This window comes from Longicatena caecimuris (assembly GCF_004341945.1).
In the GTDB taxonomy this organism is placed as follows: Bacteria; Bacillota_I; Bacilli_A; order Erysipelotrichales; family Erysipelotrichaceae; genus Longicatena; species Longicatena caecimuris.
In genome coordinates this window covers 57,672-115,342 of record NZ_SMBP01000007.1, presented here as the reverse complement: position 1 = coordinate 115,342, position 57,671 = coordinate 57,672, and the positions used below count along the sequence as shown (strand labels likewise).

At 38.4% G+C, this 57,671-nt stretch carries 57 protein-coding genes, 7 tRNA genes and 1 pseudogene (2 of these 65 cut by a window edge); 5 read left to right on the top strand and 60 right to left on the bottom strand.

All coding sequences use genetic code 11. From position 1 onward, the window contains the following. The 12 genes from EDD61_RS05850 to EDD61_RS05795 form a co-directional block, all read right to left on the bottom strand. Positions 1-674, bottom strand: the 5' portion of a protein-coding gene (locus EDD61_RS05850; RefSeq protein WP_132224513.1) for an NlpC/P60 family protein. Its footprint begins 1,504 nt before the window's first position; 674 of the gene's 2,178 nt are visible here — the first part of the coding sequence; it begins with the start codon at positions 672-674; the stop codon falls past the left edge of the window. A gap of 133 nt (positions 675-807) precedes the next feature. Beyond that, complete coding sequence (locus tag EDD61_RS05845) at positions 808-2,676, bottom strand: ABC transporter ATP-binding protein (protein WP_008687747.1); 1,869 nt, start codon at positions 2,674-2,676, stop codon at positions 808-810. Further along, positions 2,669-4,942 (bottom strand): ABC transporter ATP-binding protein, encoded by a 2,274-nt coding sequence (locus EDD61_RS05840; RefSeq protein WP_132224511.1) that lies wholly within the window; start codon positions 4,940-4,942, stop codon positions 2,669-2,671. Before EDD61_RS05840 ends, EDD61_RS05845 begins: the two co-directional genes overlap by 8 nt. Further along, positions 4,936-5,400 (bottom strand): MarR family winged helix-turn-helix transcriptional regulator, encoded by a 465-nt coding sequence (locus tag EDD61_RS05835; protein WP_132224509.1) that lies wholly within the window; start codon positions 5,398-5,400, stop codon positions 4,936-4,938. The genes EDD61_RS05840 and EDD61_RS05835 overlap by 7 nt, the downstream gene beginning before the upstream one ends. Positions 5,401-5,615: 215 nt before the next feature. Then, positions 5,616-6,893, bottom strand: a complete 1,278-nt coding sequence (locus EDD61_RS05830) for a hypothetical protein (protein WP_132224507.1) — start codon at positions 6,891-6,893, stop codon at positions 5,616-5,618. A 137-nt stretch (positions 6,894-7,030) separates the two neighbouring features. Then, positions 7,031-8,593: a putative ABC exporter domain-containing protein gene (locus tag EDD61_RS05825; protein ID WP_132224505.1), complete on the bottom strand. Its 1,563-nt coding sequence runs from the start codon at positions 8,591-8,593 to the stop codon at positions 7,031-7,033. Continuing rightward, entirely contained in the window at positions 8,590-9,297 is a 708-nt protein-coding gene (locus EDD61_RS05820; protein ID WP_008978623.1) for an ABC transporter ATP-binding protein, read from the bottom strand. Before EDD61_RS05820 ends, EDD61_RS05825 begins: the two co-directional genes overlap by 4 nt. Before the next feature lie 30 nt (positions 9,298-9,327). Continuing rightward, positions 9,328-10,074 (bottom strand): DUF2812 domain-containing protein, encoded by a 747-nt coding sequence (locus EDD61_RS05815; protein WP_132224503.1) that lies wholly within the window; start codon positions 10,072-10,074, stop codon positions 9,328-9,330. Beyond that, on the bottom strand, positions 10,071-10,400 hold the full coding sequence (locus EDD61_RS05810) for a PadR family transcriptional regulator (RefSeq protein WP_008687732.1): 330 nt from the start codon (positions 10,398-10,400) through the stop codon (positions 10,071-10,073). Before EDD61_RS05810 ends, EDD61_RS05815 begins: the two co-directional genes overlap by 4 nt. A gap of 288 nt (positions 10,401-10,688) precedes the next feature. After that, positions 10,689-11,243, bottom strand: a complete 555-nt coding sequence (epsC, locus tag EDD61_RS05805; RefSeq protein ID WP_008687730.1) for a serine O-acetyltransferase EpsC — start codon at positions 11,241-11,243, stop codon at positions 10,689-10,691. Further along, on the bottom strand, positions 11,243-12,127 hold the full coding sequence (gene cysK / locus EDD61_RS05800) for a cysteine synthase A (RefSeq protein WP_008687729.1): 885 nt from the start codon (positions 12,125-12,127) through the stop codon (positions 11,243-11,245). The genes epsC and cysK overlap by 1 nt, the downstream gene beginning before the upstream one ends. Positions 12,128-12,423: 296 nt before the next feature. Continuing rightward, entirely contained in the window at positions 12,424-13,425 is a 1,002-nt protein-coding gene (locus EDD61_RS05795) for a nucleoid-associated protein (RefSeq protein WP_128125184.1), read from the bottom strand. Positions 13,426-13,572: 147 nt separating this feature from the next. Here EDD61_RS05795 and EDD61_RS05790 point away from each other — a divergent pair, with 147 nt between their 5' ends. After that, entirely contained in the window at positions 13,573-14,136 is a 564-nt protein-coding gene (locus EDD61_RS05790) for an HD domain-containing protein (protein ID WP_128125185.1), read from the top strand. Between the two features lie 82 nt (positions 14,137-14,218). Here the strand turns inward: EDD61_RS05790 and EDD61_RS05785 are convergent, their stop codons facing one another. The 8 genes from EDD61_RS05785 to EDD61_RS05755 all read right to left on the bottom strand — a co-directional run bounded on the left by EDD61_RS05785 (position 14,219) and on the right by EDD61_RS05755 (position 21,872). Then, on the bottom strand, positions 14,219-14,515 hold the full coding sequence (locus EDD61_RS05785) for a DUF4176 domain-containing protein (RefSeq protein ID WP_008687722.1): 297 nt from the start codon (positions 14,513-14,515) through the stop codon (positions 14,219-14,221). A 25-nt stretch (positions 14,516-14,540) separates the two neighbouring features. Next, positions 14,541-15,383, bottom strand: coding sequence for a hypothetical protein (locus tag EDD61_RS05780; protein WP_243642691.1), 843 nt, complete (start codon positions 15,381-15,383; stop codon positions 14,541-14,543). Between the two features lie 74 nt (positions 15,384-15,457). Next, a complete protein-coding gene (locus tag EDD61_RS13780; protein WP_008978628.1) occupies positions 15,458-15,634 on the bottom strand; it encodes a hypothetical protein in 177 nt (58 codons plus the stop codon). Next, positions 15,635-15,931, bottom strand: coding sequence for a pore-forming ESAT-6 family protein (locus tag EDD61_RS05775; RefSeq protein WP_008687718.1), 297 nt, complete (start codon positions 15,929-15,931; stop codon positions 15,635-15,637). 12 nt (positions 15,932-15,943) lie between these two features. Then, entirely contained in the window at positions 15,944-16,246 is a 303-nt protein-coding gene (locus tag EDD61_RS05770) for a WXG100 family type VII secretion target (protein ID WP_008687713.1), read from the bottom strand. Positions 16,247-16,259: 13 nt separating this feature from the next. After that, positions 16,260-16,514, bottom strand: coding sequence for a hypothetical protein (locus EDD61_RS05765; protein WP_008687711.1), 255 nt, complete (start codon positions 16,512-16,514; stop codon positions 16,260-16,262). Continuing rightward, on the bottom strand, positions 16,507-20,604 hold the full coding sequence (locus EDD61_RS05760) for an FtsK/SpoIIIE domain-containing protein (protein ID WP_132224499.1): 4,098 nt from the start codon (positions 20,602-20,604) through the stop codon (positions 16,507-16,509). Before EDD61_RS05760 ends, EDD61_RS05765 begins: the two co-directional genes overlap by 8 nt. Then, positions 20,601-21,872, bottom strand: coding sequence for an FHA domain-containing protein (locus EDD61_RS05755; protein WP_132224497.1), 1,272 nt, complete (start codon positions 21,870-21,872; stop codon positions 20,601-20,603). Before EDD61_RS05755 ends, EDD61_RS05760 begins: the two co-directional genes overlap by 4 nt. A gap of 201 nt (positions 21,873-22,073) precedes the next feature. On the opposite strand from EDD61_RS05755, the gene EDD61_RS05750 reads away from it, so the two are divergent. Then, positions 22,074-22,640, top strand: coding sequence for a hypothetical protein (locus EDD61_RS05750; RefSeq protein WP_132224495.1), 567 nt, complete (start codon positions 22,074-22,076; stop codon positions 22,638-22,640). Positions 22,641-22,757: 117 nt separating this feature from the next. Here EDD61_RS05750 and EDD61_RS05745 read toward each other — a convergent pair whose 3' ends face one another. The 26 genes from EDD61_RS05745 to EDD61_RS05620 all read right to left on the bottom strand — a co-directional run bounded on the left by EDD61_RS05745 (position 22,758) and on the right by EDD61_RS05620 (position 41,303). Further along, complete coding sequence (locus EDD61_RS05745; RefSeq protein ID WP_008687702.1) at positions 22,758-23,459, bottom strand: ABC transporter ATP-binding protein; 702 nt, start codon at positions 23,457-23,459, stop codon at positions 22,758-22,760. Then, a complete protein-coding gene (locus EDD61_RS05740) occupies positions 23,443-23,811 on the bottom strand; it encodes a GntR family transcriptional regulator (protein ID WP_008687700.1) in 369 nt (122 codons plus the stop codon). The genes EDD61_RS05745 and EDD61_RS05740 overlap by 17 nt, the downstream gene beginning before the upstream one ends. 15 nt (positions 23,812-23,826) lie before the next feature. Then, on the bottom strand, positions 23,827-24,024 hold the full coding sequence (locus EDD61_RS05735; protein WP_008687699.1) for a hypothetical protein: 198 nt from the start codon (positions 24,022-24,024) through the stop codon (positions 23,827-23,829). After that, complete coding sequence (locus tag EDD61_RS05730) at positions 24,024-24,797, bottom strand: hypothetical protein (protein WP_008687696.1); 774 nt, start codon at positions 24,795-24,797, stop codon at positions 24,024-24,026. Before EDD61_RS05730 ends, EDD61_RS05735 begins: the two co-directional genes overlap by 1 nt. 295 nt (positions 24,798-25,092) lie before the next feature. Next, the gene (locus EDD61_RS05725; protein WP_132224493.1) at positions 25,093-26,436 is read right to left on the bottom strand and encodes an ABC transporter permease; all 1,344 of its coding nucleotides are present in this window, start codon (positions 26,434-26,436) and stop codon (positions 25,093-25,095) included. Next, complete coding sequence (locus EDD61_RS05720; protein WP_008687691.1) at positions 26,414-27,307, bottom strand: ATP-binding cassette domain-containing protein; 894 nt, start codon at positions 27,305-27,307, stop codon at positions 26,414-26,416. The genes EDD61_RS05725 and EDD61_RS05720 overlap by 23 nt, the downstream gene beginning before the upstream one ends. Beyond that, positions 27,297-28,016: a hypothetical protein gene (locus tag EDD61_RS05715; RefSeq protein ID WP_008687689.1), complete on the bottom strand. Its 720-nt coding sequence runs from the start codon at positions 28,014-28,016 to the stop codon at positions 27,297-27,299. Before EDD61_RS05715 ends, EDD61_RS05720 begins: the two co-directional genes overlap by 11 nt. After that, a complete protein-coding gene (locus tag EDD61_RS05710; protein WP_008687687.1) occupies positions 28,013-28,528 on the bottom strand; it encodes an RNA polymerase sigma factor in 516 nt (171 codons plus the stop codon). The genes EDD61_RS05715 and EDD61_RS05710 overlap by 4 nt, the downstream gene beginning before the upstream one ends. A gap of 462 nt (positions 28,529-28,990) precedes the next feature. Beyond that, positions 28,991-29,066, bottom strand: a tRNA-Phe gene (locus tag EDD61_RS05705). 3 nt (positions 29,067-29,069) lie between these two features. After that, a tRNA-Met gene (locus EDD61_RS05700) sits at positions 29,070-29,146 on the bottom strand. 44 nt (positions 29,147-29,190) lie between these two features. After that, positions 29,191-29,281, bottom strand: a tRNA-Ser gene (locus tag EDD61_RS05695). Positions 29,282-29,298: 17 nt separating this feature from the next. Continuing rightward, positions 29,299-29,375 (bottom strand) — tRNA-Ile (locus EDD61_RS05690). A 12-nt stretch (positions 29,376-29,387) separates the two neighbouring features. Then, a tRNA-Met gene (locus EDD61_RS05685) sits at positions 29,388-29,464 on the bottom strand. Positions 29,465-29,470: 6 nt separating this feature from the next. After that, positions 29,471-29,547: transfer RNA gene (locus tag EDD61_RS05680), tRNA-Pro, on the bottom strand. A 7-nt stretch (positions 29,548-29,554) separates the two neighbouring features. Then, positions 29,555-29,631: transfer RNA gene (locus EDD61_RS05675), tRNA-Arg, on the bottom strand. A 167-nt stretch (positions 29,632-29,798) separates the two neighbouring features. Next, positions 29,799-30,437, bottom strand: coding sequence for a V-type ATP synthase subunit D (locus tag EDD61_RS05670; protein WP_132224491.1), 639 nt, complete (start codon positions 30,435-30,437; stop codon positions 29,799-29,801). A gap of 2 nt (positions 30,438-30,439) precedes the next feature. Next, positions 30,440-31,882, bottom strand: a complete 1,443-nt coding sequence (locus EDD61_RS05665) for a V-type ATP synthase subunit B (RefSeq protein WP_008687681.1) — start codon at positions 31,880-31,882, stop codon at positions 30,440-30,442. A gap of 16 nt (positions 31,883-31,898) precedes the next feature. Continuing rightward, on the bottom strand, positions 31,899-33,650 hold the full coding sequence (locus EDD61_RS05660; RefSeq protein WP_008687679.1) for a V-type ATP synthase subunit A: 1,752 nt from the start codon (positions 33,648-33,650) through the stop codon (positions 31,899-31,901). Between the two features lie 37 nt (positions 33,651-33,687). Further along, positions 33,688-34,284: a V-type ATP synthase subunit E gene (locus tag EDD61_RS05655; protein WP_132224489.1), complete on the bottom strand. Its 597-nt coding sequence runs from the start codon at positions 34,282-34,284 to the stop codon at positions 33,688-33,690. Between the two features lie 11 nt (positions 34,285-34,295). Further along, positions 34,296-34,604, bottom strand: a complete 309-nt coding sequence (locus EDD61_RS05650) for a V-type ATP synthase subunit F (protein WP_008687674.1) — start codon at positions 34,602-34,604, stop codon at positions 34,296-34,298. Positions 34,605-34,925: 321 nt separating this feature from the next. Next, a complete protein-coding gene (locus tag EDD61_RS05645; RefSeq protein WP_008978640.1) occupies positions 34,926-35,369 on the bottom strand; it encodes an ATP synthase subunit C in 444 nt (147 codons plus the stop codon). A gap of 13 nt (positions 35,370-35,382) precedes the next feature. Then, on the bottom strand, positions 35,383-37,302 hold the full coding sequence (locus tag EDD61_RS05640) for a V-type ATP synthase subunit I (RefSeq protein WP_132224487.1): 1,920 nt from the start codon (positions 37,300-37,302) through the stop codon (positions 35,383-35,385). A 13-nt stretch (positions 37,303-37,315) separates the two neighbouring features. After that, entirely contained in the window at positions 37,316-38,353 is a 1,038-nt protein-coding gene (locus EDD61_RS05635; RefSeq protein ID WP_132224485.1) for a V0D/AC39 family V-type ATPase subunit, read from the bottom strand. A gap of 29 nt (positions 38,354-38,382) precedes the next feature. Then, positions 38,383-38,694: a hypothetical protein gene (locus EDD61_RS05630; RefSeq protein ID WP_008687666.1), complete on the bottom strand. Its 312-nt coding sequence runs from the start codon at positions 38,692-38,694 to the stop codon at positions 38,383-38,385. 206 nt (positions 38,695-38,900) lie between these two features. Then, positions 38,901-40,175, bottom strand: a complete 1,275-nt coding sequence (locus EDD61_RS05625; RefSeq protein WP_132224483.1) for a cation:proton antiporter — start codon at positions 40,173-40,175, stop codon at positions 38,901-38,903. A 183-nt stretch (positions 40,176-40,358) separates the two neighbouring features. Beyond that, positions 40,359-41,303 carry an RluA family pseudouridine synthase gene (locus EDD61_RS05620; protein WP_132224481.1) on the bottom strand — a complete coding sequence of 315 codons (945 nt, stop codon included), beginning with the start codon at positions 41,301-41,303 and terminating at the stop codon, positions 40,359-40,361. A gap of 164 nt (positions 41,304-41,467) precedes the next feature. On the opposite strand from EDD61_RS05620, the gene EDD61_RS05615 reads away from it, so the two are divergent. Next, entirely contained in the window at positions 41,468-43,792 is a 2,325-nt protein-coding gene (locus EDD61_RS05615; RefSeq protein WP_132224479.1) for an ATP-dependent DNA helicase, read from the top strand. Between the two features lie 12 nt (positions 43,793-43,804). Further along, a complete protein-coding gene (locus EDD61_RS05610) occupies positions 43,805-44,590 on the top strand; it encodes a YdcF family protein (protein ID WP_132224477.1) in 786 nt (261 codons plus the stop codon). Between the two features lie 41 nt (positions 44,591-44,631). Here the strand turns inward: EDD61_RS05610 and EDD61_RS05605 are convergent, their stop codons facing one another. The 4 genes from EDD61_RS05605 to EDD61_RS05590 all read right to left on the bottom strand — a co-directional run bounded on the left by EDD61_RS05605 (position 44,632) and on the right by EDD61_RS05590 (position 48,247). Then, complete coding sequence (locus EDD61_RS05605; RefSeq protein ID WP_132224475.1) at positions 44,632-45,273, bottom strand: HAD family hydrolase; 642 nt, start codon at positions 45,271-45,273, stop codon at positions 44,632-44,634. 151 nt (positions 45,274-45,424) lie between these two features. Further along, positions 45,425-45,817, bottom strand: coding sequence for a hypothetical protein (locus EDD61_RS05600; protein WP_132224473.1), 393 nt, complete (start codon positions 45,815-45,817; stop codon positions 45,425-45,427). Between the two features lie 235 nt (positions 45,818-46,052). After that, on the bottom strand, positions 46,053-46,841 hold the full coding sequence (locus tag EDD61_RS05595; protein ID WP_132224471.1) for a polysaccharide deacetylase family protein: 789 nt from the start codon (positions 46,839-46,841) through the stop codon (positions 46,053-46,055). Further along, positions 46,838-48,247, bottom strand: coding sequence for an aldehyde dehydrogenase (locus tag EDD61_RS05590; protein ID WP_226896975.1), 1,410 nt, complete (start codon positions 48,245-48,247; stop codon positions 46,838-46,840). Before EDD61_RS05590 ends, EDD61_RS05595 begins: the two co-directional genes overlap by 4 nt. A 172-nt stretch (positions 48,248-48,419) precedes the next feature. On the opposite strand from EDD61_RS05590, the gene EDD61_RS05585 reads away from it, so the two are divergent. Next, complete coding sequence (locus EDD61_RS05585) at positions 48,420-49,934, top strand: 4Fe-4S dicluster domain-containing protein (RefSeq protein ID WP_008687646.1); 1,515 nt, start codon at positions 48,420-48,422, stop codon at positions 49,932-49,934. Positions 49,935-50,215: 281 nt separating this feature from the next. Here the strand turns inward: EDD61_RS05585 and EDD61_RS05580 are convergent, their stop codons facing one another. From EDD61_RS05580 to EDD61_RS05535, 10 genes and pseudogenes are all read right to left on the bottom strand, one after another. Then, complete coding sequence (locus EDD61_RS05580) at positions 50,216-51,115, bottom strand: cation diffusion facilitator family transporter (protein WP_008687644.1); 900 nt, start codon at positions 51,113-51,115, stop codon at positions 50,216-50,218. Between the two features lie 343 nt (positions 51,116-51,458). Continuing rightward, the gene (locus EDD61_RS05575; RefSeq protein WP_132224469.1) at positions 51,459-52,121 is read right to left on the bottom strand and encodes a DUF4867 family protein; all 663 of its coding nucleotides are present in this window, start codon (positions 52,119-52,121) and stop codon (positions 51,459-51,461) included. Continuing rightward, positions 52,063-53,469, bottom strand: coding sequence for an MATE family efflux transporter (locus EDD61_RS05570; protein ID WP_132224467.1), 1,407 nt, complete (start codon positions 53,467-53,469; stop codon positions 52,063-52,065). Before EDD61_RS05570 ends, EDD61_RS05575 begins: the two co-directional genes overlap by 59 nt. Before the next feature lie 126 nt (positions 53,470-53,595). Further along, positions 53,596-54,243 carry a deoxyribose-phosphate aldolase gene (gene deoC / locus EDD61_RS05565; RefSeq protein ID WP_020990837.1) on the bottom strand — a complete coding sequence of 216 codons (648 nt, stop codon included), beginning with the start codon at positions 54,241-54,243 and terminating at the stop codon, positions 53,596-53,598. Between the two features lie 36 nt (positions 54,244-54,279). Next, complete coding sequence (locus tag EDD61_RS05560) at positions 54,280-55,119, bottom strand: PTS system mannose/fructose/sorbose family transporter subunit IID (protein WP_008687637.1); 840 nt, start codon at positions 55,117-55,119, stop codon at positions 54,280-54,282. After that, positions 55,106-55,879 (bottom strand): PTS mannose/fructose/sorbose/N-acetylgalactosamine transporter subunit IIC, encoded by a 774-nt coding sequence (locus EDD61_RS05555; RefSeq protein WP_008687636.1) that lies wholly within the window; start codon positions 55,877-55,879, stop codon positions 55,106-55,108. The genes EDD61_RS05560 and EDD61_RS05555 overlap by 14 nt, the downstream gene beginning before the upstream one ends. A gap of 18 nt (positions 55,880-55,897) precedes the next feature. After that, positions 55,898-56,362, bottom strand: a pseudogene (locus EDD61_RS05550) (PTS sugar transporter subunit IIB); the annotation flags it as partial. Positions 56,363-56,384: 22 nt separating this feature from the next. Next, a complete protein-coding gene (locus EDD61_RS05545; protein ID WP_132224463.1) occupies positions 56,385-56,804 on the bottom strand; it encodes a PTS sugar transporter subunit IIA in 420 nt (139 codons plus the stop codon). Beyond that, positions 56,801-57,643: a sugar phosphate isomerase/epimerase family protein gene (locus EDD61_RS05540; protein ID WP_132224461.1), complete on the bottom strand. Its 843-nt coding sequence runs from the start codon at positions 57,641-57,643 to the stop codon at positions 56,801-56,803. The genes EDD61_RS05545 and EDD61_RS05540 overlap by 4 nt, the downstream gene beginning before the upstream one ends. A gap of 1 nt (position 57,644) precedes the next feature. Beyond that, positions 57,645-57,671: the 3' portion of an HAD family hydrolase gene (locus EDD61_RS05535; protein ID WP_132224459.1), read on the bottom strand. Its footprint extends 633 nt past the window's final position; the window shows 27 of its 660 coding nt (coding positions 634-660); its start codon lies off the right edge, out of view — the gene reads right to left on this strand; it ends in the stop codon at positions 57,645-57,647.

The following is a 57,671-nucleotide window of genomic DNA, read 5'->3' as shown; positions in this document are numbered from 1 at the left end:
GGAGTTGCTAACGGCTCCAGCTTTTCCGTTATTGTATTGCTATAAAGTGCTTCGTTTGTTCGTAGGGCTTTGATCTTGTACGTATAGGACTGATTTAAGGCAAGATCTGAATCCATATAGTTAAAGCTGAACACTTTATCTGAATGAGCTATGGTTGCTATTTTTACATAAGCTTTCGTCTTAGCCGTATATCGATATACTTCATAAGAAGTACTGCCTTCTACCGGATCCCAGTTTAATTGTACATATGGATCTATGCCAGAATAATCGATGACATAGGCACTCAGCATGGGAGCTGTCATCGATTGCAGACGATGATTAGTTAATGTGCTTGTAGCGATGAGCTGTGTTCCTGTATATGCCTCGATACGATAATAATACGTTGTATTCCCCTTATTCACCACCCTATCAGTATATTCTAAGTTCCCAACACTGCCTATATAGGTAAAATGTTCTGCATCACCTTCACTGCGATAAATTTTATAAACATCTGCTTCTGGCACCCATTGCCAAGTTAAAGTAATGGATGTCACATTTGATGTGCTGCTGACAGAAAACGGCAGCTGTTTTGCCATTTTATATTCTTGTGCATCAATTCTTTGCATACATACAATAAAAAAGAGAATTACTATTAAACTTCCCTTTATCCAATGTTTAAGACTTTGTATCCTCATCTCATCATCCCCTTGCTATGATTTATTATAACGCATAGTCCTTCATCTCTCAAGTTTTTATATCATCAGGATTTCCCAAATAAGAAAACCAGCAAACGATCTTATTCTGCTGGTTTTCATTCTATCTTGATAGTTAAGATTCTTCAAATTGTGAATTATACAGCTGTGTATAGAAGCCATTCTTGGCCATTAATTCTTGATGATCTCCGACTTCCACAATATCGCCATCCTTCATAACCAGAATCAAATCGGCATCACGAATCGTGCTTAATCGATGCGCAATGACAAAGCATGTACGATTTTCCATTAATTTTTCCATGCCCTTTTGAATCAGAACTTCCGTTCTGGTATCTACACTGGAAGTAGCTTCATCCAAAATTAAGATCTTTGGATCCGCTAAGAACGCACGTGCGATGGTTAACAACTGCTTCTGTCCTTGCGAGATGTTGCTGCTTTCTTCATCAATCATCGTATCATATCCATGATCTAAAGTACGAATAAAGTGATCAACATATGCAGCATCGGCTGCAGCCATGACTTCTTCATCTGTTGCATCTAATCTGCCATAACGCAGATTTTCCATAATCGTTCCATTAAACAACCATGCATCTTGTAACACCATGCCAAATAAAGAACGTAAATCACTGCGGCTAAACTGGCGTATATCACAGCCATCCACATAAATCGTACCACTGTTTAATTCATAGAAACGCATCAACAGTTTTACGATCGTTGTTTTACCGGCACCAGTAGGTCCAACGATGGCAACACGTTTTCCGGCATTGATATACATCGAGAAATCATTGATGATAATTTTATCTGGTGTATATCCAAAATGAACATTTTCAAACGTCACCATACCGTCAATTAACGATTTTCCATCAGGTGCCGCAATCGGTTGCGGTGTCTTGGTCTCCGCTACTTCTTCCTCTTCGGCCAAAAACTCAAATACACGCTCTGCTGCGGCAGCCGTTGACTGCATGACATTCATTGTCTGCGCCAGTTGAGCAATTGGCTGATTAAAGCTACGAACATATTGAATAAAGGCAGTAATATCACCAATTTCAATAATACCATTCATGGCCAAATAACCACCTAAAATACATACACCAACATAGCCCAGATTACCTACAAACATACTGATTGGCTGCATCAATCCGCTTAGAAATTGTGATTTCCATGCAGAATTATAAAGTTCATCATTAAAAGTCTCAAACTGGGCAATACTTTTTTCTTCCCCATTAAAGGCTTTCATCACCATATGTCCGCTATACATCTCTTCAATATGACCATTGACATTACCTAAAGATGCTTGTTGACGGGCAAAGTATTTTTGTGAATGCTTTACAACCGTTGTTACCAAAATCAAAGATAATGGAATAACAATAAGAGCCATCAATGTCATTTGCCAACTGATGGTCAGCATCATGATTAAAAAACCAAATAGCTGTACAATTGAAGATAATAGTTGTGATAAAGATTGACTTAGTGTCTGCTGAATCGTATCAACATCATTAGAGAATCTTGACAATACTTCACCATGTGATTGTTTATCAAAATATGCGAATGGCAGTTTATTGATTTTTTCTGACATAGATGTTCGCAGATTATAAGATACTTTCTGTGACACGCCTGCCATCATCCAGCCTTGCACGAAATTACAGAAGGTTGAAATCAGATATAAACCAATTAAAAATAGTAATATTTCCGAAATGCGATCAAAATTAATTGCGCCACTTCCTCGTACTTTCGCAATAAAGCCAGTGCTTAATTCGGTTATAGCCTTACCGCTGATTTTAGGACCTACAACCATAAAAATCGTTGAAAAGATGGCGAATATGAACGAAATAATAATTTTTACATAATAAGGTTTCATGTAGCTAATTAACTGCTTCATCGTACCTTTAAAGTTTTTAGCCTTTTCAACCGGGCGTCCAGGACCGCGATGTCCTCCCATCGGCCCTTTACGCATTGGTGCAGAAGGACGGTTTGTTTTACTCATTTCCCAATTCCTCCTTTGACAATTGACTATAGGCGATTTCCTGATATACCTCACAGGATTTCATCAATTCTTCATGATTACCGATACCCACAACTTCACCCTTATCCAACACGACGATACGTTCGGCATGCATGATACTGGAAATACGCTGTGCTACCAATAATACCGTGCTTTTTGTTTCTTGACATAAAATATTTAATGCCTTGCGCAGTTTAGCATCTGTTTTAAAATCTAGAGCTGAGAAGGTATCATCGAAAATATAAATTTCCGGTTTTTTCACTAAAGCTCTGGCAATCGATAAACGTTGACGCTGTCCTCCAGATACGTTAGTTCCACCTTGTGTAATCGCTGTTTCATAACGTTCCGGTTTTTCTTCGATAAATTCTAAAGCCTGCGCAATTTCAGCGGCCTTCGCTAATTCTTCCTCAGTAGCATCTTCTTTAGCATAACGTAAATTACTTTCGATCGTACCCGTAAATAACGTACCCTTTTGCGGCACATAGCCAATATGATCACGCAATTCATGCTGCGTCACATCTTTGACATTCACCCCATCTACATAGATCGCACCCTGCGTCACATCATAGAAACGAGGCACTAAATTAATAATCGTTGATTTCCCTGAACCTGTACTTCCAATAAAGGCCGTCGTCTGTCCTGGTTCCGCAGTAAAGGTGATATTTTTTAAGACATCCTCTTCTGCACCTGGATAACGGAAGGATACATTACGGAATTCAATGCGACCACGCTGATCATCTGCCAAGTGTTTTGGTGCTTGTGGATCTTCGATACTTGGTTTCGTATGCAAAATTTCCGAAACACGTCCAGCCGCTACACTGGCACGTGGAATCATGATAGAAATCATTGTAATCATCATGAAGGCCATAATAATCTGCATGGAATATTGCATGAACGCCATCATATCACCAACTTGCAAGCTGCCAGAATCAATCTGATGACCGCCAACCCAAACAATCAGAATGGTTGCACTGTTCATAACCAGCATGATCAATGGCATCAAGGTAGACATTGCACGTGCTGTAAACATGTTTGTCTTCATAATCTTACTGTTAGCTTCTTCAAATTTTTCTTCTTCCTTTTTCTGATTATTAAAAGCACGAATGACTGGCATACCATCTAGCATTTCACGAACGACTGAATTTAAGCCATCCATTAATTTCTGCAAAATCTTGAATTTAGGCATAACAGTCGTAAAAGCCACCATCATGATACTTAAAATAACCACAATAACCAAAGCAATGATCCACGTCATATTGGCATTGGACTGAATTACTTTAATAATCGCACCAATACCAATGATCGGCGCATAAATAACAATACGCAAGATCATAACCAGTACCATCTGAATTTGCTGGATATCATTTGTCGTACGCGTAATTAAGGTATTGGTTGAAAATTTATTAAATTCCGCACTGGAGAAATGCTCTACCTTATGGAAAACATCCTTACGCAAATCACGGGAGAAGCCTGCTGCCACACGCGCTGCTAAAAAGCCAACCGCAACCGCTGCTACCGCAGAGCCTAATGCTACAAACAACATCAATCCGCCTTTCACAAACAAATATTGATATTGTATCGCATCCACATCCATACCCATGGCTTTATATTCATTTCGAACATATTGCGCATTAGCAGTATCTGCTGTGCTTTCCCCCATTGCCTTCATTACTTTATTCATATCTTTCTTCATTTCCTGCAGTTTTTCATGCGGCATCATCTGCATGGCCATGAAGACATCCACACCTTTTGGAAGTTTCTGGATCATCTCCATCATTTCCTTTTGTTCTTTACTAACTTCTTTGCTATCCATTGCATCTTTATCTTTTATCTTATCTACCGCTTGTTCAATGCCCATCACGATTGTTTCTGAGCCAGATAATGCATGCTTGATTGCTGTTCTGGTATCAGCATCAATGTCTTGCAACAGATAAACGTTTTCCTTTTTTAATGCAGGGTAATCATCCTTTGCTTCCTGCTTTGCGGATGCCGGTGTCATGAGGGTATAGTATTTTTCAAAGAGCTTTTGCTCTTTTTCTTCCATAAACACCTTTAACTTTTGATATTCACTTTCGCGTATCGCTTCTGGAACACCGTCTTCTATACCACCGGCATTAATTCCGATATTTACGATATCAGACATATAATCCGGCATTGCCAGTTCACACATCGCCTGTCCAAATAACAATGCGACGATTATGAGGATCGACATCAGAAACGGTTTCGTATAGCGTCTTAATTTCAGCATTTCCCTGTCTCCTTTCCTTCTTCTTTCTTGCGTTCACATTTGAAAAACGTAAAACCTTTTTCCAAAATACGTACAAATGCTTCTGCATCATCTTCACCAAGTTCAGCGATGAATGCAATGAGTTGCTGTTTCATATGCTCTTCCATTTCCTGCACCATCTGCTTTGCTTCATCACTGACACGAACATACACACTTCGACGATCTGATTCAAGAACGGTACGTTCCACCCAGCCCTTCTTTTCAAAGTTTTTGATGCATTGTGAAACAGCCGCCGGAGTTATCTGAAAATATGCACTGATATCACTCATTTTAACCAAATCGCCCATTTTAATAATGGCATCCAGCATCATGATATCTCGATGTTTCACATTTGGCTGTTTTTGCCCCATAAAGGCAGCATCACGGCGATGTGTATACACAAGATGTGTTATTTTCCGGACAATATCCATTTCATCCATCGTATCCCTCCTAAAATAGTTAAGTAGCTTAATAGTTAACTACCTTAACTATTATAGTGATATCTTTCAGACAGTCAACCATTTTGCATGACTTCACATAGTTTTCACATCATTATTAGAAAACGAATGCTTACATCATCGAAACATTTTTTATCGTTTTCTCGTAAACTATGTAAAGATAAGATCGTATGTAGATGAAAAAAAACAGGAACTTTTTACAAAGTTTCCTGTTCACCATAAGCTTCTTCATTCGCTTTTTCTAAAGCGAGAATCGTTTCCATAAAAGAATCCGCTTTTTCCTTAAAATACATGCGGTTGCCATGTTGCTGCACATATTGGAAATGAATTTGGGCTTCCCGCATATCCTGTTCAACAAAAGAGATCAAGCCTAAATAATAGTGAGAATCTACCAATTGAAATGGCATCGCTTGCGCTTGCAATCCTTGCATATAATAAGTTCTCGCCTTACGGAAATCCTGTTTCATCAGATCCAATTTATTTTGAATGCTTGCCAATGCCTGCTGGGCAAACATGTTCATAGGACCTGCCATATTGCCTTTTTTACTTTTCTCACATTCCTGCAAGTGATGTTTTACCATACTTTCATCACCAAGTTGATAATAAGCATATGCCATCAACGTATGATAAGGATATACAAACCCATTACGAGATGGATTGCTGGTAACCAAAACATCAATGGCCAGATGAGGGTCATTGAGATAGATCATGCACTGTGCCAATTGCTGTGTCAATGGGAAATTCTTTTTCTTATGTGCTTTTTTCGCTAACGCAAAGATGGCACTGGCACATGCCTGAGGATCACATTTATCATACAATAGTGCGATAATCGGCTGTAAAGCCTTATTTTTATACTTCGTAAGCTGAAAAAACAGCATCATGTACAACAGACCAGCCGCCATAACAATAAATAAATCTTCTACATACATCAATACAAGAAATAAAGCTAAGATTCCACTGAAATATAAGATATTCACACGAAGCATAATATTCCATGCATTTTTACCATAAATCTCGCAGGTTTCATCATAATGATGATGCAGGCGATATACACGCTCTACCTCTTGTACACTGGTTACGGTATTTTTATCTAGCATGCGCTTTTTACCACGATTCGGCACAGTCAGCCAGCCATAGATACATACGACAAATGCCGGTAACAGTAATACCATGCCTGCTAAAATAATTAGCTCACTTGCCAAAAAGAAAATCATCATAAAGATAAAATAATTAATATTAAAGCGCTGCATCAGCTGAAACATTAACATTAAACCATTCACCAATCCACCAATTGCCAATGCTCCCATAAGGTAAGGAGTCATTGGATCCTGTAAGATTGCTTTATCGCTTGTCACCATTTCTAAAGTGGCAAGTAAACCTTCTCTTTGCCAACCTAATGCCCCAAATACGAGCGCGCCGATGATAACGCCTGTTGTCATATACAGTAAATGTCGTTTACATTCATATTTCCACATAATAGCCTACCTCTTTTACTTCACTGTACCATACTATATCATAAAACCGCCAAAAGCAAAAGAAAAACTCCCTGGACCAGCGGAATTTTTCAATCTTTTTACATCTTCATCTACATCTGGAATCAATACATGTATGCTTAATCACTACTGAGTTCATTTCCATTCATCATATTACGACAACCATATAGGATAATACCGGAAAGCACAAAATTAATGAGCAGATTGTAGATCGTTATGCTATTCATCATTGCTATTGTCAATGTATTTTGTGATATCATATAAATCAGTACCCCGGTAGATGGAATCGCTGCTAAGATCATTAAAAGCATGCGCAACATATTTTCCATCATTACATTGTTACGACTTTTTAAAATACGTAAAGATAAAACGGTCGTGGCAAGAAATAAGAAAGCATAGCCACTCAGCATAACAAAATATTGCAATGCCTCTTTGAAATCCGGCTGCAAAAGGATATAAGCACTTACGATAGCGATTAACAAGACAAGGAAGGTCTTAAAGATAGTAGGAAGCATGACATACCATAGTTTCTTTAATGGGGCATCCGGAATCAGATATATCTGATAATTTTTCATATCCCGCATAAAATCACTATTTTGAATCATGGAAAACATCCAAAAGATCAACATATAGCAATAAAAGCTAAAGCCTAGGCCCATGATGAGCGTTATAACTAAATAAATACCCACAAACATGACATCCTGCATACGAATAAAATCATTCGTTTTCCGCATTAACAACATATTTTTTGAAAAAATAGCTTTCGCCCCTTCTTGAAAAGCAAATTGGACGTCTTTAACCTTACGATCCGCAAAAGAATCCGTCTTGCCTTCTTTTATGGCTTTATAACGCTTGCTGAAAGCCTGAGCATCCGCCATAACATCTTCGACAAAATCCTTGCGATAACAAGACATGCATAAGAAAATCACGATACATGCACCTATCAACAATACGCTGCCAATCAGCATCTTGTAAAAATCATGGGCAACATAGGAAACTAAAATCAGTTTTACCCAGCCAAATACAGGTACCAAATGAAATGGTGTACCCGCGACAAATTCCATACCACTTTTTGTAACATCAAAATCATTTGCTACTAAAACAACAAGGAATATTATGGCAACTAAGAATAGACATGCTAGCGGAATGATACGTATCAGCTTTTTCATTTTTGCATTTTCTAATCCTCTTAAATACAAGTAATATTGGGTGGTCAGAAAAAAGAAATATAAAAGTGATTGCGTCAAAAAGACCAAAAGCAGAAAGCCGCCATCAAATGCAATGTGACTTCCCAACATCACGATCATAAAAAGATTAATCGCGCCAAATAATAATGCTGAAACTACTACACTAACCATCAAATACTGCATGACGGCACTGCGTTTAAATGGTGCAGTAAATAAGTAAAAAGCATCATCTTCCGTGAATAGAGCCATCTTTTTCTGCATCATCATCGTTGTTACCATCAAGGCACTAAATCCGATATTTACCAAAATTACCATAGAAACATCCTGGAGATTTCCTACTGACATCGCAATTTCTGGATGTGACAACGCCATCACAATCAAGGCACCATAAAGCAAAATCATTATAATCGTAAAGATTGCGCTGGAAGGTTTTGAAAAAATATTTCGTATCGTACCTTTTAATTTTAATAAATACAACTTTCCTAATACTTTCATGACGCCTCCCCCACTTCATGCTGCGTAGAAGTAAAAAACAATTCTTTTAAGGTTTGCTCCTGTAACCCTTCCTTACGTACATGGGCAACAATATGCCCCTTATTCATGATATAGGCTTCATCCCATATGGCATCGATGACATCTATGATATGCGTAGATATTAAGATAGCAACTCCTTCTTCTTTAAGCTGTTGGAATAACTGCAAAGTTTCCTCTATACTGGCAGGATCTAAACCAACCATTGGCTCATCCACTAATAACGCCTTGGGCGCAATCAATAAAGCCAGCAGCATACTTACCTTTTGACGCATGCCCTTACTTAACTCCTTTACCAACTTTTTACGTTTTGATGATAAATCAAACATCGTGATGTAGTGTTCTGCTCTTTCTTGATAATGCTCACAACGATAAGCCTTTCCAATAAACTCTACATGTTCATCTATCGTTAATAGATCATAAAGTACTGGCGTTTCTGGAATATAACCGAAAATGCGTTTTGCTTCCAGGGTATCATTGGCATATCCGCCAATCTTAATTTCACCTTGATAACGTAATAAATTTGCAATACTTTTGATCGTGGTAGATTTTCCAGCTCCATTAGGACCTAACAGTACCGTTATCTCACCATCTTTTGCCAATAAACTAATATCATCGACAGCCTTAAACTTCCCATACGTTTTTGTTAAATGTTTTACTTCGATCATAATTTTCTCCTTTTTTCATTTTCCTTTTTCTTATTTCTTAAACAAATATTGTTCCTTGTGATCGCGATACAACGGATATCGCCAATACATAGAAAACAAGGTGGCGATGAAAAGCATCCATGCTCCAAGGCGAAGAAAGCGCCATAGGATATGCAAAGAGGGAACGATATCTGATAGGAACGGCATACTAAGCATAATGAACAGACTGCCTAAACAATAACACATACTGCGTTGAAAGTTCCACATCGTAATGCATAACTTTCGCTTATGTTTGCGAAACTGCGTACCAATCAAAAGCATGAATAAACCTCCTATGCATCCACAGCCAAAAGCACATAGATACATAAATATGGCAGCCTGTTTAATCAAGAAAAAGCTAAACAAGCTAACAAACGCTAATACCAACAATAGATATTTTGCAGTTTTACCGATACCGGTATATTCTTCACTCAATGTCGCATGATCACTGTGTAAGGGAGGCGTTCCTTGCTTTGCCATAAAAAACCATGTACTAGAGGAGTTACAGGTAATTTGTTCCCATCCTGCTGCCGCAAAAAGATCTAGATATTCTTGCGCGTCTTCTTTCTTTACCTTATTTAGATCATAGCTGAAAATAAGATCTTGTGGTTCTTCTTTATATAAAACATAAGATAAACCACTGAACTTTCTAAAAATCCAGCCATCCAGGGCATATGCATGCAGCATTTCCATCTCTTCTTCTCCACAAAAGGCTAAACCTCCGCATAATATTTGTTTCGTTTTTCTTTTTTCCTTCATACAATCCCCTTCTTTAAAGCCTTATTAGCATCTTCCACCATACGCTCACGCCGTTTCACTTCTTGGCATAAAATACGTTTTCCTTCTTGTGTTATGAGGTAAGTCTTGGTGCGGCTATCACTTGTAAGCTGCTGGATCCATTGCAATTTCGTCAGTTTTTTCAACAGCGTATATAATGTTCCCGGACCCATCTGCATCATGCCATCACTTAATTCTTCAATATATTTCATGATGACATAACCATAACGCTCCTCTAACAAAGCCAATAATATATAAAACATTGCATCTGTCAGCTGTTCATTTTCCTGCGTTGCCTGTTTTGACACACATATCAACTCCTATTATATCGCAAATGGATATATCCATTACAGATATAGTTTAACAGAACATAGATACTATGTCAAGCAGTCTTACCGCAATAGAAAACCATCTTTTAAATCATCATGCAATGAAAACACGATACTGAAGCAAAATATTAAAGCAAAATGCAGAAACAAAATACAATTGCCAGAAACAAGGGTTTATCAGTTCATAATAAAAAAAGAAATCTCTTTATTTGCTTAAGGCAAATGAGGGATTCCTTTTCTAAGATGCTTTTACGATAACACTTATATTTATTCGATAAAGCCTTCCGGCGTACACCTGTGCTTTTGTCGTTTATCTTTTGCGGCTAACCCGATAAAAGTTGTTTCCGCTGGAACATCCGTAATGACCACGGCGTTTGCACCGACTTTCGCATGATCACCAATCGTAATGTTTCCTAAACATTTTGCACCTGCTCCAATCATAACATGATTCCCCAATGTAGGATGTCGCTTAGCATGCTCTTTCCCCGTACCACCTAAGGTGACACCATGATAAATATGGCAATCATCACCAATTATGGCAGTTTCTCCAATGACTACACCAATTCCATGATCGATCAGTAAACCACGACCAATTGTTGCCCCCGGATGAATCTCAATACCGGTCCAAAAACGGGCAATGTTGGAATTAAAGCGAGCAAGGAAAAACAGATGATGCCGATATAGAAAATGCGATACCCGATGAAATGCCAAGGCTTTGATATGCGGGTATAACAACAGCACCTCTAATTTAGAATGAGCAGCCGGATCATTCTCCAATGAGCGATTTAAGTTATGATTGATATCCTTTAATACGCGAAACATTAGTCAAAATCCAATACGGAAAGATATTTCTCTCCGCCATCCGGTGCGATCGTAACAATCTTTTTATTTGGATAATAGGCAGCTAATCGTTTTGCTAAAGCAATATTGCCACCACTGCTGATACCAACGAGTATACCAGTGGTACGCGCAAAGTTTTTGGTTTCTTCAATTGCTTCTTCATTGCTGATCAACATCACATCATCTGCTAATTCTTTATCGAAATTAGCAGGGATAAAATTTGCGCCAATTCCTTGAATTTTATGAGGTCCTGGCTGATGCCCACTGATGATAGCACTGTCTTTGGGTTCTCCGGCTACACAGCGAATATTTGGATTAGCTTCCTTTAAACGACGAGCAACTCCTGTAAACGTGCCGCCGGTTCCAATGCCGGCCACAAAAATATCCACATCCGGTAATTGCTCCAGGATTTCCTTGCCCGTAGTTTCATAATGAAACTGGGGATTATCCGGATTATCAAACTGTGATAAAGTGATGTAGTTAGGATGTTCTTTCTGTAAGCTTGCCAATGCATCTAATGATCCCTGCATTCCTTTTGCACCTTCGGTTAAAATCAATTCCGCTCCATATGCCTGAATGAGTTTACGTCGTTCCATACTCATAGTTTCTGGCATAATGATAATGACTGGCAAATGATAAATTGCTCCTAACATGGCTAAAGCAATCCCGGTATTGCCACTGGTAGCTTCAATCAAAACACTGTCTTTTTTTATCGTGCCTTTTTCCATAGCCTTTTTCAACATTCCTAAGACAGCACGATCTTTAATACTTCCAGCAGCGTTAAATTTCTCTAATTTTACATAAATATTGGTATTTTCTATACGATATAATGGCGTATTGCCAATTAATTTCAGCGTTTCTTTCATAAACGTTATTTTCCTCCTATTGTTTTACGATATATTTTTCTTATGCATCTCTTTCGCAACAACATCGTTTCTGAAGCAGGTCATCTGTACATCGCAATCCAACCCTTTCCATACTATATTCTATAAGCTGATGAAACATACAAGTACCTCCTTCTCTACAATAGTATATGCATTCATACAAAGAAAGTCAGTTTTGACGCTCTTTGTTTTTTTATTATGACACATTTCACCAAAAAAAGAAACTGATTTACCATCAGTTTCTGAAAATCAATGTAAATTATTGGAAATATAAGAAATCACTTGCTGGTTATATGAGTGATATTCTTTAACTGGATGGATATGGTTCCATCGGGCTGATTTTTAAATTCGACAAATTCCTTCGTATTCATATAGTCCACAGGTATGATAATTTCAATTCCTTTATCTGTTTTAATCTTCTGTACTTTATCTGAGCGAGTCGGCTTTACATATTCCACCTCAATGGCAGTCGGCACCCCCTGTTTCTTCAACTCTTCTTTAAACTCTGCTTTAGCAAGTGGTTTTTCTGCAAATAATTCTTCTGCTATTTCATCAATTTGAATCGGCTTACTATTTTCGATGTTATCTACCAACATGCTCTTCATTTTCGGAACAATATCAACTTCATCCATTTCATACTTATCACTCATTTCTTCTGTTAACTTGGTGATGCTTTTCACACTTTCTTTATACGAAGGCATTGTCGTACTTTGTAAAATGACCTCCGCATAAAAATTTACCTTTTCACCTTCAATCTCTACCTTATTTTCCACACAACACAGACTTTCATCGGATAGTTCTATAAGAAATGCGCGATCTTTTGCTGTTAACGTAGAACTGATCAATGCTTTGTAAGGTATTATTTCTGTAATTATGGAATCTTCCTCATTTTGAACCGTATGAGTAATACCTTGCGTACAGGCATTATCGAGCACCAATACATAACGACGTTCATCCTTTAATAATAAAGCCACAATAAAATCGCTAACATAGTATTGGGCATGCTCCATCTTTTTATCAAATACATACTGTGCCAATTTCTGCGAAAAGGTTTCAAATGTGATACTATGATCTTTTAATTTCACAAGCAGCTCTTTCACATAACTCGTTTCGCGAAAAACGCCCCTTTTACGAGAGGCACTATGGAATACTTTTTCTGCCTTGCTACTCAACATCTTTGCTATCACATCGTCTTCTTTTTTCATACATCCTTCTGATAGGATACACGTATTGTGTTCACAATCCAAAACATGGACAATTTTCTTTTCAAATTCTAACATCATGCTTCCTCTTTTCCATTTTCTCTGCTATTCATCATACCTTATTTTCATTATTTTGCCTATAGGATGAATTCACAAATTTCTCACATGATTTTTTACACAGAATATGATACATTGATTATATATCAGAAAAAAGGTGGTAATGGCATGCAGAAAGCAATATTTTCCAGAGTAGATCTAACAAGCGATAACGACTTACTGGCAAAAGAATTTGTCAGTTGTATACAAGATTTAATTGAGGTTGACGATGTACAGGAATTAAAAGCCTTTTCTCAGCATATGGATACTTCACGATTTCAACATTCTCTGAATGTTTCTTATTATTCTTTCTTATTCGCACGAAAATTTCGTTTAGACACCTACAGTATCGCACGTGCCGGCTTACTACATGATTTATATTTTTATGACTGGCGAACTAAGAACAATCGTCCCATGGAAGGCAGACATTGTGCAATTCATCCTTTAATTGCTTTAGAAAATGCTAAGAAAGCCTGCACAATCAATCCTGTGATAGAAGATGCCATTGTTCATCATATGTGGCCAATGACCCTTCATATGCCTAAAACAAAAGAAGGATGGCTTCTGCAAGCTGTTGATAAGTATTGTGCACTATCTGAAATCATTTTACAAGGTAGCCGCAAAGTTCGTTATTCTAGAGCAGCTGTTTCTTTTTTAACTATTTGCTCCTTCGCAACTCAGATATGGAAATAATACTGTTCATGCATACTGCTGTGAAATATTTTGATATGTGTACTATAATAGGTTCTATATGATGGCATATAGAACCCTTTTTTTATGTTTCCAGCATCCCTTTTTCTTTCAATTTGCCTATCAGGAAATCGCGAAAGCTGAATTCTTCACTATCCTGCATCCCCACAAAATACACGAATTCTACATCTTCGTGTTGAAATAAAAATAGCTCATGTGGATTTAAAATACCTTCCGGATAGTAACATGCCGCATAATCATAAATTTTTTTCGTGGTGGCTTCCTCTTGGATACGACCGCATATCATGATTTTTTTCGTCCCCTTTTTTAAAGTGACGATACTGCCCAAAGGCAGTAATTCCTGTAGATTCGTTTTATTCATATGTACTCCTTTATTGCCTTATCGATCAGTAATTTACTTTTACACGGAAACCCAGACCAGCTAACAAACTGCCTTTTGCTCCAAATGAAAATTCTCCTTTTTTACTGGAAAACTCAGCTCCTGCTCCGATAGCACCTAATTCACCAGTGCCAGTTGCTGTTATGCTCACGCCCAAAATCGTTATGCTGCCTTTCACTTCACCTTGTACTGCTGCTGCACCAACTTCACCCTTTAAAGTAAGCTCTTCTTTATTTAAGACAGCTGTCCCTTCCGCCTTAACAACACCAACTCCCACACTTGCTTCACCATCCGCGTACACATAAGAATTACCTAAATGAATATCGGCAACTGCCTGTGCCAGGGCTGCTTTTGCCACCAAGCTGACGGTTAGTGAAGGAGAGAAACCTTGATTATCATACAACGAAAACTTTGCATCCCCACTGACACTGGCACTTCCAACACTCGTTGATAAATTTCCTTGCGCATACGTTTCATGAAATCCCACAGAAAATTTCACAACATCCAGTCCAGCATAAATCCCTGCACAGACACCATTTTGCAAATAACTAAACAAGGATTTATCTTTGCGAAAAGACGTATGCCAGCGCATAGAATGATCCATCGTGTATGTTTGATATTGCAAATGATCACTTATCGCCTTTGCTTTGCTGCTCAATGACGATTCCATATTTTCATAAGCTGTTGCACTCGTTTTTAAGTGTGTACAAAGTTGTTGCTGTTTTGTTTGTAAAAGTGAAAGTGATCGTGATAACTGTGACAACACATGAGGTTGAATAACATCACTAATTACCTTTTGCAGTTTTTGTAAATCCTGATACAGTTGTGACAAAGGAAGTGTCTGCAGCAATAGCTCAGCATCTTTCAGCCTTCCAGTATTAATACATGTCAATGCATGTTAAATGGCAAATATTTTACTATTTTTTATATCTGCAGCCACCTTCTTTGCTGTTGCAGTTCTTTTAACATAGAACGAATCACTTGCAATAAAAGCGAATTTTCATTATTATCTTCAACTGTCTGCAAAATGACAGTCACCTGATTCAGCAGTTGTTCACATTGCGTCAAATGTAATTCATAAGCATAGCTGTATGCATTCATTTAACGAAATTGATCTGCTCCGGCCTGTAGCTGCTGTTCCAGTGTATGATAGGTATCTACCGTCTGATCGAGAAAACGGGCATAAGATTCTACAACACTTCGATAGTTATCAAAAACGGGGAGTAAACTGTGAAATCTTGTTCGCAAAGTTTCTGACGCCGGACTCTGCCAATAAGCAGCCAACTGATTCATTGTCATACTAATATCTTGCAAACAATGATTCAATTTCTGATTTTGAGTACGGATGGCAGCGGCACAGCCTTGAACTTGTGCCAACGTGATCGTTAAAGTATCCATGTATACGCCCTCCTAATTTATTAGATGCCGTGCTTGTTGTGCACGTTCATTCTGTGTATTGCGATATGCCCTAGCCGATGCTTTTAAAAATTCTGCATACTCCTTCATCAAATTTCGCATTGAGGCAAAGTCTTTCACAAAGCCATTAATTTGCTGAACAAATGCCTGATTATCCTTCCCTTGCCAATTATTTCCCATCGTTTGAACATCTTGAAACAAACGACGATATTCACGTTCATAATTCATATACATCTGTTCTATGTGAGAAGCGCTTGCCTCTAGTCGTGCTGGATCTACATTGATTTTTACACTCATGATAAACTACCTCCTAAAATAAATATATACAATCACCGCTTTGGACCCTTGCCTCTTTTATTGTGCTATCCTTTCTAAGCACACAGTTATTGCTAGCGTTATACAACAAGATTGGCTTTGGTATCCATACTCCTTTCTCTACCTGTTGCATCGCTGCTTCATATAAAAGCTGCATCGCCTGTTGAATCGTCAAAGAAGATGCCAGACCTGCATCAAAACGCATTTGCACGACTGGTAGGCACGTCTCCACCAAAATTCTTTCATCCATGTTGATCGTCCTCCCATACACGTATCCATCGTATTTCCCCCTTTCGATACCATAAAGCTTCGTGCTCCTGTAATTCTTTATCCATACATGCCATTGGGAGTTTCAATATTGATGCTGCTTCCTGCAATCCTTTTCCAATCCACAAAATATCCCCTTCATACAAAGCCTGCACATACCACGGCAACAATTGCAGCTCGCTAAGTGTTGTAAGATTTTGTAGTAATACTGGTATGCGCTGGTTTTCTTGTTGCGGTAAGGAAGATGTACCTTGATACAGCGATAAGTGTTGGGCATAACTTGGGAAACGTTGTTTCCATTCATTAAGATAAGCGATAAACGCATTTGCATATTGAAAAGCCTGACATATGAAAAGATAGGAACATGAATCGAGCATTAACCAACAATCTTCTTTACTTACTATATCTTTTCCTAAAAACAAAGCATCACTACGGTATTGCGCTGATATATGTTTGGGAAGGATAGGAACAGCATATACACTTTGTCCCTGTGTTTGGGCAAGCAGCAATTGCTCTTGTATACTGTTTGCATATGGATAAATTTGAAATAGCATCACGCGCTGTTGCCTGATAAAAAGACCACTGCCTTTTTGTGCCATAGGCCGCAACGAAGTATCTTCTAATAAACAGGCATACTCACTTGAATCCGGCAGTTGCAAAACATAACGTTGCGCGAAATAAGTAAGAAGACGATAAGGTAATAAAGCGATTGCAGTAACACTCATGAAGATATGCACAAAAGGCGTTTTTAAAAATATGGAAGTTAATACATCATCCAGTTGCGGATAGCTTTCCTTCCATTGCTCATAGCCATGAATGATAAGCAATATATGCTTTGTATCATCCTGCCATAAGGTTTCATGCTGCAGCTGATAAAATAAACTTTCCACATATTCGTTATCTTTCATACACATCACATTCGCAACTATATCTAATTGTTGCAAAACCTTTAACTTGGTGGCAAAACCATCCAAAACATAAATTGCCGATAGCTCCCTGTATGCAATTCTCGCGCATTCCCATAAGAATTTCTCAATAAATATCGTTTTCCCACTCCCTTGCTTTCCCACAACCAATGCATGTGTCATGTTCACAATAGGAAATAGAAATGGAAATTGCTGACGCTTGCTGATATCATCCGCCATTCCCAAACAAGGCTCACTTTCTGTACATAAACATTCTTGTACCTTAAACGGTAATGGAGCATGCAAAAAGAAAGGGCGCTGATCATCTGCTACTTCACTTTGTTGTTGTAGATAATGACAAATAACATCCAGCTGGGTATGCAAGGATGCTTCCTGCTTTTTTAACTGTTGCTTATGGATGATTTCAAATTGATCGTTATATAAGCAAATATCCTGTGCTAAAGGTTTTTGATATGTTGTTTCCGGATGATACGGAGCTTGCGTCCAACTGCTTATTCCTTGCAAATATAGCTCATCATTTCCCACCTGCATATAAAATTCACCGGCCTGTTGAAGATTACATGCATCCTCTTTTTTTAACATATCCATACTATCGCTTTTATCCTGCACCTTTAAACATATATGAAAACGCGCATTGCTCCATATTTGATCATCGATGATGCCATATGGCTTCTGTGTAGCCAATACCAAATGAATGCCTAAACTTCGACCAATGCGCGCTGCTTGTTTTAATTGTTCCATGAATTGTGGCTGTTGAGTTTTCAATTCAGCAAATTCATCAGCAATCAGAAACAGATGTGCCAAAGGTTTTTTTACAAGAGCTTCACGATAATAGTGTTGATAAGCATCCATATCTACCGTAGCCACATCAAGCTGTCTTTTAGTATCTTGAAACAACTGCTGACGATATTTCAATTCCGCATCTAGCGCCTGCATAAAGCGATACATATTCCCTTCTTCTAGATTCGTCATACAATATGCGATATGTGGGACATTGGCAAATGCGTTTGCCATCATGCCACCTTTGTAATCTATCAATACAAAACTCACTTCTTCGCAGCTATAACAAACACATAATGACAATATATATGTCATTAAAAATTCACTTTTTCCTGATCCCGTCATGCCGGCAATCAAACCATGTGGTCCATGGCGGCTTTCATGGGCGTCTAAATACACCATTTCACCATGTTGATCTTTTCCCACAATGACAGCTAAAGAACGTTTTTGCTTTCTTTGTTTCCAACGATGTAATACATCTAGTTGCGATACATTCCCACAATGATACATAGACAGAAACGACAGTTTCGTACTTGTTACACAAGACATTTTGGTATAGCTGCCGATAACTTGAAAATTATTTTTTATGACATCATCTGCACATGGAAAAGGCTGAAATGATATGCTTTCACCAGCTTGCTGAAGATATGCCAAATCACGCCGAGGCACATAACAAAGTGTTTCCATTGCCGATGCTAAAAAAGTTTTTTCCTTTGCTTGTTGTAAAACATGTAGAAATGCATATTGCTTTATGCATTCATCAATGGGAAGATAGGACATCTTAGAAGATGTAAAATAAACCAAAAGGCATGTAATATTCTGTTGTTGTAACTTTTGCAGGCTATTTAATAAATAGGATACCGACTGGCGATCAGTTATAAGTAAACGTTGTTGATCTAAGAAAACATGAGGTAAAAAACGTAAATGCCACGCTCGTGTCAGATATTCATCGCCAATTAAAAAAAGTTTTAATTGTTTTGGTGAGTGCGTCAGACATAGTTGCAATACCAATTGCAAGCTCATCCATAAACTCTCTTCACCCCAAATGGCTAGACTACGGTGCTCACCAAAAGAATGCGTAATCGTCTGTTGAAGCTGTAACGTAGCTTGCTCAATAAAACGGGAAAACGCTTTTGTTACAGATGTCTCATACAGCGACAACTCTTGTTGTTGATAGTTCAAAGGCACTTGCAAGCTCATCCTAGTTTCCCCTAACAAGACATCTAAAAAGCCGTTCGCTTGCTTTGTTAGAAACCATATTGGATGCGCCTGCTCTTGCAGCTTTTCATTTCCTAATAACCAAAGCTGTTTTTGCTTTATCATATAAGCAATTTTAGCACTGACCTGATCCTCTATACTCTTTTGTTTTTTTTCTAAATAGGACAAATACACGGTTTCATATTGTCGTTGTTTTTGAAGTTGTTGTCGTTTTTCAAAGGAACGACTTATGATTGGCCACAATATGGTTGAAAGCGCCATACTGGCAGCCATGACCAAAGAAGGCATACTTTGCCATATAGATTGTTTCAGTATGATTGCTTGCATCCATGCTGATATCCCCATCACAATTGATGAAATGCCCATCGTTAAGGAAGGCCCTAGGGAAAGCCATAAGGGAAGCTGATTTTGTGGCACTTTGTCATTCGGTGGTTCTATGGTAATTGGCTCTATCGAAAATTTTGGAAAATGGACACTACTTTCCTTTAAACAGAATTGCTGTGGAGATAACGCTTGTTCAGTAGGCAATTGATAATATGAGAGATTTCGCACGCGGACACCTTCTAACATCTGCACCATAAAAAAATCATGACCAAATACCAGCTGCAACCCCATGATATGAATAACATCGCCACATTGTAGCTTTATTTCTTTCACACGTTGCTGATTCACATACACACCATTACGACTTTGCAGATCACTAAGCACCCATTGTGTTTGCTCACAACGCAATAAAGCATGATGAAATGATACATAAGGTTGTTCATACTGAATTTCACAATCTTTTCCACGACCAATGAGAATTTGCTTATATGATAAAGCGTAATAACGAAATTGGGGCATAGTATCATATTGCTGTAATAATAAACGTAAACTTGGCTGTCCATAAAATTGATGAATATGTGCTCTTTTCAAAAAGCCTTCACAAAGCTGCTTCGCATCATAAAACTGTTGATTACCATACCAATGCCAGCCTAGCTTACTATCCCAGCTTACCTCCATCACAGGTATGCGTTCATCTTTTGATTCTAAATACAGCCAATACTTGGCACGCTCTTTTATAAGTAATTCAATTTGGGTAACATTTTCTTTGGTATATAAACAAAATGAGCTATGTAAACACAATAACTCTGCTGCTTGCCTATTCATGAAGAAACCTTGCTATGATAATAAAAGCACTGATTCGCAAAAGCGATTTTATCACCATCCTGTAGCCTTTGTTCATGAATCTTTTCCCCATTCACAAAGGTTCCATTAGAGGAATGCAAATCTTTTAAAAGGTTTTGCGAACTTTCCATCGCCGCATGATACGCTGATACTTCCAACGCCTGTAAACAAAGATCATTATCCGGGCTTCTTCCTATCGTAAAAGGTTCTTTGATTAAGATAATTCGCTCATGACTATCCACATTTTCCAAATAAGGTATTGTTTCTTCAAATAAAACCACAGTTTGCGCATAGCTGTCCTCTCTCTTGTCTATTGTCGAATATGCTTCTTCTTTCACTTGATGATTATGCGCAAACTCATTTGGAAAGCTTGGAATATCCACTTTATCCAATCTTCTGTTACTTTGATCTTCTGCCTTTTCTATTACCTTTTCTTTATCCACCATAGCTGCTCGTATAGCATCACTATTTGAATTTTGATCTTTCTTTCCCTGTCTGCGTTTCCTCTTTTTTATTTTAACCTTATTCGAAGCTTTGTCAGATGTATCTTCTTCTTTCATCTTTTGTTGTGTCCCATAGTACAGCCTTTCTTCCTGAATGGAAATTTCCGGCAGAATACTGGGATAAACTTGTACATTAGGTAGATCTCTTACATAATAAGCCTCCTTCTCTTTATGCCATATGCGCTGCCACCAAGTTAACTTTGCCATCGTTTGTTCCTGTAATGCATGCAATTGTTGTAACAAGACAGGCAATGTGAATTCTTTTTGTTTTAATATTTGAACCAATAATCCAGCTGTTTCATAATCTTCATTCGTATGTACCGCACTCAACAACTGTTTAACAAAGGCTTTTACTTCCTCTTTTTGAAATAACCAACCATCTTCTTGTAATGGCAAAACAAGAAATTTTAAATGCTTTCCATCAGCTGATAAAAAAATATATTCTACATCTAAACAGATGGGTTTGCTGGCATTGACACGAACCATATCTTCTAAAATGAAAAGCAAAAAAGCAAGAAATTCTCCCTTTTCAAAAGCATGTTGCTGTAAATAAGAACGTAATGTGAGATGTCCCTTTAGATCATAATACAAACGGCTTTTACTTCGGTAATCACGTATACAAAGTAAACAGCTTGCATCCTCATGCATTTTCTGAAACAGATAGTCATCAAAATCAACCAGACGTTTCAACTGAACTTCTAAAAAACCATCTTCACGTTTTTCCATCTTTTTCAGCTTATCATTCATTGCTCTATCCCCCTTCACCTTGTATATACGTTTTAAAATCAAAAAAACGTAATTTTTAATGATTTATTTCATTTTTTTATTTTAGGTTCATAAAAACTGATAATAAATACGGTCAAATCATCATCCATGTCATAATGAATGATCTCTTTTTATCTACTTGATTTTTGTGTATAATAATGACATTAGAAAAGGAGAGTTGCCATGAAGGATAGGAATCAATTCATACAGTACATTGCCATTGTTTTGATTTGTATAATAAATCTGGGAACCTTATGGTACTGTGCTCCCCTAACAGAAAACTTATCTTACCTTGGAAATACATTACATCATCCTGTATATTTAATAATATGGGCAAGCAGCGCTGCCGCCTATTTTTTCTGGTATACATTGAAACTCATGCAAGCGTTACGCTATTCATCATCTTTGGGTAAGTTTTGCTTAGGTGTTGTCTGTATCATCATGATCATATCTGTCTGTCTTCCCTATGATCCTATGCAATATCCTCAATTATCCAAATGGCATACACGGCTTGCTATGTGGTCAACCATTGGCTATGTCCTGTTATTCTTTCATTTTCTTTTCGATACATTTAAAAAAGATTATCGCTTTTTTAGGAAAGCTTTTCCTAAATATTTTACCCTTGTTGTATTTGACAGTTTGCTTTTTTTATTAAATGGAGGCGTTTCTACTTTATTAGAAATATCTTTTACGATTGGCATGAGTCTGTTCCTGTCGTATTTACTACATGAAAATGTACCATCTAAATAGCCTAAGCTATTTTCGTCTAGTCCACTACATCCATCACATAACAAAAAAACGTATATCCTCATTCCTAATGAATGATTCTATACGTCATTATTATGCTAAAACAGTTATTTTTTCGCCTTATTCATAACGAAATTCCTCACGGAATAATTCATCTATCGACTTGTTGCTTTCCTGACGAATTTCTTCTACTTCTTTATTCAAAACAATTTTACCTTTCTTAATGAAAATAACATTACTGAAAATTCGTTCAATATCAGCAATCAAATGTGTGGCAATTAAAATGGTCTGCTCAGGTGAATAATTTTCCAATATCGTATCTAAGATCACTTCACGTGCCGCAGGATCAACACCACCAATTGGTTCATCTAAGATAATCAGCTTAGCTTTACGACTCATGACCAAAGCCAGTTGAAACTTCTCTTTTGTTCCTTTCGACATCGTTTTAATCCGCACATTTTCCTCAATCTGGAACTTTTTCATAATTTCCAGACATTTCGCATAATCAAAATCAGCATACATATCCATAAAAATTGATAATGCATCCTTAACCTTCATCCAATCTGAGAAATAAGGTTCATCAGGTAAATAAGATACGATTGCTTTCGTTTCCGTGCCAATCGCTTTTCCATTGATTTTTACAACACCACTATAATCCTTTAACAATCCCGTCAATATTTTGATCAGAGTTGTTTTACCACTGCCATTTGGTCCTAACAAACCAACAATCTGTCCGGGCTGTAAAAATATATCTATATCATGTAATGTCGGCTTATTACCATATGCTTTATTTAATCCGCAAATCTCAACAAGATTTTCCATTTTGTAATCGCTCCCTTATCGTTTCCATCAATTCCTCTTCATCAAATCCATATTCATGTATTTCTCTTAGAAATTGATCTGTTTTCTCTTTCATCATTGTTACTCTTAATTTTTGTATACGTTCAATATCATCACATATAAAACGCCCACTCGTTCGTTCGCTTGCCACGAGTCCTTCGCGTTCAAGTTCACTTAACGCTCTTTGTACCGTATTTGGATTTACACCATAATCAATTGCCAATTCACGTACAGAAGGAATTTTTTGTGATGGTTTATAAGTTCCTGTTATGATCAATCGTTTTATTTCGGTCATAATTTGTAAATAAATTGGTAGATTTGTATCAAAGTCCATCAAGATCACTCCTTCTTAGTACTCACCATTTTTCATACGTTTTACTGTATGCAGACATGCTGCTATAATAATCAGCAAAATGAGGATACCAATCAGATAAAATGGCCATCCGATCGTAAAATAATCAAAGACCAGATATCCGGTATACAAATACCAAAAGGAAAATAGCAGAATCAACGCAATAATAAGTACTTTTTCCTTAAGATCCTTCATCATTCTACCTCTATTTTATGATCTATCAAATACTTACCTGAGAAGAAATACAAACAAACTAACAATAATTCCCAGCCACATAAAATGAGTAATTTCGTCATATCTGTTAACAATGTCGTATTTATATTTTGTCCTATCATTGCATTGCTTGTGACCATTTGTAATAAAGAACCTTGTCCGGGATTGATGAACATGTTCATAATCTCCGATGATACCCAAGAAATAATTAAAAACAGCACAATAGCAATAGGGACACGGAAACGTTGGATATGTGTCGTATGAGTAATATCAATTACAAGATATAATAAGGTAATACTTTCCACAACACCTAGCACAGTGTATACCGCATATAAGATTGCTCCCCATGAAATATGGATATGCGAAAATGCCTTAAAAAGGAGCTGTAGATCGAAATTGTCGACAGATAAACCAATGACAATAATGGAGGCAAGGATAACACCATAGGATAGTGCAAACCAAATAAGCCCTACCAAAATTTTTACAATTAACAGCTTTGTCGTAGATACCGGTAGTGTATGGGTTAAATATGCCGGTTTGGCAAACATGGATGTATGATAATTTTTAATGATGACATACATCGACATGATTAGGATAACACATAGCAGCAATCCATAAATCAATGTTAATGTTACCACAAACATTGAATCTATACTTGGATTGATCATCACCGCCAATAATAATGTGATTGCATATAAAATAAGAAAACCTCGATATGAACATTTCAATTCATGTTTACATAATTTCCAAAACACTTTTATTCCCTCCTTGTTTCTTACTAGATGTATTATTGTATTAATCATCTAATACAATAATACATTGATCTGCCAGTTGTGTCAACCATTATTTCACTTGATATGTGTTATGGAAAATAAAGATCACTAACGTTATGGGTAACGTATGAATTGTTTCTCCTTTTTATATAGCGTCGCAATTCCCAAAGATTATCTTAATTTCATAACTATTGTTTCATATCTCTGTAGGTTATCTTGTAAAAAAACCTCATGACATTAACATCATAAGGTTATTAGGTTACCAATCAATGAGAAATTATATAAGATGTTTCTTATTTTTCTGATGAATAAGTAATAAACATATACCACAGCCAAGAAACCAAACCAATACATATAGCCATAATCGTAAAATCGTTATACTGCCAAATTGGAAAAACAATTGTGATGTATACCCCAAATTATCAAATATCCGCATTAACAGATAGGATGGAAACCAGACATTAAGATTGGTACTTTGCAACGTAAAGATATTATAGATGGGTAATATCGTCAGCATTAAAACACTGACCCCTGCAATATACGTATTTTTTACATAACGTGATATTGTTAAACATGTTAATGTCAATGCTGTATAGCCAACCAACAATGCAAAACACGCGATTATTAAAAGTTCCCCATTCGTAAAAATATAAGGTACGATGCTATTGGCAGATACATCACCGATGCCATAATAAAACATCTGTAAGTCAAAACCACCATACCGCAGATAATTAACCAAACTGGAGATAATTGGTATCAGCATAGGAATCAATACGCCAATAGTCAAAGCGACAATGAGTTTAGCGATAGATACTTTTTTCCATCCAGCCTTGCTTGTACAAAGATATATCATTGTTTGTTCACTTGATTCTTTGCTGTAAATATTGCCTAACAAAATACTGATGAGCAATAGAACAAGAAAATTCACTCGCATGATTTCATCAAAATATTTATTAGCTAGGATGGTGGGATGATAGGTCTTTGACGCATTCAGAAAGCGGGTATTTAACGTATCGTAGTACATCGCATTAAAACCATTACACTCTTTCAAAAAACACTGTGTGGAACCTTGCTCAGCTTTTTCTTTGGTATAAAGATAATCTTGACGGTTCGTTAATATCACCGTATCTGGAAACATTGCCTTAAGATCGGATACCTCTCTTTCATCAGTATAAAGATAATGTATCGTAAAATCTTCCAGTCTTACAATCGACTGTTGCTGGGTATCATCTTGACTCATAACGTTCCAATCATTCAACATTTCTTGCGTCAAAGTGTGCTCTTCATATGCCTTTACAAGTTCTTTCCAGTGTGTACCATACGTTACCTTCATATAATTTTCATCCAAAGAACGACTAGAATTATAATGCTCTTGATCAATCTCATTGTAATGGATGGCGCCCATCTGTTTCTGTAACTCTTCAAAGCTTTTGTTCGCAAAGTTTTGTTGTTCTTTCACCACATCGAGATGTTCATCGGATACGAAATAATAGTCTTTTATATCCGTTGTTACATTCGTTTTAATCTGGTAAGCACAGGCCGCTAACAACACCACGAACAGCAATAAATTGGAACGGCTTTTCGCTAACTTTTTCCATTCATAACAAATTAGTTTCCACATATTCAGCCTCCTCATGAAAATAAGATAAATATACATCATCTAATGTTGGTTCTACAACAATTGAGCGCTTATCTTTCATATCGTCACTTAACAAACGAAACAGGATACCTTCACTTACTCTTTTACAATTCACTACTGTGTAATTTTTTTCAATAATTTCTCGCTCATTTTCTGCTGTTAATAATTCATAAACGTGTCCTTTTAATTCTTGCAATGTATCTGTTACTGTCTTTTGGAAGAGAATATGCCCTTCTTTCATTAGCAAAATATCATCTGCTATATTTTCTATGTCACTGACGATATGAGTTGAAAGAATCACAATAGTATCTTTTGCTAAACGCGATAATAGCTGGCGCAAGGCAATACGCTCTTTAGGATCTAAACCACTGCTTGGCTCATCCAATATCAATAGCTTAGGATGGTTTAACAGGCTCTGTGCAATACCGACACGTTGTAGCATACCACCAGATAATTGACGCAATTTCTTTTTGGACTGTTCTTTTAGATGTAATAACTCCAATAGCTCATCAATTTTCCGTTTTGCATAATCAGCTTCCAGACACTTTAATACGGCAATATATTGGAGAAATTCAATTACTGTGAAATTCATATAAAATCCTGCATTTTGCGGTAAATAGCCCAAATGAAGAATGTATTCTTCATAATTTTCCATAATATTTTTAGCATTAAAGGTAACTATACCTTCACTTGGTTTTAAAATACCACACAACATCCGCATAAGTGTTGTCTTCCCGCTTCCATTTGCTCCTAATAAAGCATGAATACCTTCTTGCAAAACAAGATTCACATCGGCAACCGCTGCCTTTTCTTTTGTATAAAATTTGCTGAGATGATGTGTCTTAAGCTCCATAATGAATCCTCCTTTGTAATTTTAAGCCATATCGATATGCGGCAATCAGAAATAATACGGTAGAGAACAATGACACAATAAGTGTTTGGATCCAACCTAACTGCAGTGCACTACTGTTAATCAAGATTGGATGAAAGAAATTGCTAAAGAACAAAAATAATATTATATAGCTGATGAAAGCTGTATAAAGTCGTTTGATTCTGTTTAAGAAAAACAACATACAACCATGTGCCAGGAATAAAGGTATTAAGGCTAATTGCATGATTTCTAACATGGAGATGTCCATACGTAGATAGCCAACTATTGAAAAGCTTAGAAAACTAATGAGGTGTATAATAAGAAACGTACACATATGCAAGATAAAGCGTTTACCTTCATGAATTGGAAGTGCCTGCATTAATTCTTCCATATCATTATTTTTAAATTCATATAATTGATAGAGAAAATAGGACCCTAGTAACAGATAATACAGCAACACGATTCCGATTTTCATTTGTTCTGAAAAAAGTAAAAAATATAGTAAACAGAGTAAAAAGAAGCCATATACTACACTTATACGTTTAATTTCTAATTTCGCAAATTGACGATAGGCTGTTTTTTTACTGACGAACCAATTTTCTTTGTGTTTCATTAGTGTTTGGCATTGTGCTATCGTTTTTTCCATTGCCTTTTCATCATATTGCCGCAATTCTTTCCAATGTATTCTCATAGCCATTCCTCCTTTTTCATATACGTTTTAAGTTTTTTTAAGCCCAAACGAACACGCGTTTTTACCGTAGATTCACTAATGTTTAGTAATGTTGCAATCTCTTTACTTTTTAATTGTTCAAAGTATTTTAACAATAATACATCTTTTTGTTCATCCGGCAATTTGTTAAGATAAAAAATCAATCGTTGTCGATCGTATGTATCTTCTGTTTTTTCATCAGCAATTTCCAAATCATCCGGCAATGCTATTTCTTTGTATTTCGCATACCAACTATTGCACTGATTGATGGCAATTCTTAGTAAATATTGTTTGGTTTTTCCTTGAAAGGTGTAGGAGTCAATATGTTGTGTGAAACGGATAAAGACTTCTTGTGTAATATCTGCTGCAATATCACGATGTTTGACACGTGCATAGACATAGGAATATATCTGTGGATAATATTGACGGATCAACGTATCGAGTGCATTCACATCGCCATGTCGTATGTGTTCTATGATTGTATGTTCTTTCATAGCAGCCTCCTCATATAGTTAACTGATAAATCAGAAAAAAAGTTTTCTTTTAATCGTTTTTTTTATGCGTGTCGTAGTAACGCCTATTTTGAAATACAATAAGGTGTGTACGATTATGGATGTGCGTTTGACTACCCTGTTAGGAACGAAGTGCACTTGACGAGATCAATTGAGCATAAAATTGCGTTCATCCTGTCATCCATACGGGTAAGCAAGGTCGCGGGAACGTTATGAAAATAGCCCCCGCCACGTCATACCCAAGTAACATGTTCATGATTGGAAAACCGGTAGGTTTATTTCTCCGCCATTGTACAGGCAGAGCAGCCCTCACGTGCATGTTGCATCCTTCCCCCGCCACTTTTTCGAATAGACGTTAATGAGGAATGTAAGCAACGGACATATCCGAATGTTCAATTCCACACAAAAAAAACCGCCTCATCTAGAGACGGCCAGTTATTCAAATGGTGGTCCCGGTCGGAATTGAACCAACGACACACGGATTTTCAGTCCGTTGCTCTACCGACTGAGCTACGGGACCATTTGGTTGCGGGGGAAGGATTTGAACCAACGACCTCCGGGTTATGAGCCCGACGAGCTACCAGGCTGCTCTACCCCGCGATGTTTAATGAGCGATTCGGTTTTCACATATTTGAATAACGTAATGGCGGAGGAACTGGGATTCGAACCCAGGCGCCAGTTTCCCGACCTACCGGTTTTCAAGACCGGACCCTTCAACCACTTGGGTATTCCTCCAAAATATAGTTTTATTTTGGTGGACCCTGTAGGACTCGAACCTACGACCGACCGGTTATGAGCCGGCTGCTCTAACCAACTGAGCTAAGGGTCCATTTAGCCAAATTGGTGGCGGGGGCGAGACTCGAACTCGCGACCTTCCGGGTATGAACCGGATGCTCTAGCCAACTAAGCTACCCAGCCAAATAATGGTCGGGATGACAGGATTTGAACCTGCGACCCCTTGATCCCAAATCAAGTGCACTACCAAGCTGTGCTACATCCCGATATAAATGGCGCGCCCAGTAGGAATCGAACCCGCAACCTTTTGATCCGTAGTCAAACGCTCTATCCAGTTGAGCTATGGGCGCATTTATGAAACCATTTTTTCTTTTGCACTTCATCAGTGCCCTAATATAATAACAAATAATTCCTACTTATGCAAGTGTTTTTTTCAATTTTTTAAAAACTTTTTTGAATCTTTTTACGGCTCTTTTAAAACCCTTTATTTAAAGCATTTTAACATCATCAGGAACAGCTACAAAGGCCGTTCCTGACTACTTTTTTTATCTTTCGTTGCTTTAATAACCTTCTGTCGAGAAAACTCTTCGCGCTCTTTTTCCTCTAACGCATCACTAATGAATTTAATATTTCCTTCAAAATCCGGTATCACGATATTCTTCAACGCATTTGCTCGCTTTTGCGCCTTGCAAATAGCATTTGCCAAGCGATAAACACTATTCTCAACCTCCGCCAAAACAACGGTCAGCTCCTTCACACGATAAAAGCAGCGATACGCATAATCCAATTTAGAATTCGCATGTTCTAAACCATAACTCAAAGTATAATCCGGCTTATCATAAGAAATCTTAGGAATTTCAACACCCATGACACTGCGATAACTCACATGTATACCATTATCGATAGGAACTGCTTCAACCAGATCACTGATAACACCCAACGTCATATTCGCTTGCTGTAAAGCCGCATATGCACGTTGATAAGTCTCAGTTATTTCATCACGTAACATTTTGACATCATCCAGTAAACCCATCATTTCACGCGTTAAAATATTCCGTTTACGATCCATAAGCTCATATCCCATATGAGCCAGCGCATTCGACTTTTTCGTCGCAATCAGATTTCCCTTCGTAGGAAATACCTGTTTATTTGCCATGACTACTCACCCTCATTCGCCAGTTCACGGATAATTGGTTCCTCTTTGATGTTGAAACGTTTCACAGCACGTTTGTGATCATAAAACTTCTCCAACACCTCGTTATCTACACGATCTAGTTCCGCTTTAGGTAAGACAGAAATCAGATCCCAACCTAAATCCAAGGTTGTTTCAATACTTCGATTATCCTCAAAACCTTGATTCAAGAAATACTGTTCAAATAGATTTCCAAATACCATATACTGTTTATCTGCATCACTTAACTCATCCTCACCGATAACGGATGCCAGACTACGCGCATCCTGTACCTTGGCATATGCTGCAAACAACTGATTTGATACATCAGAATGATCTTTACGCGTATAACCCTCACCTATGCCATCCTTCATCAAACGGCTTAAAGACGGTAAGACACCTACTGGTGGATATACTCCCATTTGATTCAGATTACGATCTAACACGATTTGCCCTTCTGTAATATAACCAGTCAAATCGGGAATTGGATGCGTAATATCATCATTGGGCATCGTCAGAATAGGAATCTGTGTCACAGAACCTTTTGCATCCTTAATGATTCCTGCTCTTTCATATAAGGAAGCCAAGTCAGAATACAGATAACCCGGATAACCTTTCCGTCCTGGGATTTCACCCTTACTGCTAGAGAACTCACGCAGTGCCTCACAATACGATGTGATATCCGTTAAGATAACCAATACCTGCATGTCATGCTCATACGCCAAATACTCTGCGGCAGTTAACGCGCAACGTGGTGTTAACGTACGTTCTATGATTGGGTCGTTTGCTAGATTGACAAACATGACAACCTTTTCCATGACACCAGCCTCTTCAAACGAACGCTTAAAGTAATCTGCCACATCATTTTTTACCCCCATGGCCGCAAACACGATACAGAAATTTTTACCATCTCCATCTGATATCTTTGCTTGTTTTACAAGTTGTACTGCCAATTCGTTATGTGGCATACCGGAGCCGGAGAAGATTGGCAGTTTTTGCCCACGAATCAAGGTCATCAAGGCATCAATACTGCTGATACCGGTATTTATATAATTTCGCGGATATACTCGAGATACTGGATTCAATGGCTGTCCATTGATATCCATACTCTTTTCCGCATAAATTTCACCCAAGCCATCAATTGGCTGTCCACTACCATTGAACGTTCGGCCAAGTATTTCTTTTGATAAGGCTAGTTCCATTGGCCGCCCTGTGAATTTCGTTCGTGTATTTTTTAGTGATAAACCATTTGTACCTTCAAATACCTGAATTGCTGCCTTGTCGCCCTCAAGCTGAACGACCTTACCTAAACGCGTTGTTCCATCACTGCACTTGATTTCTACCATTTCCTCATAGCTGGCATCTAACACATGATCCAGAAAAATCAGAGGTCCATTGACTTCATGCAATCCTACATATTGTAGACTCATTGTACATTTACCTCCTTCACGCTATGGTGCTGATGGCAGAATCAATCATCGTCGGATACTCATCCAACAATGCTATATTGTCATTCGGCACATCATATTTCATCTTTGTAACTTTATCAAATAAACCAAGCTGCATTACCAGACGCAGTGGTTTACCGGTCGTAATTACCTCTTTACAACGACGATATAAATACAAGATTGTATCCATCATCTTTAACTGTTTTTCTAAAGGCACATACGTATCATCTTGATGAAAGGCATTCTGTTGTAGATAGCCAACTCGAATAACCTTACAGATTTCAATTACCAGTTTTTGATCTTCTGGTAAAACATCGCTACCAATCAGCTTAACGATTTCCATTAATTTTGTTTCCTCTGCTAATAACGACATGATTTCCTGACGGTCACGTAAGAAACGCGGATCAACATTTTTATTGTACCAGCGTGACAAATCTGTTACATATTCAGAATAGCTTTCATTCCAGTTAATAGCAAAATAGTGACGCGCATATGCTAAAGATTTATCCAAAGCCCAGAAACAACGAACAAATCGCTTGGTATTCTGGGTTACCGGTTCACTAAAGTCATTACCCTGAGGAGATACTGCCCCAATGATAGACACACTACCGGTCGCATCATTCAAAGTTTCCATATAGCCCGCACGTTCATAGAACTGCGAAATACGAGATGGCAGATAAGCTGGGAAACCTTCTTCAGCCGGCATTTCTTCCAAACGTCCACTGATTTCACGCAATGCCTCTGCCCATCGTGAAGTAGAGTCGGCCATAATAGCAACATGATATCCCATATCACGATAATATTCTGCCAAAGTCAAACCCGTATAAATGCTAGCTTCACGTGCAGCGACTGGCATATTAGACGTATTGGCAATCAAGACGGTACGATCGGTCAGCGGACGATTAGATTTTGGATCAATCAGTTCCGAGAATTCCTCTAAAACCTGCGTCATCTCATTACCACGTTCTCCACAGCCGACATACACAATGATATCCGCATCACACCATTTTGCCAATTGATGCTGTGTCATCGTTTTTCCGGTACCGAAACCGCCTGGAATTGCGGCTGTTCCTCCTTTGGCGATTGGAAATAGGGTATCAAAAATACGTTGACCGGTAATCAACGGTACGCTGATTGGCAAACGTCGTTTCACTGGACGTGCCGTTTTGATAGGCCATTTCTGACATAAGGTCAGCTCATGTACCTCTCCTTGTGCATCTGCCACTTTGGCAATACATGTCAAAATGTTATATTGACCATTCGAAACTGTTTCAATAACCTCACCTTCCAGTGTTGGCGGAATCATACAGCGATGTTCGATCAATGGCGTTTCTGGCACCGTCGCAAAAATCTGTCCGCCTATGACATGATCACCGACCTTTACCTTCATGGTAACATCCCACAAAACTTCTTCATCTAAGCTAGCCACATCACTTCCGGTTGCGATAAAGGCACCCGATTGTTTGGCAATTTCCTTTAATGGACGTTCAATTCCATCAAAGATATTTCTTAAAATTCCCGGCCCCAGTGTTACTGAAATCGGACTTCCGGTAGGTTCTACCGGCTCTCCTGGTTTCAATCCAGTCGTTGATTCATATACCTGAATGACCGTAGCCTCACGGCTGATGGATATTACTTCTCCCATCAGACGCTGATGACCGACGAACACCTTCTCCATCATAGAGAAATCGGTTGAATCTTTCACCTTTACAACTGGCCCGTTGATGGAATAGATTACATTTTCACTCACATTATCACCTCGATCATGCGAAATTTACATTCACATGTTATTTTATAAATAATCCTGAATTTGTATAGAACCAGCTGCGTTGTTCCTCAATTGCCGTATCAAATGTTTCATCAATGACAATGCCGCTATCTTCACAAGCAAGCAAGAATCCACCAATGCTGATACTGGCATCCACTTCACCGACACACCCATGACCATATCGTTCACATAACATTTTCAGATAACGTTCATCTTTTTTCGCCATATGCAAAACCGCATGCTCCTGTGCATGTTCTGCCAGTTTATCAAGCTTATCCAACAGCATTGTTTTATATGCTTCACTTTCACAATAAGCAAGCATACGTTGTTTTACCTCATCAAAAACAGCCTCATTCAGCTCTTTACGCTTTGCCATCAGCTTACGGTTAGTATCTTCATGCAAACGGCTTAAAGCAATGGCATGCTCACTTTGCATTTCACGCAATTCTGTTTCTCTCAGCATACCGGCCTCAGTTTGGGCACTTTGTTCCAAAGAGGCGATTGTCTTTTTGCGAATTTGTTCGATTTCACGTTCAATACCGCTGATCTGGATGTCGCTGACTCGTTGTATCTCTTCTTTAAAATATTCTTCCAGTTTCATTTTTTCATCAAGCATCACTCAACACCTCATAGTTTCACACCGATTGCCTCGGATACATAGCCATCAATTGTTTCGCCAATTTTGGCGGAGCCATGACGATCCGGTATCTCAACAATCAGCGGTTTCTTTTGTTTTAGTTTCAACTCAGAGATTACTTCGGGACATGTCTGAATCAGTTTGGTTGTCATTAAAACAATGGCCACATCTTCCATATGCATGGCTGTTTCCAAAGCCTGTAGCACCTCATGGCGCTCATGTACAACAACACCCTCAATACCAGCCAGACGCAATCCCATCTGTGTATCAATATTATCACTGAGCAAGTAAAATTTCATAGGAAAGCTCCTTTCCTTACAGCTGTTTATTACTTTCTATACGACCTACATCAACAATACAAGTAGTCTCATCCTATATGGTACAAGATGAAATCATCTTCCTTTTATATATGAAAAGGCATTGTGAAGGCAGTATAAATAAGTTTAGAATATCATCATGATTTAGAATTTCTTCATGTATAGAATTTCACCATGATTTAGAATTACACCATGATTTAGAACTTCATTATGATTTAGAACTTCATCATGATTTAGAATTTCATCATGATTTAGAATTTCATCAAGATTTATAATTCATCAAGATTTATAATTCATCAAGATTTATAATTTCATGAAGATCATAATAATAGAAATCAACAAACCATAGATAGCAACACCTTCACCCATGGCAACAAAGATCATTGATTTACCAAAGTTCTTTTCATTTTCTGAGAAAGCACCAATGGCAGCTGGTGCTGCAGCAGCTACGGCGATACCAGCCCCTAATGCTGAAAGTCCGGTAGATAAAGCAGCTGCCATAAAGCCCAGACCCTGACCGATGGAGCCAGCCATCTTCAATGCAATATCATCCTGCGTCGCAGCATATGCCTTAGTAGCAGCAAAGAATACTGTTCCAAGCAGAATGGCAAAGAAGAAACATACATGCGTAATCATGCGGCGTTTGGCCACTGATGCGCTCTTTTTTCCACGAAATACATTCACCAAAGGTAAAGAGATCAATACGATCAAAATCAGTGGCAACAATAATTCAAATGCGTTTAACATAATAAATTTCCTCCTAATCGTTCAGTGTTTTAAACACGATTCCATTTCCCGTAAAGTAACGGGAGAACATTTCATAAAATTCTAATCGCAGTACCTGGATACCGACAATCAGTCCTTCCAAACACATAACTAGAATATTCCCAAAAATACCAACAGCTAATCCGCCGATACCGCCAGCCATTTCCATGATCATGGTAACTGCCATCATCATGCCGGCATGGGATAAGACGAATCCACCAACACGTAAATAGGAAATGGTATTGGTAATATAAGATAAACAAATTTCAAACAATTCAAAGAATCCTTCCATAAAGAAAGCCCCAAAGCCTTCCGGGAACATGCTTTTACCATCCAGTTTGCGCATGAGTGGTTCTTTTAAAAAGATTAATAGAAGTGGCACAACGATCAGCAGCAGGATATACAGTGGTGAAAATACGCTGATACCAACAGCTGTAAAGCCGGCACCAATTACTAAAGCACCATAGAAGACAAGCCCTGCCACTCCGTTTTGAGAAAACAGGCATTCCCCTTTATTATCATCTTTGGCATGCGTAATGATATTTAAAACGATTGAGAACATATTCAAGAAAGCTCCAATGCCAACCGCTACGATCAATAAAGGCAAAATGAATTCACTTGACATAACTTCTATAGGCTTCTCAGTAAGTCCTAAGATTGCATGATAGAGAGGATTCAACATGGTTTCATTACCGAAGACGGAACCAAAGACGAAGCCAAAGATGGTAGAAAAGATACCGATACGAATCATGACATCTCCTAACTGCATCTTTTTATATTTATACATCCACCATCCAACAAGGATAACACAAAGTCCCTGACCGACATCTCCAAACATCATACCAAATAATAATGAATAGGTAATAGCGACGATTGGTGTTGGGTCAAAGCCTTCATACTCCGGCGTGCCATACATTTCTATAAACATCGAGAACGGCCTGGCAAACCACCCATTCTTTAATTTGGTCGGAGGCGAGAGTCGCTTGTCGCTATGGGCAGGTCTGACTTCGATTTCCACCTCCTTCAATTCTGAGAATGATGCTTTCAGTTTTGGTACATCATCTTCTGCAATAAAACCTGTTATGGAGAAACGTTCTCCTAATCCAACGACATATTTACGTGCTTCAAAGGTATGATTCAAAAAAGCTAATTCGCTTACGATTTTAGCAATATTTTCACTGCATTCCTTTTTTAAGTTTGCCAGCACTTCTTTTACGTGCTGTAACTGTTTATAATCATTGTCTATTTCCTCTTGCAAAGATTCCTTCGCTCGTTCCGGTGTTCCATGAACAAATTCCGGAATACGGATACGCTCGAAGTATAAGGAAGAGAAAATGTTATCGACATCTCCTTCATATTTTGATGTCGTAATATATAAACACCAGCTATAGGTGTCATCTGTATTGAAGGATTTAAAGACAAATGGACGGTTACGATAGTACTGTAATTTTTCCACACTATCGATTGGCAAACGGCCAAAGCGAATTTTTATATACTCACACTCGAATAAATCATCCAAATTTAAATCAATACTTTCAATATTTCTGACCTGAACTAAGGCGTCCTTATTTTCCTGAATAACGTGTAACAGATCATCTCGAATCTGTGCGCCATCCTGATAACGCTGATAAATGCCATCTACATAAGAAGTCATCTTATCCAGATCATAGTCACGGCTTTTCATACTCAGCTGCGGCAAATTCAATTGCATCTCGTTGACGATTTCTTGTACATGAGATAATACTTCTGCGATAGGATTTTCCTCGCTCAATGTTGTTAAGCCATGTACACTGTCCACAAATTTACTGGCTGGTTCCGGATGAAAATAGTCCAAATCCACAAATTTTAATAAGACATCATTGAGATACTCATTATCAGCCGTAATGTTGATGAGTTTCATTTTTGCGATCGCCATGATATCCTCCTTTCTAATACACCAACATCGATGCAATATCTTCGCTGTTCACCTGATAGCGAACACCTTCGATGATATTGATGATGTTGTCAAGTTCTCGCTGCATAACGACGAGATAACTGCTGTATACCGTTGGCGCATCCTGAGCAAAATACACATTGCGTTTTGCCATTTTATAAAGATAAGCCTGGGTATAATATTCTACATATAAATCTTCTTTATCTTCCAGATGCAGATGGTAAGGGCCTTCCTTAAGTTTCTTCAAAAATAATGGCAAGGGACTTGCCAGAAGCTCTTCCAATCGCTCTTTGGAAATGCGATGATACAATGGCACTAAAGAATCCCGTATGGTATCCTCTCTTGCCTGAAAATACTTTTTAAAACGATAGATTTTTGTCAGATTATCTAGTTCTGCCTTAGTGGCAAACATATCATGGCATTGTTTACGGCTTTTTCCTTTTAACACATCGTGAATCGTATCCATTGCATGCGCATAATACTTCTGATGCAAAGTCGTCTCGATGTCCGTATAGGCAATATCGTTTTCCTGTCCTTTTTTCACCCGATAAGGGACAAGGGCATCATAATACATCGTTTTTTTCACAACCTCCAGCAATTCATCAAAGCTGCGAACATTCCCCATTTTCGTCAAATCATAACTAGTATATGCTTTTAGGAAAAGGGGAAATTCTGCGATAGCATCTTCATACGCCTGGGAAATCAAAACACGAATGCGTGATAGCAATAAGTCAATTTCTATCTGTTGCATATGCAACTTATAATACTGCTGCTGCTTAGATTCACTGTAACGATACAGTTTCATAGATTTGCGAAAGCTTTCTCTTCGTAAAAGATCTTCCAGCTGTCCACGGTGAATGTTGTTTTCGCGTACATCTTTTAGGGCATGTGCATAGGAAGTGCCATTTTTTAGGTAGGCCGCTATTTCGGCAACGCTGCGCTTGTGCAGCAATTCTTCATAGTCCTGTGCGCTCAGCTGTTCGCCAAGCATACTTCTTGCTTTTGCGGCGATAACACCAGCTGCCATTTCCATTCACCATCACCTCCTTATCGGCATCACATTTATGATGCCAGACACCGTTGAATGATTTCGTTCACCCACTCCTCTTTGCTGGCATCATACTTCGCTTCCAGATTATGCAGTGCATCTTGATAGGCTTTTTCTTCCTGCTCTTGTTCTTTTTGTAAAGCTGCATTCAGTTCTGCCTGTTTCGCTTCCAACAATGCTTTTGTTTCCTGTTGATACCGCGATTTGATTTCATCATCTTGCTGTTGTATCAAATTTTGGATATTCAGACGTTCCTGTTGCTTTTCTTTTACTCGTCTTCTTGCCTGTTTGTCAGCGTCAACGATTTCTCTGATAATCTCTTCCAAAACACGACACCTCCTTTTTTATTATTATAACACTTTCAGCGATTTAGGATACAGGAATCTTTCCTAAATCATTTTCAAAGTATATTCCTTTTTTTCGTATTTTTCAACAATGAAATTAAAAATTGGTTCATGCATGAAAAAAAGGGTCAAAAACCCTTTATATAAAGGATTTTTGACACCTTAGCAGATAACTGATACAAGCTATATTAGGCAGCACTGCGCTTTTTCTTTTGTTCTAAAATTTCCATATTCTTTCGTTCGTTATTTTCAACTTCACTATAATCTTCAATCAATGCACTATCCGTATAAACATCTGGATCATTGATACGATCTTTAAAGACAAATTTCAATAGGATTGGCGTGACAATTGTCGTAAAGACAACCATGATGATGATCGGACCAAAGAATTGATCATTCATCAATCCAACAGCCATCCCCTTGCTGGCAACAATTAAGGCGACTTCTCCACGCGAAATCATACCGACACCAATACGAGCCGATTGAATTGTCTGATAACCACAAAGTTTTGCACCAAGGCCACATCCCAAAATCTTGCTGAGGACAGAAATAACTAATAATAGCACAGAGAAAATTAAAATACTTGTCGTCATCTCTGGCAGAACAAATTTTAAACCGATACTAGCAAAGAAAACCGGTGAAATAAGCAGATAGCTTAAAGTTTCTATACGCATCTTCACATAAGAAGAACGACTCGTTCCGGAAATGATCAATCCGGCAATAAAGGCTCCCGTGATATCAGCGACACCGAAGAATTCTTCTGCGCAGTAAGCAAACAATAAGCAGAAAGCAAAAGATAGGATAGAAAAACGACGGTGTACTTTTTCATAACGATCAAACCATTTTTCAATCAGTTTATGAGCTGCTAAACCAATCACAATGCTGACCGCAAAGAAGGCAACAATTTTAATCATGACTGTCGTTAAATCAACAGATGTATCTGCCATACCAGTAATTAAGGTCAACGCGATAATTCCTAATACGTCATCAATCAAAGCAGCTCCTAGGATGGCATTTCCACTAGGTGTTGATAATTTCCCCATTTCTTTTAAGGTTTCCACACTGATGGATACCGAAGTTGCTGTCAAGATAACACCGATAAACATGTTTTCCAAAAATGCTTTATCGCCACTGTTATAAAAAGAAGCCAGTAAATAACCGCCGATCAATGGTATTAATACACCAATCAAGGCAATCACAAAACTCTTTCCGCCACTTTTCTTAAGTTCATTGATATCCGTTTCCAACCCGGCTGAAAACATTAAGACGATCACACCGATTTCAGCAATATGATCAATGAATTGCGATTCATGAACAATTTTCAAAAAGCCTGGGCCCAACACGATACCGGCCATCAAAGCACCGACAACCTGTGGCATCTCTATACGTTTTGTCACAAGTCCCAATACTTTGGTAAAAATTAAAATTAAGGCAATATCTAATAAATATCCATAAGATTCCATAACGATTCTCCTCTTTTTACCACCCGAATATTATACACTACAACAATGAAAAAGCAAGTTATATTTTTACATCTTTTCTCTTATGCGTATTTGTATAAAAAAGTATGTTCGTATCGAAAGCGTCTACATATTTGTAAAGGCGCATCCATCAAAAAAACAATCCTTTTCGTGATTGTTTTTTCCTTATTGTTCTAATAGTTCATAGCGTGCTTTGATATGGTGATGTGTAAGCGTAAAGGTTTGTTGAGAAATGGCAGATAAAAGATCATCATCAAAATTAAAGTGGACTTTATAAGCGCATAATGCTTGAAAATCCTTACGTTGATTCTTTTGGGCGCCATATTTCACATCCCCAAATAAAGGATGATGAAGATATGCCATTACCGCGCGTATCTGATGACTTTTTCCCGTATGCAATTGCACTTCCACATACGCATATCGCTTTCCTTGATGCAATGTGCGATAGCTGGTTTCTATGCGTTGACTGTTCTTTTGTTCATGGGCATACAAATGAACCTTGTTGCTTTTTGCATCCTTTTTATGCCAAAGTACCACATGCCCTGTCTTTTGCTCCATAACACCTTCAACAATACATACATAATGTTTTTCAACTTTATGTTCGCGAATATAGGCATTCATACGCCGCAATGCTTCCGCTGTCTTCGCTCCTATGACAATTCCTTCCGTATTGCGATCTAAGCGATGACATAGAGCCGGTGTAAAACTTTGTCTTGTTTGTGGATCATACTGTCCTTTCTTATATAAGTAATGTAAGAAGCGATCTGCCAGATTATCTTGTATTTCATTGCTATCTTTATGTGTCAATAAGCCGCTCGGTTTTTTCATTAAAATGACATTTGCATCCTCATAAAGGACATCCAATTCGCTGCTAACCTTTATAAAGGAGCAATCTTCTCCTGTTTCAAAAAATTCTTCCGCAATAAAACATAATACGTGATCTCCTGGCAGCAGACGCTGCGCAATTTCGCAACGTTTTCGATTTACTTTTATTTTCTTATTTCTTATATATTTATACATCAAACTTTTAGGCAATGCTGGCAACGTCTTTTGCAGAAATTTATCCACACGCTGGTTGGCATCATCCTCTTGGATAATAAATTCACGCATGCTGCTTCCTCCTTTTATCCCTATGCTGATGGCTCATTGCTAGTAAGTACGAAGAAAAAATCTTATTACTTACAGACTCCTTAATTATACATGACGATTTCCAACTTTCCATTGTAAATTTTCGTTTTTCTAGTAAAATGAACTATACAAAAGGATGTGAAGGTATGCAATGTCGTCTTTCAGTCAGAGAACTGGTTGAGTTTTTATTTCAAAGCGGTGATTTAGTCTATAGTGGTCAAAGTGTCGAAAGAGCGAATTTAGGCAGTCGAATTCATCGCATGTTGCAATCACAGGCCACAGGTGATTATCAAAGTGAAGTTTATCTGAAACAGGAGACGATCATCGAAGATGTGACCTTTGTGATTGATGGCAGAGCCGATGGCATTTTAAAGGACGAACATGGTATCACTATTGAAGAAATCAAGACGACTGCTCTTCCCCATGATGAAATAAATGACTCTTGTTTTGTGCATTGGGCTCAGGCATATTGTTATGGCTACTTGTATGCCATGCAACATGCGTGTGAACAGCTTACCATTCAATTAACCTATTATCAGATTGAAACAAAACAAATCTTCACATTTCAACAAGTAAAAACACAGGAACAGTTGACCGCTTTTTACCTCGATTGTCTAAAACAACATTTACGTTGGGCACGTCTTTCCCAAAATATTCGTATTGCTTCTTCCACTACCTTAAAAAAACTAACATTTCCTTTTTCTTCCTATCGCAAAGGACAACGTCAGTTTGCCGTAGCTGTATATAAAACGATTTTAGATAAACAAAATCTGTTTGCTCAAGCTCCTACCGGTATAGGGAAAACCATTTCTACAATATTCCCCTCTTTAAAAGCCATTGGAGAAGGAAAGGCCGAAAAGCTTTTTTATCTCTGTGCGAAAAACATCACGGCAAGTGTTGCCTATGATACAATTGCGTTATTACAAAAGCAAGATGTATCGTTTAAAACGGTCTGCATTACGGCTAAAGATAAAATCTGTTTGTTGGAAGAACGTAATTGTGACCCTAAAGTTTGTCCTTATGCCAAAGGCTATTATGACCGAAATAAAAATGCTTTGTATGAGCTTTTAAGTGGTGAAGACTTCATGAATAAAGAAGTGATTGTACATATGGCTAAGCAGCATGATATCTGTCCTTTTGAATTGAGTCTTGATGCCAGCCTGTATGCAGATGTGATTATCTGTGATTATAATTATGTTTTTGATCCTCATGTCTATTTAAAACGTTTTTTTATGGAAAAAGGCAATTATATCTTTTTAGTAGATGAAGCTCATAATCTGATTGACCGTGGTCGCGAAATGTATAGTGCTGTCTTGGAAAAAGAGCAGTTTCTTTCCATACGCAAAAAGATTCCTAAGGATGCGGTGTTGCTTCATAAGGCACTGCAAGCTGTCTTAAGTGAATTTGCAAAGCTGAAAAAGTGTTGTGAATATAGTGATTTCTTTGCGGATGAAGAACCCTGTTTGCCTTTTCTGGAAAAGTTAGAAAGTTTTTCTGAGCATTGTGATGCTTATCTGCAAAGTGAGCATGAAGAAAGCCATGATGATGAACTCAAGGATGTTTATTTCGCGGTAAATGCTTATATCCGTATCGCTGATTATTATGATGAGCATTTTGTGACCCTAATACAAAAGGATGCAAATAATGTCATCGTCAAACAATTTTGCATGAATCCCCGCCATCCTTTACAAAACATCATGAAAAAAGGACGCAGTACAATCTTATTTTCAGCAACGCTGTCACCTATTGATTATTATCTGGAGCTTTTAGGCGGTGATGAAAAGACTCCTCGTCTTTCCTTGCCTTCACCTTTTGCAAAACAACAGATCAAAGTCATCATCAATAATGCCATTTCGACAAAATACCGTAATCGCAGTCATAGTCTTATCGCCATAGTGGAAATGATTCACGCATGTGTGCTTGCAAAAGCCGGTAATTACATTGTCTTTTGCCCAAGTTATGCATATTTACAACAGATTGCCGAAGAATTTGCGAATCAATATCCGGATATTGCCATTTCCATACAGGATGGCAATATGAATGATGAACAAAAACAAGCGTATCTAAAGCAATTTGAAGAAATGGATGGTTTGCATGTCGCTTTTTGTGTATTAGGTGGCATGTTTGCGGAAGGCATTGATTTAAAAGGTGATCGTCTGATTGGTGCTATCATCATCGGTGTCGGTCTTCCCAAACTTCATCCTCAGCTAGATCTGATCAAAGCGCATTTTGATGAAATTAATCAAATGGGCTATGCCTATGCCTATCAATTTCCCGGTATGAACAAAGTTCTACAAGCAGCCGGCCGTGTCATACGTTCCCTTTCTGATAAAGGGATGGTCGCTTTCATTGACGAACGTTTTACCACACGGTTTTATCGCAATTTATTACCGATACTGTATGCGCATTATGAAATTATTAATGAGCCTCAACGCGTATATACTGTTTTATCCTCTTTTTGGCAGGAATAAGGAGATTATCTCATGAAACCAAATAATCATTTTGTTCTTTCGCTCGTATGTATGGCATTAGGTGGCTTATGTATAGGGTATTATAGTTATTTATGCATTGTTTATGGTATCAATGAAATCGTTTTTTCCTGGGTCTTTTTACTTGGTGGGATGTTGTTACTTATCATAGGAATGATGACCTATAAAAGGAAAAAACATATCTTTTCATATCTGCCTATCCCCTTACGCCGCATAGTATACTTGTGCACTACTATCATAATTATCCTATTTTTGGGATTACAATCCTGCATCCTCTATCAAGGTATGCACACGGATAAACAACAAGGTGATGCTGCTATCATCTTAGGGGCGCAGTTGCATGGTTCTTCGATTTCTCGCTTACTTCGTTATCGTTTGGAACGAGGTATCCAGTTTGCTGAGGAATATCCAAATACCTATCTGATAGTAAGCGGTGGCAAAGGGCAAGCGGAAACTTGCAGTGAAGCCAGTGCCATGAAACAGTATCTGATTCAGCATGGTGTAGCAGAATCACGTATCTTAATGGAAGATGCTTCTATGAATACACAGGAAAATTTAGCTTTCTCAAAAGTGCTTATGGAGAAATACCATATAAAAAGTGCTTCCATCATCACCAATGATTTCCATATGTTTCGTGCCGGTTTCATCGCAACTTCTTTAGGTTTGTCTTATCATAATTACCCTGCTCGCAGTGATCTTGATCTGGCACCCAATTTTTACTTTAGGGAATTTTTTGGTTCTGTTAAAGATATCACCTTATCAATAATCAAAAGATACTAACATCGTCATAAAAAGGAAAGCGAGCGCTTTCCTTTTTGATCCTATAATAACTGAGCAAAATCCTTTATATTGCCAACCACACGTCGGCCTGTCTTTGTAAGCTTATCTCTGTGTTCATGTCCATTCGCTATCAAGATACAATGACATCCTGCATATTTTGCCACTTCACTGTCATGTACACTGTCACCGACAAATACAACTTCATTTGGATTTAACTGGCGTTCTTTTACAAAGGCTTTCGCCAATTCTGCTTTGGAATGAGCATGAATGTTATCTAAGCCTTGAATATCCTGAAAATAATTAGAAATGTCATAAACAGCAAGCTGTTGTTTTAGAAACTGCAGATCACTGGCGCTCAACAAGTATTGGCGATAACCCTTTTGTTCTGCTTTTTCCAAGGTTTCTTCTACCCCAGTATGCAAGGAACATTGTAAAGAATGAGGCTGATAATATGCCATATATTGTTGTGCCAAGATGGGAAATGGTGTTTTGGCAAAGTCGAAACCAACTTTTTTATAATATTCAATGACAGGAAACTGAAAGTATTTACGATATTCATCTTTATCCAGGACAAGCGGCAATTGTTCTTTCGTTAAGATGCTGTTTAATGCATCCATGCTGACATCTAGATCATCCAATAAGGTACCATTCCAATCCCAAATAATATGTTTCATATGCAGCATTTGTATCCACCTCCTGTATAATTTTCATCATTATATACTATCTTATGTATTTTTGCAAAAGTTATTACGCTGAATCCACAGGAGAAAAGAACCTTTCTTTAAGAAAGGTCCTCATCAAAAAGATAATTGGATGGATTGCCAATAGGATGGATTAGTCTTCGTACTCCCAACGATCTTCATTCATCATGTCTGTATCATACTGGCCTTCTTCATAGCCACGTTCAAAATCTTGCTCATCTTCACGCATACGACAGTTTCTCATACACTGGCGATATTGTGCACGGCAGCGGTCTTCACAACTTGGACGTGGAGGGCATGGACGTGGTGGACAAGGTCTAGGTGGACATGGGCGTGGTGGGCATGGTCTTGGTGGGCATGGACGTGGCGGACAAGGTCGCTGACAGCCACAGTTACAATTGTTATGACAGCCGCAGCTGTGATTGCCCGAATTACCACAGCCAGAGCCTGGGCGATACGTGTTTGCACATGAGCAGCGAGAACGTTCTTGAACATTATGATTGCTGCAATTTGACTGATTTACCATGATTCTTTCTCCATTGCGGTTACAGTTCGATGAATTGTTACAGCTGCAGGAGTTGTTGCAGTTTGCATGATACATATAGTTAGTTCCTCCTTTTTCACTGAGATTTCCTTCATCTCAATCCACTATATGCATTCACCCTCATGGGCTTCTAGGCATATCATTCAACTGAATAGGAAAAAGTTGATGTTTTCTTAATAAAGACATCAACTTTCCCACGATAACGTATTCTCTTTGCTTATTGTGAAACCATCTGATAAAACACATCCAGCTTCGTATATGCATTCACATTAAATCTTGGTAATGCATAAGGATCATCCTGTCTGCTGGCTTTTCTATTTTCGTTAAATCCAAATGCCAACTTCGTACCATGTTGTTTTAATACCTCCTGTATCAAAGGATTATATTTTCCATATGGATAAGCATAAAATTCTGTTGATACAAGCGATGCTTCTTTTTGCGTATCTATTTGCAATGCTTCTTTCGTCAATTGATGAACACGAAAGCCTCCATCCTTATGATGAAGATCAAAGGAATGCGCATAAAAAGACAACTTTTTTGTATGTTGCATATCTGCTAAGGTTGCATGCTGACGTTTATTGGGTTTATATTCGCTGCGATTCGCCTCAATTTGTGAGCCAATCACAAAAACACTTCCTTGAAATCCATATTTTTCTAAAATTGGCTGTGCATATTTAATCGAGGAATAAAATCCATCATCAAAAGTGATGACAACGCTTTTTTCATCTAACTCTTTTCGTCCCATACGCCATTCATAAACATCCTGTAAACTAACACTATGATATCCCTTTTCCTTTAACAACTTCATCTGTGCTTCAAAGGAAGACAATGAATTCACCCACATATTTCCTTTAAAATACGCTTCTTTATCCTTATCCTCGACAATGTGATGATAGCCTAAAATAGTGATTTGTTCACTTGGCAAGCTTTTTACATACACAACCTGCAAACCATAAGCAAGCAAAAGGGTCATCACGACTAGCATGGTTTTTCTTCTCATTTTCATCGTAAAAACATCCTCACGATCGTTTCTTTCGTTTTCGTATATGGGTGATAGCGCATAGGAAGATCTAACCATGTCGCCTTTTTTACGATACTGCGGAAATGAGAAAATGTTTTAAAGGATTCATATCCATGATAACTCCCCATCCCACTTTGTCCTACACCGCCAAAGCCCATCTGACTGGTTGCCAGATGAATAATGGTATCATTGATACAACCGCCGCCAAAGCTCAACGTATGCAAAATGCGCTGTTCTACTGCTTTTCTGCTCGTGAATAAATACAAAGCCAGCGGACGTTCTTGTGCTTGTATGAACGTTATGACCTCATCAAGATCATCATAAGGTAAAATTGGCAAAAGCGGTCCAAAAATTTCTTCCTGCATGATAGCAGAAGTCAAGGAAACATTTTCTAACACAGTCGGTGCAATCTGTAAGGTTTCTTCCCGCAACTGCCCACCAATACATATATCACCACTCTGCATAAGCTGGCGTAGACGCGTAAAATGTTTTTTATTGATAATTGCTGGATAATGGGGATTGGCTAATACATCCTCACCGAAGAAAGATTGCAATTCCTGTTGCAAATAGGCAAGAAAAGCTTGACGTATCGAAGAATGTACAAACACATGATCAACGGCTACACAGGTTTGCCCGGCATTAAGAAATTTGCCAAAGGCAATACGACGTGCAGCGATGCGTAAATCTGCACTTTCATCAACGATACAAGGACTTTTCCCTCCTAATTCTAATGTGATTGGTGTAAGATATCGACTAGCTTTCTCCATCACCATTTTACCAACCGTTACTCCGCCGGTAAAAAAGATGTAATCAAACCGTTGTTCCAATAGTTCATTATTTTCCTTGCGGCCACCTTCTACAACGGCAACATACTCCTCTTCAAAGCATTCCCTTAGGATCTTCGCCAAGACTGCACTACACGCTTTGGCATATGCACTGGGCTTTAAGATCACCGTATTACCAGCAGCCAATGCCCCAATCAATGGTTCCATACATAATTGAAAAGGATAATTCCAAGGTGCCATGATCAACACTACTCCATAAGGTTCTGCAGATTGAAAGCTTTTAGCGGGAAATTGGGCAAGAGGTGTACGCACTTTTTTAGGTTTTGCCCATTGTTCAAAATGTCGCAGTTGCATGCGTAATTCTGCCAGCACCATTCCGGTTTCACTCATATAAGATTCCATTGTTGCCTTATGCAAATCTTCATACAAAGCTTCATGAATAGCCGTTTCATTTCTTTTGATACATGCCTGCAGCCGCTGTAATGCCTGTTTACGTTTTATCAAAGAGCGCGTATTTCCTTTTTGATAATATGCTCTTTGCCGCTGTACTAGTTCTTTGATTTCCATAGGGTTTCCTTTCTCAAGCTTTTTCCATAAGCCTTGTATTACGTTACGATGTTGATTTACATTTTTCGTTTAATGATTTCTATCTTTCTTTTATTTCATCCTTATCATGATAATGCAATTCCTGCATAACGACAAGTAAAAGGGTTGAAATTCTGAAATTCTACTTACAAATACTGGTAAATACAGTATAATGGAGACGAGGTGATACATAATGAGAGGTATTTATAATTCGGTAACGGATATACGAAGAAAGGTCTTCACTGAAATTGCCCGATTGGCATATGAAGGTGGAGATTATGCCACTGAAATTGAAAAGCTTCCTTTTAAGATCTTACCAGGAGAACAAGCAAAGTATCGAGAAAGTATCTTTTTAGAACGTGCCATTGTTGGGGAACGTCTGCGCTTAGGAATTGGGTTGCCATTACGTAAAATGGATGAGCATGCACCCTTAAGCGATGGTATTGAAGAAAGTGCGATCGCTGAGAAATATTATGATGATCCTTTGATCAACATCATTAAATTTGCCTGCAATGCCTGCCCGGAAAAGCAGATTGTTGTCACGGATACCTGTCAAGGGTGTTTAGCACATCCTTGTAAAGAAGTTTGTCCGAAAGATGCCATCAGTATTATTAATGGTAAATCTGTCATTGATCAGGATAAATGTATCAAATGCGGCCGCTGTATGGATGTATGTCCTTATGGTGCTATTAACAAGTTGGAACGTCCTTGTGCCAGAAGTTGTGGCATGGATGCCATAAAAAGTGATGAATTCGGAAGAGCTGAAATTGATCATGAGAAATGTGTTTCTTGCGGTATGTGTTTAGTCAATTGCCCATTTGGCGCGATTGTTGATAAAGGACAGATCTTTCAGACGATTCATGCGATGAAAAGCGGAAAAGAGGTTATTGCGGCAATTGCCCCGGCCTTTGTTGGACAATTTGGGGCAAGCGTGACACCTGAAAAAGTAAAAGGGGCCTTAAAAGCGTTGGGTTTTGCGGATGTTGTAGAAGTAGCCATCGGCGCCGATTTATGTACGGTTGAAGAGGCTGAAGACTTCTTAAACAAAGTGCCTGAACAACAGCCATTTATGGCAACATCCTGTTGCCCTGCCTGGTCAGTCATGGCGAAAAAGCTTTTCCCTGATTTTAAGCCTTATATTTCTATGGCCTTAACGCCGATGGTCTTAACCGGTCGTTTGATTAAAAAGCAAAAACCGGATGCAAAAGTCGTTTTCATCGGCCCTTGTGCTGCCAAGAAACTAGAAGCCAGTCGCAAAAGTGTACGCAGTGATATCGATTTTGTCTTAACCTTTGAAGAAGTCATGGGTATGTTTGAAGCCAAAGGCATTGTTTTAGAACAAGCCATGGTAGATGAGCCATTTGCCGAAGGAACTGCGAATGGACGTGGCTTTGCCGTTAGCGGCGGTGTTGCCAATGCGGTGAAACAATGTATTCAAAAAGAACATCCGGATAAAGAAGTATTGATTGATTCGGCTGAAGGTTTAAAGAATTGTAAAACGATGCTCATGATGGCAAAAGCCGGTAAACGCAATGGCTACCTGTTAGAAGGAATGGCATGTCCCGGCGGTTGTGTTGCTGGTGCGGGAACTTTACAGCCTGTAATGAAATCCAGCGCATTGGTAAAGAAATATACGAATGAAGCTGAAAAGAAGCTCGCTTTTGAAAGTGAGTATTTAGAGAACTTAGCATTGATCACAAAAGAATAATGTGATAAGAACATTTGCATATACAACCTTATGGAACAAAGAGGTGAAGAATAAGAAACACCTCTTTATTTATAAGGTAACGACATATGCGTGTAGATCACATATAAGAGTACATGAACCCATAGATAACATTACCAAATAAAAATAAATACGATTTTCGATAGGCGTTATAGCACTATCCTAAGAAAATCGTATTTTCTTTATTTACATCATATCCTCTTAACTGTATCTAACCGCGTAAATCGATCACTTGTATTCCATATGACTATCGTTAATGCGTTTTATTTTATGATCAAATCCGGAGATATTTGTACATCTACCCCTTCATAGCGATCATGCAACCCCTTTTCGATGCGTAGCTTTAGCTGTTCCAATTGCGCCACATTCAACATATTGGAATGCGAGCGAATATAAATTTCAATCCACAATTTACGTCCTGTCTGAATAACATCATAAAATGTAATTTCATATGCATAATCATCAAACAACTCTTGAGCACACTGTTTAATTTCTTCCATAACCTCTTCTTCCGGAGCAAATAAAACAAGATTCTTTAATGATTCTTGAATCAGATGGAAAGGCTGCGGTAACATGATCAGCGCAATAATAATGGCAATGATCTGATCTATATAAGGGGAAAGCCAGTAAAGTGGTGAGTTGTCCAATAAGGAGCCAAGGAAAAAAGCCAATCCGACACCAATACTGCTAAAAACATCCAATTTCCAGCCAAGGATTTCGGCTTCTACTAAAGGTGCCTGCACTTGTTTATGCATACGTGTTAAAAGCCATAACACAATGGCACTGATCATTGCCAATCCAAATTCGAAATATCCAATCAATTGCTGATCAATCGTGTTTCCACCATGTAATAGCATTTGCACATTCGCTAAGATCAATCCAATTGTAACAGCAATCAACAGTAAACCTTTCCCAAGAATCAGTAAGCTTTCGACTTGAGCATAGCCAAATGGTTTCCGTTCACTGACCGGTTTATAAAATAAAGGAATTAAAAAGATAATTAAGCCAAGGACAATCGCCTCTGCAAAATCATAAATACTATCCATCAACACTGCCTGTGAATTGGCATACAATGCCATCATGATTTCTAATACCGAAAATAAGATACCTGCATAAACAGGCAGTTTCATCATTTGTTTCTCTGTTTTCATTTTTTTATTCATTATCATCAACCCGCCTTTTTCGTAAATGAAAAACACGGATAAGGTACAAGAATCGTTTTTTCTTATATTGAAACAAGAAAAAATCTAAAAACTAATTGCGTGTATCGTAATAGCTTTCAGACTTCTTCTTGAATTTTTATGAATATACATTAGCAAATATCATCCTTAGACGGCTTATGATTGTATTCACGCATTACAAAAACACACATGTATTCTCTGCCCTTATCCTTTTTTGAATTATTTTACAAAAGGTCCGGGTTTCATATTTTGTTTCGTCGTATGTTTTCGTCTTTTGTCCATCTGGACACGCATGATTTCATCTCTCTTTCCTATATCTTCTCCTTTATTCTACAGGAAGTAACGATATCTGTAAAGGTTCTCCCAGCAATCCGCCAACATTTCCCTCTTGAATCTTCTTTTGATTCTGCACATGTGCGATAAACCATTTATTGCGCTTTGTTAAAAGCTCTCCTTTTCGATAAGAAATCGGTGTATTTGTTTTATCTAAGAGGATCACAATTGTGGAAAACCCTTTTTGATCTGCCGAAAATGGGCAATAATGCAAAGTACCTTCAAACAACTCTATGACACTGCCTTTGGGTACATAAAATACTTCCAATGCCTCCTTATCAATACCAGGTGCCTGAAAGTCTTCCTTTCGTCCTAACGCTAAGACACAATCGGTAATGGCCATATTCACCTCAGATCCTATATGGTATTCCAGCCCCAGTAAGGTCGTATTATGTCCATGACAGATGCCTACTTCAATTGCCATTTCAGCAAAAATACGATGGGCGATTTCAGCTACACAAGCAAAAGGATGTAATGCCGCAATATCGGCAATATACGCATTCCCGCTAGTTGGTATCGGATACAGTTTTTCTGCTTCTTGTAACAAAGCATCCACATCCAAGTGGATGAGCTTTCCATAGCGTGAAAATGCTGCATCATTCACATTTTTGATACATACTTGTGGATTTCTTTTCTGTAATATTTCTTGTTTCATGTAAGTCATGCTTCCTTTCCGTTAAATTCTTTAACCACGTTTCTTTTCGATAAAACCAAGTAGCAATAAAAATTTTAAAAATACTGCTGCCTTCTACGATTGCAAACATCCATAGCATAGGGATATGCAGCACACGTGCGCACAGCGTTGATAAGAGCAAGGGCCCAAAGCAAGTAAATAAGCCATCAATACACAAGACGGAACGTGTATCTCCACCGGCTCGTAAAATATAATAAATGGTTTCTGAATAGCCTTGTGTCCAAGTAATACAAGCCTTGATCATTAAAAGCTGCATCGCCATATGCCGACTCTCTCCTTGTAACGAAAACAGAAAAGGTGCTATCGGACTGGTGCATAAGACCAAAGCACACCCAACGATATAAATGGATAAACCGATCCGTATCATCTTTTTGGCATCCAATTTGGCCTGCTTTAGCTTGCCTGCCCCTAAATCATTGCCAATGACGACACCCGTCACCGCACTGCAGCCGCTAAAGGCTACATAAATCATGCTAGCAATCGTATCAACTACTGTTAAGGCAGGTATATAGCGTTCATCTACAGCACAATAATTCATGAAGATAAAGGATAATCCTAATGACCAAATAAATTCATTGCAAACAAGTGGAATTGCCCGCTGGGCAATCTTGTATTTCTCCCTTAAGGAAAAACGAGTATAGGCAGTTAACAAATAAAATTCACTTTCTTTACGTAAAGCAACAGCACATAAGAAAAGTGCTTCTACGATGCGTGAACATAAGGTCGCAATACCGGCTCCTACTACACCAAGGGATGGAAAACCAAAATGTCCAAAAATCAAGGCATAATTCAAGGCGATATTCAAAAGGAAGGATAGACAACCGGCATACATAGGAATACGCGGCTGGGCAATCACACGATAGCCAACGCCCATCATCTGTGCTAATGCATAAGGAAGATAAGAGAATACCACAATGCCATTGTACACATTGCCCAATCTGATCAACACCTCATTTTTCACAAACATCGACATGATGAAGGAAGGAAATACAAGTAAAATAACCATAAAAATAATGGCCGTATATACGCACAGACGCAAGCCAAAACGCAATGTGCGATTTTCATTTTCTTTCTGCAATGCCCCATGATATTGCGAGATAAACAATCCTACACCATTGCTTAACCCAAAGATTACCAGGTTATAAATAAAGAAATATTTATTAGCTACACTGACAGCACTGATTGCATCTTCACTGAAAGCTCCTAACATGATCGTATCACTCATCGCTAATAAGTGTGCTAAAAGTTGTTGTAAGATGACCGGCAATGCCAGTCCCATAAAATAACGTAAAAAACTTCTCTGCTGCATGTCCACCTCCTTGAATACTCTCATTTATCCTATATCAAGTATAAACGCTTAAACATGCGTGTATATTTGATGAAAAGCTTATAAGAAAAGAGGCAATCATCAAAGGACGTTTACCTCTATTCTGCTTTATGCTTGTTTCTCCCCTTCGCAAATGGCAATTCCCGCACTTGCCCCCAATGCCGATGCGCCGGCATCAATTAATGCTTTTGCCTCTTCATATGTGTGAATACCGCCGGCTGCTTTGATACGTACCTCATCTTTTAAGATTTTCTTCATCAATAAAACATCTTCTAACTTAGCTCCGCCAAAGCTCTTACCAGTAGATGTTTTTAAAAAGGCTGGTTTTACGCGCAATGCAATCTCGCATACCTTCTTTTTCGCATCCTCATCCAACTTACACATTTCAACAATTGCTTTATCGCAAATGCCATGTTCTCGACAGAAAGCCGTAATGGTCTTCATTTCTTTTTCAATATAAGCATAATCTCTTGTTTCGATAGCATGCTGATTTAAGACATAATCAATTTCCTTAAAGCCTTTCTCCGCATACGCCTGGAAACGTTTCATTTTTTCATCTAATGATAAGACACCTTCAGGAAAATCAATTGCTCCTGCGATGATGATACCGCTATCCTTTAAATAAGCAACGGCTTCATCATAAGTGTCAATCTGCGCAAAGATACAGCGGAAATGATACTTTTTTGCTTTCTCTAAATACTGTTCGTAAGTATCATTTGGATCATCAATGTAATCAATATACGTATGTATATTCATATGTAACCGCCTTTCTATGCATCTTGCATGCATATATTATCCTAAGAAACCAAAATAAACACCAACAACACCAAGAATCATCGTGCCGAGAATGAGCCACATTGGATTGACTTTCTTTTTCAACAGCCAATAATAGATCCAAGTAGCAGATAAGCCTAACATACCAGGCATGATGCCATCCAAAATCGTTTGTACGGTCTGTACATCTTCTCCGGAAACATTTGCCCCAATCTTCAACGGAATCGTCGCATAGAACATGTCTTTGCTCATGGCACCGATTACCATGATACCAACGATACCGGAAGCAAACATCACTTTTTCCATCAAACCGCTTTTCTCAGCATTCGCCAAGAAAGAGAAGCCTAATTCATAACCTTTCACTGCTCCGATGAAACGTACTAAGAAGGCTGGAATATTATAAATCAAGAAATAAGCAATTGGTCCCATGATGTTGCCGGTAGATGCTAATGAAATACCAACGGCAACGGCAATGACACGGATACAACCTAAGAAGATAGAATCACCGATACCACTTAATGGTCCCATTAAAGCAGCTTTGACAGAATCAACAGCAGCTCCTTCCAATTCCCCTTTCGCAACACGCTCTTCCATAGATACGGCAATACCGCCAACAAAAGGCGCAAGCTGTGGCGTGATATTAAAGAATGCCACATGTCTTGTTAAAGCCTCTGCATAACCTTCAGGATCATCTGCATAAATCTTTTTTAACATTGGGTTGATCATTAAACAGAATGCCAAATGCATTTGGCGAGGATAGTTCCAGGAATATTCCATTCCTAAGGCACCGATATTGCATGCTGAATGCAACAGGTCCTTTTTGGTAATCAGTTTTTCATCCGTATTAGAAGTCGTCATCATCACTTACCTCCTCAGCATTACCAGCCATCACTGGCCGATCTTCCAAAAAGCCAAATTTCTCTACGGCAATGATGACCGCAATGATAGCGACACCAAGTACCGGAATGTTGGCATAAGATGCCAAAACAAAACCTAAGAAGAAGAAAGGAATCAGCTTCTTGTTAATGATCATACGCATCAGCATTGCAAATCCCATTGCGGGAAGAATACCGGCTGCCACGCCCATGCCATCTAGTACAAATTGTGGAATAAAATCTAACAAAGCCTGTACTTTATCAGCACCAACATAGAAAGCACCAAAGACCAACAGGAATTTATAGATGGTAGCAAATGCTCCCATGAGCCACTGTGTAAACATGATTTTCTTATCATTACCAGCCGCTGCACCATCATCGGCTATTTTCAAACAAACAGGTGTAATGGCGGAAACTAAATTTCCGATGCCCAAGGAAATTACGGCAATTGGCATAGCTAAAGCAACAGCAGCGTCAACACCTTTTCCCATTGAAATGGCAAATGCCGTCGCTAAGACACCGCCGATATTAACATCTGGTGGAATATAGGCACCTACAGAAATTGCCCCCATAAACAACAGCTCTAAGCTTGCCCCAATTTCAACTCCTGTTTTTACATCCCCTAAAACTAAACCTACTAATGGTCCTAAAACGATTGGTCTAAAGGTATATAATGTACCGAATGCATAATCCAAAGAACCCCATGCAGCAATCAGACCAATTAAGATAGCTTGTACTACCATGATTATTTCCTCCTCATTTTACTTTAAAACGTGGGCGACATTAAGTTTATTATCATCTACTAGTGCTCTGATTTCACACTCTACGCCTCGTTCCATCAATTCTTTCAAAATCGCTTTCTCTTCTTCTTCAAGGAAAACCTGTTTGCTGACTTGTGTTGTTGTCTTGCTTTCCTTGGTGTTTCCTAAATTGATACTGGTAATCGATGGACAACCATCCACAAGCTGTTTTGCTTCTTTAATGGTCTGAACAACAATAATCAGTTTGTATTTATCCGTTACTCCACTGTTAATAGCCGCTATGGAATCGGCCATATTTTTAATTACCAATTTCACTCCGCTAGGTTTTCCCAACTTTAATGTGGTCTTCCATACATCATCATGTACTACGGTATCACTTGCTACCAAAATACAATTTGCGCCAACGCCATTGGTCCAGGAAAAAGCCACCTGACCATGCAGTAAGCGATGATCAACGCGTACTAATTAATCATGTTACATCACCTTTCTAGAAGTCCTCTTCTTCTTTTGCTGCGCTACGCAGCATATCGTTACAGTACTTTACGCGTGTATCTTCACTGTTCACGATATCATGGATCATCTTTTCCGGATCCTCCTCGACACTGAGAAACAACTGCATCAATAATGGCAGATTCATGCCGGTAATCAAATGCATATGGTTGCGATTTCTCAGCTGTTTCATGAATTCGTTGTTGACACTGCCACCAAACACATCGCTGCATACGATTACTTCATCTTCAGGCGGAATCGCTGCTAAGGTTTCCTCTACTAAAGATGTGATATCGTTATTGCCTTCCACAAATGCCTGTACGATATGTATATTGGGCTGTTCGCCAATGATGATCTGAATACTTTCATAAATTCCTTTCGAAAAACCTCCGTGTGATGCAAGTACATAATGTTTCATTTGTCAATCTCCTTTATGTGTTCTTCAAATATTCGCATAGATGCTGCATCGGCTGTGAATGGCTCTTTGAAGTAACGCTGATTGACACATTCTACGGACAGGATGCCATGATATCCATACTTCATGAAATCCTGTAAATCACATCGCATGTCACGTTTTCCATCTCCCCATGCCAGATGTGTGATTTCTTCATTCACATCCACAAAGTGGCAATGGATAACTTTATCATGAAATGTTTCAAAATATGTTTGAATTGTATCGTTTGCTCTTGCCATTGCACCCATATCCAGACATATGTTTAATGCTGATTCATCTACTTCATCAAGCAGTCGAGCAAGATCTTGGGCACTGTTTGCTAATACAGATTCATTTTCCTGCAAAGCTTCAATTGCCAATTTCATGCCGTTTGCTTGTGCATATTGGGCAATGCGTTTCAGCATCGTCACACTGCGTTTCCAGGCTTCTTGTTTTGGCTCATCTAGAAATGCCCAGCCGCTTGTAACGACAACTTGTTGTGCCTGCAGTTCACATGCCACATCAACCGCATTACAGAAATAGTGATATACTCTATCCTGCATATCCTGTTCTCTTGCGGCCATATTATTAGGTTTGGGATTTGTCTGTTCCGGACAGATTCCAATAATTTTCAGATGATAGCGTTGTTCCAACTGTTTTAGTTTATCGATGGAATCATAACGCTCATGATCCATATAGAAATGTTGTGGCCCTGTCCAGAGTTCAACCTTTTTATAACCATTTGAAGCAGCACTGGCAAAGAATTCTTCCAGTGGATAGAAACGATGATGACAATTCATAGCCGCAAGTTCTAATTTGCTCATCCTAGTCTTCTCCTTCCAAGATAAGATG

Coding starts and splice junctions, on each gene's coding strand:
- EDD61_RS05845 (WP_008687747.1), bottom strand. CDS start 2,676: ATGAGTAAAACAAACCGTCCTTCTGCACCAATGCGTAAAGGGCCGATG.
- EDD61_RS05840 (WP_132224511.1), bottom strand. CDS start 4,942: ATGCTGAAATTAAGACGCTATACGAAACCGTTTCTGATGTCGATCCTC.
- EDD61_RS05835 (WP_132224509.1), bottom strand. CDS start 5,400: ATGGATGAAATGGATATTGTCCGGAAAATAACACATCTTGTGTATACA.
- EDD61_RS05830 (WP_132224507.1), bottom strand. CDS start 6,893: ATGTGGAAATATGAATGTAAACGACATTTACTGTATATGACAACAGGC.
- EDD61_RS05825 (WP_132224505.1), bottom strand. CDS start 8,593: ATGAAAGTATTAGGAAAGTTGTATTTATTAAAATTAAAAGGTACGATA.
- EDD61_RS05820 (WP_008978623.1), bottom strand. CDS start 9,297: ATGATCGAAGTAAAACATTTAACAAAAACGTATGGGAAGTTTAAGGCT.
- EDD61_RS05815 (WP_132224503.1), bottom strand. CDS start 10,074: ATGAAGGAAAAAAGAAAAACGAAACAAATATTATGCGGAGGTTTAGCC.
- epsC (WP_008687730.1), bottom strand. CDS start 11,243: ATGTTTCGCGTATTAAAGGATATCAATCATAACTTAAATCGCTCATTG.
- cysK (WP_008687729.1), bottom strand. CDS start 12,127: ATGAAAGAAACGCTGAAATTAATTGGCAATACGCCATTATATCGTATA.
- EDD61_RS05795 (WP_128125184.1), bottom strand. CDS start 13,425: ATGTTAGAATTTGAAAAGAAAATTGTCCATGTTTTGGATTGTGAACAC.
- EDD61_RS05790 (WP_128125185.1), top strand. CDS start 13,573: ATGCAGAAAGCAATATTTTCCAGAGTAGATCTAACAAGCGATAACGAC.
- EDD61_RS05785 (WP_008687722.1), bottom strand. CDS start 14,515: ATGAATAAAACGAATCTACAGGAATTACTGCCTTTGGGCAGTATCGTC.
- EDD61_RS13780 (WP_008978628.1), bottom strand. CDS start 15,634: ATGAATGCATACAGCTATGCTTATGAATTACATTTGACGCAATGTGAA.
- EDD61_RS05775 (WP_008687718.1), bottom strand. CDS start 15,931: ATGGATACTTTAACGATCACGTTGGCACAAGTTCAAGGCTGTGCCGCT.
- EDD61_RS05770 (WP_008687713.1), bottom strand. CDS start 16,246: ATGAGTGTAAAAATCAATGTAGATCCAGCACGACTAGAGGCAAGCGCT.
- EDD61_RS05765 (WP_008687711.1), bottom strand. CDS start 16,514: ATGGATGAAAGAATTTTGGTGGAGACGTGCCTACCAGTCGTGCAAATG.
- EDD61_RS05760 (WP_132224499.1), bottom strand. CDS start 20,604: ATGAATAGGCAAGCAGCAGAGTTATTGTGTTTACATAGCTCATTTTGT.
- EDD61_RS05755 (WP_132224497.1), bottom strand. CDS start 21,872: ATGAATGATAAGCTGAAAAAGATGGAAAAACGTGAAGATGGTTTTTTA.
- EDD61_RS05750 (WP_132224495.1), top strand. CDS start 22,074: ATGAAGGATAGGAATCAATTCATACAGTACATTGCCATTGTTTTGATT.
- EDD61_RS05745 (WP_008687702.1), bottom strand. CDS start 23,459: ATGGAAAATCTTGTTGAGATTTGCGGATTAAATAAAGCATATGGTAAT.
- EDD61_RS05740 (WP_008687700.1), bottom strand. CDS start 23,811: ATGGACTTTGATACAAATCTACCAATTTATTTACAAATTATGACCGAA.
- EDD61_RS05735 (WP_008687699.1), bottom strand. CDS start 24,024: ATGAAGGATCTTAAGGAAAAAGTACTTATTATTGCGTTGATTCTGCTA.
- EDD61_RS05725 (WP_132224493.1), bottom strand. CDS start 26,436: ATGTGGAAACTAATTTGTTATGAATGGAAAAAGTTAGCGAAAAGCCGT.
- EDD61_RS05720 (WP_008687691.1), bottom strand. CDS start 27,307: ATGGAGCTTAAGACACATCATCTCAGCAAATTTTATACAAAAGAAAAG.
- EDD61_RS05715 (WP_008687689.1), bottom strand. CDS start 28,016: ATGAGAATACATTGGAAAGAATTGCGGCAATATGATGAAAAGGCAATG.
- EDD61_RS05710 (WP_008687687.1), bottom strand. CDS start 28,528: ATGAAAGAACATACAATCATAGAACACATACGACATGGCGATGTGAAT.
- EDD61_RS05670 (WP_132224491.1), bottom strand. CDS start 30,437: ATGGCAAATAAACAGGTATTTCCTACGAAGGGAAATCTGATTGCGACG.
- EDD61_RS05665 (WP_008687681.1), bottom strand. CDS start 31,882: ATGAGTCTACAATATGTAGGATTGCATGAAGTCAATGGACCTCTGATT.
- EDD61_RS05655 (WP_132224489.1), bottom strand. CDS start 34,284: ATGCTTGATGAAAAAATGAAACTGGAAGAATATTTTAAAGAAGAGATA.
- EDD61_RS05650 (WP_008687674.1), bottom strand. CDS start 34,604: ATGAAATTTTACTTGCTCAGTGATAATATTGATACACAGATGGGATTG.
- EDD61_RS05645 (WP_008978640.1), bottom strand. CDS start 35,369: ATGTTAAACGCATTTGAATTATTGTTGCCACTGATTTTGATCGTATTG.
- EDD61_RS05640 (WP_132224487.1), bottom strand. CDS start 37,302: ATGGCGATCGCAAAAATGAAACTCATCAACATTACGGCTGATAATGAG.
- EDD61_RS05635 (WP_132224485.1), bottom strand. CDS start 38,353: ATGGAAATGGCAGCTGGTGTTATCGCCGCAAAAGCAAGAAGTATGCTT.
- EDD61_RS05625 (WP_132224483.1), bottom strand. CDS start 40,175: ATGGAATCTTATGGATATTTATTAGATATTGCCTTAATTTTAATTTTT.
- EDD61_RS05620 (WP_132224481.1), bottom strand. CDS start 41,303: ATGCGTGAATTTATTATCCAAGAGGATGATGCCAACCAGCGTGTGGAT.
- EDD61_RS05615 (WP_132224479.1), top strand. CDS start 41,468: ATGCAATGTCGTCTTTCAGTCAGAGAACTGGTTGAGTTTTTATTTCAA.
- EDD61_RS05610 (WP_132224477.1), top strand. CDS start 43,805: ATGAAACCAAATAATCATTTTGTTCTTTCGCTCGTATGTATGGCATTA.
- EDD61_RS05605 (WP_132224475.1), bottom strand. CDS start 45,273: ATGCTGCATATGAAACATATTATTTGGGATTGGAATGGTACCTTATTG.
- EDD61_RS05600 (WP_132224473.1), bottom strand. CDS start 45,817: ATGGTAAATCAGTCAAATTGCAGCAATCATAATGTTCAAGAACGTTCT.
- EDD61_RS05595 (WP_132224471.1), bottom strand. CDS start 46,841: ATGAAAATGAGAAGAAAAACCATGCTAGTCGTGATGACCCTTTTGCTT.
- EDD61_RS05585 (WP_008687646.1), top strand. CDS start 48,420: ATGAGAGGTATTTATAATTCGGTAACGGATATACGAAGAAAGGTCTTC.
- EDD61_RS05580 (WP_008687644.1), bottom strand. CDS start 51,115: ATGAATAAAAAAATGAAAACAGAGAAACAAATGATGAAACTGCCTGTT.
- EDD61_RS05575 (WP_132224469.1), bottom strand. CDS start 52,121: ATGAAACAAGAAATATTACAGAAAAGAAATCCACAAGTATGTATCAAA.
- EDD61_RS05570 (WP_132224467.1), bottom strand. CDS start 53,469: ATGCAGCAGAGAAGTTTTTTACGTTATTTTATGGGACTGGCATTGCCG.
- deoC (WP_020990837.1), bottom strand. CDS start 54,243: ATGAATATACATACGTATATTGATTACATTGATGATCCAAATGATACT.
- EDD61_RS05560 (WP_008687637.1), bottom strand. CDS start 55,119: ATGACGACTTCTAATACGGATGAAAAACTGATTACCAAAAAGGACCTG.
- EDD61_RS05555 (WP_008687636.1), bottom strand. CDS start 55,879: ATGGTAGTACAAGCTATCTTAATTGGTCTGATTGCTGCATGGGGTTCT.
- EDD61_RS05545 (WP_132224463.1), bottom strand. CDS start 56,804: ATGAAACATTATGTACTTGCATCACACGGAGGTTTTTCGAAAGGAATT.
- EDD61_RS05540 (WP_132224461.1), bottom strand. CDS start 57,643: ATGAGCAAATTAGAACTTGCGGCTATGAATTGTCATCATCGTTTCTAT.